This window comes from [Pantoea] beijingensis, assembly GCF_022647505.1.
Classification (GTDB): domain Bacteria; phylum Pseudomonadota; class Gammaproteobacteria; order Enterobacterales; family Enterobacteriaceae; genus Erwinia; species Erwinia beijingensis.
On sequence record NZ_CP071409.1, the window covers coordinates 1899059 to 1956729 of the forward strand.

Annotated in this window: 50 protein-coding genes, 6 pseudogenes and 1 other annotated feature; of the genes and pseudogenes, 28 read left to right on the plus strand and 28 right to left on the minus strand. The window is 49.7% G+C overall.

Annotated elements, in window-relative coordinates; genetic code table 11:
- Positions 1 to 345 precede the first annotated feature (345 nt).
- The 7 genes from J1C60_RS08525 to oppF all read left to right on the plus strand — a co-directional run bounded on the left by J1C60_RS08525 (position 346) and on the right by oppF (position 9356).
- Positions 346 to 993 carry a YchE family NAAT transporter gene (locus J1C60_RS08525; protein ID WP_128174679.1) on the plus strand — a complete coding sequence of 216 codons (648 nt, stop codon included), beginning with the start codon at positions 346 to 348 and terminating at the stop codon, positions 991 to 993.
- Between the two features lie 617 nt (positions 994 to 1610).
- Positions 1611 to 3242, plus strand: coding sequence for an ABC transporter substrate-binding protein (locus tag J1C60_RS08530; RefSeq protein WP_128174677.1), 1632 nt, complete (start codon positions 1611 to 1613; stop codon positions 3240 to 3242).
- Between the two features lie 182 nt (positions 3243 to 3424).
- Complete coding sequence (oppA, locus tag J1C60_RS08535) at positions 3425 to 5062, plus strand: oligopeptide ABC transporter substrate-binding protein OppA (RefSeq protein WP_128174675.1); 1638 nt, start codon at positions 3425 to 3427, stop codon at positions 5060 to 5062.
- Positions 5063 to 5487: 425 nt separating this feature from the next.
- Positions 5488 to 6408: an oligopeptide ABC transporter permease OppB gene (gene oppB / locus J1C60_RS08540; protein WP_128174673.1), complete on the plus strand. Its 921-nt coding sequence runs from the start codon at positions 5488 to 5490 to the stop codon at positions 6406 to 6408.
- 13 nt (positions 6409 to 6421) lie between these two features.
- A complete protein-coding gene (gene oppC, locus J1C60_RS08545; protein WP_128174671.1) occupies positions 6422 to 7330 on the plus strand; it encodes an oligopeptide ABC transporter permease OppC in 909 nt (302 codons plus the stop codon).
- Positions 7331 to 7341: 11 nt separating this feature from the next.
- On the plus strand, positions 7342 to 8358 hold the full coding sequence (gene oppD / locus J1C60_RS08550) for an ABC transporter ATP-binding protein (protein ID WP_128174669.1): 1017 nt from the start codon (positions 7342 to 7344) through the stop codon (positions 8356 to 8358).
- Complete coding sequence (oppF, locus tag J1C60_RS08555) at positions 8355 to 9356, plus strand: murein tripeptide/oligopeptide ABC transporter ATP binding protein OppF (RefSeq protein ID WP_128174667.1); 1002 nt, start codon at positions 8355 to 8357, stop codon at positions 9354 to 9356. The genes oppD and oppF overlap by 4 nt, the downstream gene beginning before the upstream one ends.
- Positions 9357 to 9416: 60 nt before the next feature.
- Here oppF and J1C60_RS08560 read toward each other — a convergent pair whose 3' ends face one another.
- Together J1C60_RS08560 and cls are read right to left on the minus strand one after the other, a co-directional pair.
- Entirely contained in the window at positions 9417 to 9740 is a 324-nt protein-coding gene (locus tag J1C60_RS08560; protein WP_128174665.1) for an HI1450 family dsDNA-mimic protein, read from the minus strand.
- Positions 9741 to 9784: 44 nt separating this feature from the next.
- Positions 9785 to 11245 (minus strand): cardiolipin synthase, encoded by a 1461-nt coding sequence (cls, locus tag J1C60_RS08565; RefSeq protein WP_128174664.1) that lies wholly within the window; start codon positions 11243 to 11245, stop codon positions 9785 to 9787.
- A 228-nt stretch (positions 11246 to 11473) separates the two neighbouring features.
- Between cls and J1C60_RS08570 the strand changes: the two genes are divergently transcribed.
- A complete protein-coding gene (locus tag J1C60_RS08570; RefSeq protein ID WP_128174662.1) occupies positions 11474 to 11647 on the plus strand; it encodes a YciY family protein in 174 nt (57 codons plus the stop codon).
- A gap of 208 nt (positions 11648 to 11855) precedes the next feature.
- Here the strand turns inward: J1C60_RS08570 and J1C60_RS08575 are convergent, their stop codons facing one another.
- Positions 11856 to 12152 carry a YciI family protein gene (locus tag J1C60_RS08575; RefSeq protein ID WP_128174660.1) on the minus strand — a complete coding sequence of 99 codons (297 nt, stop codon included), beginning with the start codon at positions 12150 to 12152 and terminating at the stop codon, positions 11856 to 11858.
- 205 nt (positions 12153 to 12357) lie between these two features.
- On the opposite strand from J1C60_RS08575, the gene tonB reads away from it, so the two are divergent.
- A complete protein-coding gene (gene tonB / locus J1C60_RS08580) occupies positions 12358 to 13119 on the plus strand; it encodes a TonB system transport protein TonB (RefSeq protein WP_128174658.1) in 762 nt (253 codons plus the stop codon).
- 141 nt (positions 13120 to 13260) lie between these two features.
- On the opposite strand, the gene yciA is transcribed toward tonB, so the two are convergent.
- From yciA to J1C60_RS08600, 4 genes are all read right to left on the minus strand, one after another.
- A complete protein-coding gene (gene yciA, locus J1C60_RS08585; protein ID WP_128174656.1) occupies positions 13261 to 13695 on the minus strand; it encodes an acyl-CoA thioester hydrolase YciA in 435 nt (144 codons plus the stop codon).
- A gap of 74 nt (positions 13696 to 13769) precedes the next feature.
- Positions 13770 to 14306 carry a septation protein A gene (locus J1C60_RS08590; protein ID WP_128174654.1) on the minus strand — a complete coding sequence of 179 codons (537 nt, stop codon included), beginning with the start codon at positions 14304 to 14306 and terminating at the stop codon, positions 13770 to 13772.
- 231 nt (positions 14307 to 14537) lie between these two features.
- Positions 14538 to 15275 (minus strand): YciC family protein, encoded by a 738-nt coding sequence (locus J1C60_RS08595; RefSeq protein WP_128174652.1) that lies wholly within the window; start codon positions 15273 to 15275, stop codon positions 14538 to 14540.
- A gap of 129 nt (positions 15276 to 15404) precedes the next feature.
- Positions 15405 to 15824 carry a YkgJ family cysteine cluster protein gene (locus J1C60_RS08600; protein ID WP_128174651.1) on the minus strand — a complete coding sequence of 140 codons (420 nt, stop codon included), beginning with the start codon at positions 15822 to 15824 and terminating at the stop codon, positions 15405 to 15407.
- Between the two features lie 266 nt (positions 15825 to 16090).
- On the opposite strand from J1C60_RS08600, the gene ompW reads away from it, so the two are divergent.
- Entirely contained in the window at positions 16091 to 16723 is a 633-nt protein-coding gene (ompW, locus tag J1C60_RS08605; protein WP_128174649.1) for an outer membrane protein OmpW, read from the plus strand.
- 106 nt (positions 16724 to 16829) lie between these two features.
- On the opposite strand, the gene J1C60_RS08610 is transcribed toward ompW, so the two are convergent.
- The 6 genes and pseudogenes from J1C60_RS08610 to J1C60_RS08635 all read right to left on the minus strand — a co-directional run bounded on the left by J1C60_RS08610 (position 16830) and on the right by J1C60_RS08635 (position 24038).
- Positions 16830 to 17144, minus strand: a complete 315-nt coding sequence (locus J1C60_RS08610; protein WP_128174647.1) for a BON domain-containing protein — start codon at positions 17142 to 17144, stop codon at positions 16830 to 16832.
- Between the two features lie 304 nt (positions 17145 to 17448).
- On the minus strand, positions 17449 to 18255 hold the full coding sequence (gene trpA / locus J1C60_RS08615; protein WP_128174646.1) for a tryptophan synthase subunit alpha: 807 nt from the start codon (positions 18253 to 18255) through the stop codon (positions 17449 to 17451).
- Positions 18255 to 19445, minus strand: coding sequence for a tryptophan synthase subunit beta (gene trpB / locus J1C60_RS08620; RefSeq protein WP_128174644.1), 1191 nt, complete (start codon positions 19443 to 19445; stop codon positions 18255 to 18257). The genes trpA and trpB overlap by 1 nt, the downstream gene beginning before the upstream one ends.
- 74 nt (positions 19446 to 19519) lie before the next feature.
- Positions 19520 to 20881 carry a bifunctional indole-3-glycerol-phosphate synthase TrpC/phosphoribosylanthranilate isomerase TrpF gene (trpCF, locus tag J1C60_RS08625; protein WP_128174642.1) on the minus strand — a complete coding sequence of 454 codons (1362 nt, stop codon included), beginning with the start codon at positions 20879 to 20881 and terminating at the stop codon, positions 19520 to 19522.
- A gap of 2 nt (positions 20882 to 20883) precedes the next feature.
- Positions 20884 to 22476, minus strand: a pseudogene (trpD, locus tag J1C60_RS08630) (bifunctional anthranilate synthase glutamate amidotransferase component TrpG/anthranilate phosphoribosyltransferase TrpD).
- Entirely contained in the window at positions 22476 to 24038 is a 1563-nt protein-coding gene (locus J1C60_RS08635) for an anthranilate synthase component 1 (RefSeq protein WP_128174638.1), read from the minus strand. The pseudogene trpD and the gene J1C60_RS08635 overlap by 1 nt, the downstream one beginning before the upstream one ends.
- Positions 24039 to 24061: 23 nt before the next feature.
- Positions 24062 to 24161, minus strand: a sequence feature (Trp leader region).
- A 155-nt stretch (positions 24162 to 24316) separates the two neighbouring features.
- Between J1C60_RS08635 and rnm the strand changes: the two genes are divergently transcribed.
- From rnm to rluB, 3 genes are all read left to right on the plus strand, one after another.
- Complete coding sequence (gene rnm, locus J1C60_RS08640) at positions 24317 to 25189, plus strand: RNase RNM (protein WP_128174636.1); 873 nt, start codon at positions 24317 to 24319, stop codon at positions 25187 to 25189.
- A 35-nt stretch (positions 25190 to 25224) separates the two neighbouring features.
- Positions 25225 to 25845 (plus strand): L-threonylcarbamoyladenylate synthase, encoded by a 621-nt coding sequence (locus tag J1C60_RS08645; protein ID WP_128174634.1) that lies wholly within the window; start codon positions 25225 to 25227, stop codon positions 25843 to 25845.
- A 145-nt stretch (positions 25846 to 25990) separates the two neighbouring features.
- On the plus strand, positions 25991 to 26869 hold the full coding sequence (gene rluB / locus J1C60_RS08650; protein ID WP_128174632.1) for a 23S rRNA pseudouridine(2605) synthase RluB: 879 nt from the start codon (positions 25991 to 25993) through the stop codon (positions 26867 to 26869).
- A 180-nt stretch (positions 26870 to 27049) separates the two neighbouring features.
- On the opposite strand, the gene cobO is transcribed toward rluB, so the two are convergent.
- Together cobO and J1C60_RS08660 are read right to left on the minus strand one after the other, a co-directional pair.
- A complete protein-coding gene (cobO, locus tag J1C60_RS08655) occupies positions 27050 to 27643 on the minus strand; it encodes a cob(I)yrinic acid a,c-diamide adenosyltransferase (RefSeq protein ID WP_128174631.1) in 594 nt (197 codons plus the stop codon).
- Positions 27643 to 28404: a YciK family oxidoreductase gene (locus J1C60_RS08660; protein WP_128174629.1), complete on the minus strand. Its 762-nt coding sequence runs from the start codon at positions 28402 to 28404 to the stop codon at positions 27643 to 27645. The genes cobO and J1C60_RS08660 overlap by 1 nt, the downstream gene beginning before the upstream one ends.
- Positions 28405 to 28643: 239 nt before the next feature.
- Here J1C60_RS08660 and sohB point away from each other — a divergent pair, with 239 nt between their 5' ends.
- Entirely contained in the window at positions 28644 to 29693 is a 1050-nt protein-coding gene (gene sohB, locus J1C60_RS08665) for a protease SohB (RefSeq protein WP_128174627.1), read from the plus strand.
- Between the two features lie 29 nt (positions 29694 to 29722).
- Here sohB and J1C60_RS08670 read toward each other — a convergent pair whose 3' ends face one another.
- Entirely contained in the window at positions 29723 to 29974 is a 252-nt protein-coding gene (locus J1C60_RS08670) for a DUF2498 family protein (RefSeq protein WP_128174625.1), read from the minus strand.
- Positions 29975 to 30145: 171 nt separating this feature from the next.
- Here J1C60_RS08670 and J1C60_RS08675 point away from each other — a divergent pair, with 171 nt between their 5' ends.
- The 6 genes from J1C60_RS08675 (at position 30146) to acnA (ending at position 38252) form a co-directional block, all read left to right on the plus strand.
- On the plus strand, positions 30146 to 30334 hold the full coding sequence (locus J1C60_RS08675) for a hypothetical protein (protein WP_182611402.1): 189 nt from the start codon (positions 30146 to 30148) through the stop codon (positions 30332 to 30334).
- A 48-nt stretch (positions 30335 to 30382) separates the two neighbouring features.
- Entirely contained in the window at positions 30383 to 32980 is a 2598-nt protein-coding gene (topA, locus tag J1C60_RS08680; protein WP_128174624.1) for a type I DNA topoisomerase, read from the plus strand.
- Positions 32981 to 33304: 324 nt separating this feature from the next.
- Positions 33305 to 34279 carry an HTH-type transcriptional regulator CysB gene (gene cysB / locus J1C60_RS08685; RefSeq protein WP_128174622.1) on the plus strand — a complete coding sequence of 325 codons (975 nt, stop codon included), beginning with the start codon at positions 33305 to 33307 and terminating at the stop codon, positions 34277 to 34279.
- 501 nt (positions 34280 to 34780) lie between these two features.
- Positions 34781 to 34933: a YmiA family putative membrane protein gene (locus J1C60_RS08690; protein WP_128174621.1), complete on the plus strand. Its 153-nt coding sequence runs from the start codon at positions 34781 to 34783 to the stop codon at positions 34931 to 34933.
- Positions 34934 to 34942: 9 nt separating this feature from the next.
- The gene (locus J1C60_RS08695) at positions 34943 to 35110 is read left to right on the plus strand and encodes a hypothetical protein (RefSeq protein WP_154324896.1); all 168 of its coding nucleotides are present in this window, start codon (positions 34943 to 34945) and stop codon (positions 35108 to 35110) included.
- A 469-nt stretch (positions 35111 to 35579) separates the two neighbouring features.
- Positions 35580 to 38252: an aconitate hydratase AcnA gene (gene acnA, locus J1C60_RS08700; protein WP_128174619.1), complete on the plus strand. Its 2673-nt coding sequence runs from the start codon at positions 35580 to 35582 to the stop codon at positions 38250 to 38252.
- A gap of 82 nt (positions 38253 to 38334) precedes the next feature.
- On the opposite strand, the gene ribA is transcribed toward acnA, so the two are convergent.
- Positions 38335 to 38928 (minus strand): GTP cyclohydrolase II, encoded by a 594-nt coding sequence (gene ribA / locus J1C60_RS08705; RefSeq protein WP_128174618.1) that lies wholly within the window; start codon positions 38926 to 38928, stop codon positions 38335 to 38337.
- Positions 38918 to 39079 carry a hypothetical protein gene (locus J1C60_RS08710; RefSeq protein ID WP_154324899.1) on the minus strand — a complete coding sequence of 54 codons (162 nt, stop codon included), beginning with the start codon at positions 39077 to 39079 and terminating at the stop codon, positions 38918 to 38920. The genes ribA and J1C60_RS08710 overlap by 11 nt, the downstream gene beginning before the upstream one ends.
- A 187-nt stretch (positions 39080 to 39266) precedes the next feature.
- Here J1C60_RS08710 and pgpB point away from each other — a divergent pair, with 187 nt between their 5' ends.
- The 5 genes from pgpB to yciH all read left to right on the plus strand — a co-directional run bounded on the left by pgpB (position 39267) and on the right by yciH (position 43139).
- Positions 39267 to 40037, plus strand: coding sequence for a phosphatidylglycerophosphatase B (gene pgpB / locus J1C60_RS08715; RefSeq protein ID WP_128174616.1), 771 nt, complete (start codon positions 39267 to 39269; stop codon positions 40035 to 40037).
- 269 nt (positions 40038 to 40306) lie between these two features.
- Complete coding sequence (locus J1C60_RS08720) at positions 40307 to 40615, plus strand: LapA family protein (RefSeq protein WP_128174614.1); 309 nt, start codon at positions 40307 to 40309, stop codon at positions 40613 to 40615.
- A 6-nt stretch (positions 40616 to 40621) separates the two neighbouring features.
- Entirely contained in the window at positions 40622 to 41791 is a 1170-nt protein-coding gene (gene lapB, locus J1C60_RS08725) for a lipopolysaccharide assembly protein LapB (protein WP_128174612.1), read from the plus strand.
- A gap of 302 nt (positions 41792 to 42093) precedes the next feature.
- Positions 42094 to 42813: an orotidine-5'-phosphate decarboxylase gene (gene pyrF / locus J1C60_RS08730; protein ID WP_128174610.1), complete on the plus strand. Its 720-nt coding sequence runs from the start codon at positions 42094 to 42096 to the stop codon at positions 42811 to 42813.
- The gene (gene yciH, locus J1C60_RS08735) at positions 42813 to 43139 is read left to right on the plus strand and encodes a stress response translation initiation inhibitor YciH (protein ID WP_128174608.1); all 327 of its coding nucleotides are present in this window, start codon (positions 42813 to 42815) and stop codon (positions 43137 to 43139) included. Before pyrF ends, yciH begins: the two co-directional genes overlap by 1 nt.
- A 114-nt stretch (positions 43140 to 43253) precedes the next feature.
- Here yciH and osmB read toward each other — a convergent pair whose 3' ends face one another.
- Entirely contained in the window at positions 43254 to 43472 is a 219-nt protein-coding gene (gene osmB / locus J1C60_RS08740; RefSeq protein WP_128174607.1) for an osmotically-inducible lipoprotein OsmB, read from the minus strand.
- A 657-nt stretch (positions 43473 to 44129) separates the two neighbouring features.
- Here osmB and kdgT point away from each other — a divergent pair.
- Together kdgT and J1C60_RS08750 are read left to right on the plus strand one after the other, a co-directional pair.
- Complete coding sequence (gene kdgT / locus J1C60_RS08745) at positions 44130 to 45113, plus strand: 2-keto-3-deoxygluconate transporter (protein WP_128174605.1); 984 nt, start codon at positions 44130 to 44132, stop codon at positions 45111 to 45113.
- Positions 45114 to 45390: 277 nt separating this feature from the next.
- Entirely contained in the window at positions 45391 to 46257 is an 867-nt protein-coding gene (locus J1C60_RS08750; RefSeq protein ID WP_128174603.1) for a crotonase/enoyl-CoA hydratase family protein, read from the plus strand.
- 8 nt (positions 46258 to 46265) lie between these two features.
- Here J1C60_RS08750 and pdeR read toward each other — a convergent pair whose 3' ends face one another.
- The 8 genes and pseudogenes from pdeR to J1C60_RS18690 all read right to left on the minus strand — a co-directional run.
- Positions 46266 to 48245, minus strand: coding sequence for a cyclic di-GMP phosphodiesterase (pdeR, locus tag J1C60_RS08755; protein ID WP_128174602.1), 1980 nt, complete (start codon positions 48243 to 48245; stop codon positions 46266 to 46268).
- Positions 48246 to 48447: 202 nt separating this feature from the next.
- Positions 48448 to 50514 (minus strand): carbon starvation CstA family protein, encoded by a 2067-nt coding sequence (locus J1C60_RS08760; RefSeq protein WP_128174600.1) that lies wholly within the window; start codon positions 50512 to 50514, stop codon positions 48448 to 48450.
- Positions 50515 to 50696: 182 nt separating this feature from the next.
- The gene (locus tag J1C60_RS08765) at positions 50697 to 52634 is read right to left on the minus strand and encodes an exoribonuclease II (protein ID WP_128174598.1); all 1938 of its coding nucleotides are present in this window, start codon (positions 52632 to 52634) and stop codon (positions 50697 to 50699) included.
- A gap of 141 nt (positions 52635 to 52775) precedes the next feature.
- A pseudogene (locus J1C60_RS08770) lies at positions 52776 to 53105 on the minus strand (molybdopterin dinucleotide binding domain-containing protein); the annotation flags it as partial.
- Between the two features lie 163 nt (positions 53106 to 53268).
- The gene (locus J1C60_RS08775; protein WP_375139763.1) at positions 53269 to 54216 is read right to left on the minus strand and encodes an omptin family outer membrane protease; all 948 of its coding nucleotides are present in this window, start codon (positions 54214 to 54216) and stop codon (positions 53269 to 53271) included.
- Between the two features lie 112 nt (positions 54217 to 54328).
- Positions 54329 to 54699 (minus strand): annotated as a pseudogene (locus J1C60_RS08780) (ExeA family protein); the annotation flags it as partial.
- A gap of 130 nt (positions 54700 to 54829) precedes the next feature.
- Positions 54830 to 55309, minus strand: a pseudogene (locus tag J1C60_RS08785) (IS481 family transposase); the annotation flags it as partial.
- A 166-nt stretch (positions 55310 to 55475) separates the two neighbouring features.
- Positions 55476 to 55580 (minus strand): annotated as a pseudogene (locus tag J1C60_RS18690) (recombinase family protein); the annotation flags it as partial.
- A 262-nt stretch (positions 55581 to 55842) separates the two neighbouring features.
- Between J1C60_RS18690 and J1C60_RS08795 the strand changes: the two are divergent.
- Positions 55843 to 56339: pseudogene (locus tag J1C60_RS08795) on the plus strand (LysR family transcriptional regulator substrate-binding protein); the annotation flags it as partial.
- A 41-nt stretch (positions 56340 to 56380) separates the two neighbouring features.
- On the opposite strand, the gene J1C60_RS08800 reads toward J1C60_RS08795, so the two are convergent.
- Entirely contained in the window at positions 56381 to 57523 is a 1143-nt protein-coding gene (locus J1C60_RS08800; RefSeq protein ID WP_128174594.1) for a CMD domain-containing protein, read from the minus strand.
- Positions 57524 to 57671 lie beyond the last annotated feature (148 nt).

The following is a 57671-nucleotide window of genomic DNA, read 5'->3' on the forward strand; positions in this document are numbered from 1 at the left end:
GTTTCATGATTTAAATCATGTTTCATGTAAGCTGACACCATTCAGCTCACTATTTGCAATAACAATGCTTAACAGCAAAAAAACATGCTGATTACAAAGGGTCGCGGCCGACTCAAGGAGCTTACAACGTCAGGTGTGATCAGAAAGTCATGCATGTTGTGCGGATAAACATCACCATTACTTCCGCAGCATCAAGGGGGACAACCCGGTGAAGTTTGATATTACTGGCGATATTCACCATTCATGCGGGTTATTCCAGTGATATCGACTGCTCCGGGGTATGGTAACTAAGCCGTTTTTCCATTAGATTAAGCGCCTGATTTTAGTTCAGCTTGGGAGCGCCAGGTGAACCCTGCATTACTTGATTTATCCGGCTATATTAAATTTTTCGTAGGGCTATTCGCATTGGTGAATCCGGTGGGGATTATTCCTGTTTTTATCAGCATGACCAGCTATCAAACTGCCCTTGAAAGGAATAAAACCAACCTGACAGCCAACTTAGCTGTCGCAATTATTTTGTGGACATCACTGTTCCTGGGTGATGCAATTTTGCATGTGTTTGGTATTTCTATAGATTCATTTCGCATCGCAGGTGGCATTCTGGTTGTAACAATTGCGATGTCGATGATTAGCGGCAAGCTGGGTGAAGACAAACAAAACAAACAGGAGCGTTCAGAAACGGCCATCCGCGAAAGCGTGGGTGTGGTGCCGCTTGCGCTACCTTTGATGGCAGGCCCCGGCGCAATCAGTTCTACCATCGTATGGAGCACGCGTTACAACAGTTGGTTAAATCTCTTCGGTTTTAGCCTGGCTGTCGCGCTATTTGCTTTCTGCTGTTGGTTGCTGTTTCGTGCGGCGCCGCTGATGGTGCGTGTTCTTGGTCAAACGGGCATTAACGTTATAACCCGTATTATGGGGTTATTACTGATGGCGCTTGGGATTGAATTTGTCGTTACGGGGGTAAAAGCAATTTTTCCCGGTTTACTGGCATAAGCGGAAAGGCTCTGTTTTTTTTAAAATAAGCGCATTATATGCGCTTATTTTTTTACGTGTGCGATTCCATTGTTCCAAATTAGTGCATTTTCTGCATTTAATGCACCATTAAGGTGCGATTATTCATGTTGCTTAATGACACTCATATCAGATTAGAATAATTGCTTTGCACCTGAGTTCTCCATCATGACTGCCAAAATCATGTTATTTTTTTTACATTATTCTCTGAGGAAAATAAGGGTCTTTATTGGATTTTTATCACCCATTACTTTTAAATTGCAGTTTAAGATACTGATTTAACCATCTGTTATAGAAAATTGTGCATTTTGTGTTCGGTTGGTGGTGGTAATGCTAAGGTGTTAACAGGTATTTTTACATAAATGATTATAAATCAATAAGTTAATTGTTATTTTGTTTTTTGAAATAACGCTTTGTTGCCGAGTGGCAACGTGATAAAAGAGAATCAGTTAACATTTCTGTCATTTTACTTTGGCACCTGTCGTCTCCTTCTGATAGTTTTCGACGGGACGTGACGTTTTTTTTACGTCTGATGGCAAAATGAGAACGAATTTTGCTTATTGCTTTAAAGCACTCAGTTAAGGGTAATTAGACGTTTCATGAAATTAGTCAGCACACCAAAGCGTATTTCAACTGCTGTTGTCCTTTCTCTTATTCTGATTGGATCTTCCTCTGCCGCCGATGTGCCGAAAAGCGTTGTGCTTTCCGCACAACAAACCATTGTTGTAAATAATGGAACGGAGGTTGCGTCACTCGATCCGCATAAAACGGAAGGTGTCCCGGAAACCACCATTATTCTCAATCTGCTTGAGGGCTTAGTTTCCAACGACAATTATGGTCGCGTCGTACCAGGGGTCGCCGAGCGCTGGGAGAATAAAGAAGGGAAAGTCTGGACATTTTGGTTACGCCCTGATGCACGCTGGAGCAATGGCGATCCCGTTACGGCACAGGATTTTGTCTATAGCTGGCAGCGTCTGGTTGACCCGAAAACGGCATCACCTTACGCCAGCTACGCGCAGTACGCGCATATCGAAAATGTTGATGCGATTATTGCGGGTAAGGCTTCGCCTGACACCTTGGGTGTAAAAGCGCTTGACGACCATCGTCTGCAGGTCACGTTAGCCGAGCCTGTACCCTGGTTTATCACCATGCTGACTCACACCGCGATGAAGCCGGTGAACCGTAAGACAGTTGAAGCTTTTGGCGAGAAATGGACGCAGCCAGAACATTATGTAGGTAACGGTGCTTACACCCTTAACAACTGGGTAGTGAATGAAAAGATTGTGCTAAAACGGAATCCTGGCTACTGGAACAATGCCAGTACGGTGATTGAGCAAGGGACATTTTTGCCTATTGCTTCTGAAACCAGTGATGTAAATCGCTATCGCAGCGGCGATACGGATATAACCAATAGTGCGATTCCGCCCGATCTTTTTCCGATGCTGAAAAAAACGTTGGGGGATGAGATGCGCGTGAGCCCGTACCTCTGCACGTTTTATTATGAAATTAACAACCAGCGTCCGCCGTTTACCGATGCCCGGGTTCGGGCTGCCCTAAAATTGACGATTGATCGTGATATTATCGCCAGCAAAATTATGGGGCAGGGACAAATACCTGCCTTCAGTTTTACACCGCCCTTTACCGACGGCGCCACTCTTACCCCTCCAGCATGGTTCCGCTTAACGCAGGCGGAGCGTAATGCCCAGGCAAAAACATTACTCGCGGAAGCCGGATATAGCGCCGATAAACCTTTGACTTTTACTTTGCTGTATAACACCTCTGACCAAAATAAACGGCAGGCTATTGCTGCAGCTTCAATGTGGAAGAAAAACTTAGGTGCTGAGGTGACGTTGCAAAACCAGGAATGGAAAACGATGCTGGCGACGCGTCATGACGGGCAATATGACGTTGCACGCGCCACCTGGTGTTCAGATTATAATGAGCCGTCAACGTTCCTGAATATGTTGCTGAGTAACTCTTCAACGAATACCGCGCTGTATAAAAGTACTGTATTTGATAGCTTAATCGCACAATCGTTAAATGCCCGCGACAGTCAAGTACGAACGGACCTGTATCAGCAGGCGGAACAGCAACTCGATCATGATTCGGCCATCGTGCCAGTTTATTACCGAGTGAGCGTGCGACTGGTAAAACCCTGGGTTGGTGGCTTCACGGGGAAAGATCCGCAGGATATGATCAATCTGAAGTATTACTACATTACGAAACATTAGTTTGCCGGGTACCGGGCGAAACAGTCCGGGCACGGCGAACAGTGCAAGACCATTTTTAGGGGTCGATATAACGCTATGGCTGATGTTTTTCGTTCCGGCATCATCCATAGTTTGCCCGGTCGCCGGGAGATAGCTGAAGGCGCACTGCATCAGCAATGATAAAAACTGGAGTAGGTATAAAAATGACCAACATCACAAAAAAAAGCCTTATAGCTCTTAGCGTTATGGCAGGGCTGGGCGTTATGGCTGGCAATGCTGCGTGGGCGGCACAGGTTCTGGCAGGGGTTGAACTGGCAGCTAAACAAGAGCTGGTGAAAGGGAACGGCGCGGAGTTACAATCGCTGGACCCGCATAAAATTGAAGGTGTGCCGGAGTCCAATGTTAACCGCGATCTGCTTGAAGGCCTAATTATCAGCGATGAACAAGGCCATCCTATCCCAGGCGTAGCGGAAAGCTGGGATAATAAAGAAAGCAAAGTATGGACATTCCATTTGCGTAAAAATGCCAAATGGTCAAATGGTGAGCCCGTCACCGCACAGGATTTCGTCTATAGCTGGCAGCGGTTGGCCGATCCTAAAACCGCATCCCCTTATGCCAGTTATTTGCAATACGGGCATTTAGCCAACGTTGATGACATTATCGCCGGCAAGAAAAGCCCAGATCAATTGGGGATAAAAGCCATTGATGCCAATACACTCGAAGTCACATTAAGTGAACCCGTTCCCTATTTTTATAAGCTGCTAATTCACCCGTCCATGTCCCCGGTTTATAAACCAGCGGTTGAGAAGTTTGGCGATAAATGGACGCAGCCCGCTAATTGGGTTGGTAACGGCGCATTTAAGCTTCAGGACTGGGTGGTAAACGAACGCATCGTGATGGTGCGTAACCCTGACTATTGGGATAACGCAAATACCAAACTGGATAAAGTGACTTTTTTGCCAATTTCATCTGAAGTCACTGATGTGAACCGCTATCGCAGCGGCGGCAGCGATATGACTTATAACAATATGCCGATCGAGCTGTTCCAGAAGCTGAGAAAAGAGATTCCAACTGAGGTGCATGTCGATCCTTATCTATGCACCTATTACTACGAAATTAATAACCAGAAACCACCGTTTAATGATCCCCGCGTGCGTGCTGCGCTCAAACTGGGTATCGATCGTGACATTATCGTCGATAAAGTGAAAAATCAGGGCGATTTGCCAGCCTATGGTTATACTCCACCATACACTGATGGCATTAAGCTGACTCCGCCTGAGTGGTTCACCTGGACCCAGGAAAAACGCAACGAAGAAGCGAAGAAGCTACTGGCTGAGGCAGGTTACACCGCGGATAAGCCACTGACTTTCAATCTGTTGTACAACACCTCCGATCTGCATAAAAAACTGGCGATTGCTGCAGCCTCTATCTGGAAGAAAAATCTGGGTGTTGACGTGAAGCTGGAAAACCAGGAGTGGAAAACGTTCCTGGATACGCGCCATCAGGGGAATTTTGATGTTGCACGTGCGGGCTGGTGTGCTGATTATAACGAGCCAACTACCTTCCTGAACACCATGCTTTCAGACAGCAGCAATAATACTGCACACTATAAGAGCCCAGCCTTTGATAAGGTAATGGCTGAGACGCTGCAGGCGCCTGATGAAGCTCAACGCAGCGAGAAGTATGCTGAAGCTGAGAAGATCCTTGATAAGGATTCTGCCATCGTTCCGGTTTATTACTACGTCAATGCTCGCCTGTTGAAACCTTATGTGGGCGGCTATACGGGTAAAGATCCGCTGGACAACGTCTACGATAAAAACCTGTATATCATCAAACACTAATAAGTCATTGCTTATACCTCAAGATGCCTGAGGTATAAGTCTGGCCCCCAATTATTCGTTGCCGCCAATAAATACCTGGCAAAAGGATGAGCGGGGGCCCGTGCTCTGATATGACAAGATAAAGGGAGCATTGGTAGTTAACACCAATGCACGGCCTAAAAGCATTGGCAGGTATGGTGGTGACCCGGAGAGGCAATATTCAAGTGCTTCCGGGGGCGAAGGACGCATGCACCGCTGCTGGTTTAATGCATAAGGTCAGGCTCTGTTGAGCCGTGCGGCAGGATGATGCCGCGTGAGTTGATAGCGTTCGTTGTTATAGCCAAATTACGCCAGGTCGCAGGTTTATATCCCTGACGCGCTGGAGGATAATGGACATAAAACAAACGCTACATTTATATTGAAGTACAGCCAGGTAGGTACGGGCAATGTTAAAGTTTATCCTGCGTCGTTGTCTGGAAGCGATTCCGACGTTATTTATTCTCATCACTATCTCTTTCTTTATGATGCGCTTAGCACCGGGAAGCCCTTTTACTGGCGAGCGCACGCTTTCGCCTGAAGTAATGGCTAATATTGAAGCCAAATATCATTTAAATGATCCAATCATGACCCAGTATTTCAGCTATCTGAAACAGCTGGCACACGGTGATTTTGGTCCATCGTTTAAGTACAAAGACTACTCGGTCAATGATCTGGTTGCGGGATCGTTTCCGGTATCGGCCAAACTGGGGGCTGCTGCCTTTATTTTCGCGCTGGTGCTGGGCGTGACCGCGGGTGTCATCGCGGCGCTTCGGCAAAATACCAAATGGGACTATGCCGTGATGGGGATTGCCATGACGGGCGTGGTGATACCCAGCTTCGTTGTTGCTCCGCTATTGGTATTGCTGTTCTCCATTACCCTTAAATGGTTGCCCGGCGGCGGCTGGAACGGTGGGGCGCTGAAATTTATGATCCTACCGATGGTGGCGTTGTCGCTGGCATATATTGCCAGCATTGCGCGTATCACCCGTGGCTCTATGATTGAAGTCTTACACTCCAACTTTATCCGCACTGCACGCGCCAAAGGCATTCCAATGCATCGCATCGTGCTGCGTCATGCATTGAAACCTGCGCTGCTGCCGGTGCTCTCCTATCTTGGGCCGGCGTTTGTGGGCATTATCACCGGTTCAATGGTGATAGAAACCATCTACGGTCTGCCTGGTATTGGCCAGTTATTCGTTAACGGCGCGCTGAACCGCGATTATTCACTGGTTTTAAGCCTGACCATCCTGGTCGGGGCGTTGACTATTTTATTTAATGCGATCGTCGACGTGCTGTATGCGGTTATCGATCCGAAAATTCGTTACTAGCGGAAGACTTGCCATGATTTTGAGTAAGAAAAATAGCGAAGCTCTTGATGCGTTCAGTGAAAAGCTGGAAGTCGAAGGGCGTAGCCTGTGGCAGGACGCGCGCCGTCGTTTTATTCATAACCGTGCCGCGCTGGCCAGCTTATTTGTGCTGTTACTGATTGCCCTGTTCGTTGCTTTTGCACCGATGCTGGCGTCATTTACCTATGATGATACTGACTGGGCGATGATGTCTGCTGCACCGGATATGGCCTCTGGCCACTATTTCGGCACGGATTCCTCCGGGCGCGATCTGCTGGTCCGGGTGGCGATCGGTGGGCGTATTTCGCTGATGGTTGGTGTTTCTGCTGCTCTCGTTGCCGTACTGTTGGGCACGTTGTATGGCTCGCTGGCGGGCTATCTGGGCGGTAAAATTGACTCGGTAATGATGCGTCTGCTGGAGATCCTGAACTCCTTTCCGTTTATGTTTTTCGTCATTCTGCTGGTTACCTTCTTTGGGCAAAATATCCTGCTGATCTTTGTGGCGATTGGTATGGTTTCCTGGCTGGATATGGCGCGTATCGTACGGGGTCAAACATTAAGTCTGAAGCGTAAAGAGTTTATTGAAGCGGCCCAGGTTGGCGGTGTATCGACCTTTAACATTGTCATACGGCATATCGTGCCGAACGTACTGGGTGTGGTGGTGGTCTACGCCTCACTGCTGGTGCCCAGTATGATCCTGTTTGAGTCCTTCCTGAGCTTTCTTGGTCTGGGGACGCAGGAACCGCTGAGCAGCTGGGGAGCACTGCTGAGTGATGGTGCAAATTCCATGGAGGTTTCACCGTGGTTGCTGCTTTATCCTGCCGGTTTTTTGGTCGTGACCCTGTTCTGTTTTAACTTTATTGGCGATGGCCTGCGTGATGCCCTCGACCCGAAAGATCGTTAAGGAGTTTCCCGATGAGTACCATTGAAATACAGCCAGCAATGGCGAAAAGCGCGGGAAGCGATACGCTGCTGAGTGTAAAAGACCTGCGTGTCACCTTTTCCACGCCAGACGGTGATGTCACCGCGGTAAACGATCTCAATTTTAGCCTGCGAGCCGGTGAGACACTGGGTATTGTCGGCGAATCAGGTTCAGGTAAATCGCAAACGGCTTTTGCGTTAATGGGACTGCTGGCGAATAACGGGCGTATCGGCGGCTCGGCGTTGTTTAATGGCAAAGAGATCCTCAACCTGCCGGAAAAACAGCTTAACAAACTGCGTGCTGAGCAAATCGCAATGATATTTCAGGACCCCATGACCTCACTCAATCCTTATATGCGGGTTGGGGAGCAATTGATGGAAGTCCTGCAGCTGCATAAAGGCATGAGCAATAGCCAGGCATTTGAAGAATCCGTGCGTATGCTGGATGCAGTAAAAATGCCGGAAGCGCGTAAGCGTATGAAAATGTATCCGCACGAGTTTTCCGGCGGGATGCGCCAGCGTGTGATGATCGCGATGGCATTGCTTTGCCGCCCTAAACTGTTGATTGCCGATGAGCCAACCACTGCGCTCGACGTTACGGTTCAGGCACAAATCCTGACGTTACTGAATGAGCTGAAGCGTGAATTTAATACCGCTATCATCATGATAACGCATGATTTGGGTGTGGTTGCGGGTATCTGTAATAAGGTACTGGTGATGTATGCCGGACGTACCATGGAGTATGGGCAAGCACGCGATGTCTTTTATCATCCTGCGCATCCCTATTCGATTGGCTTGCTAAATGCCGTACCACGTCTTGATGCTGAAGAAGGTGAGTCGCTCATGACCATTCCGGGTAACCCACCGAACCTGTTGCGTTTACCAAAAGGCTGTCCCTTCCAGCCTCGCTGCGCGCATGCGATGGATATTTGTTCTACTACACCACCACTGGAACCCTTTGGTGATGGGCGCCTGCGCGCCTGCTTTAAACCAGTGGAGGCGTTAGCATGAACACTGTTGTCGAGAAAAAAGTCCTGCTGGAAATAGCCGATCTGAAAGTGCATTTTGATATTAAAGATGGCAAACAGTGGTTCTGGCAACCATCAAAAACCCTGAAGGCTGTCGATGGCGTAAGCTTACGACTGTACGAAGGGGAAACGCTGGGCGTAGTGGGCGAGTCTGGCTGTGGCAAATCAACACTGGCGCGCGCGATTATCGGTCTGGTGAAAGCCACCGATGGGCGCGTCGCCTGGCTGGGGCGCGATCTTCTGGGACAGAGCGAAGAGGAGTGGCGTAAAGCGCGCAGCGATATCCAGATGATTTTCCAGGACCCGTTAGCGTCACTCAACCCGCGTATGACCATTGGCGATATCATCGCCGAGCCGCTGCGCACTTATCATCCCAAAATGGCACGTCAGGAAGTCAAAGATCGCGTTAAAGCGATGATGATGAAAGTTGGACTATTGCCTAATCTGATTAACCGATACCCGCATGAATTTTCTGGCGGTCAGTGCCAGCGTATCGGTATTGCGCGAGCGTTAATCCTCGAACCAAAACTCATTATTTGCGATGAGCCTGTCTCGGCGCTCGACGTGTCGATTCAGGCACAGGTCGTGAATTTGCTGCAGCAGTTACAGCGCGAAATGGGGCTTTCGTTGATTTTTATCGCACACGATCTGGCGGTGGTGAAACATATTTCCGATCGTGTTTTGGTCATGTATCTGGGGCATGCGGTCGAACTGGGAACCTATGACTCGGTATATAACGATCCCCAACATCCGTATACGCGAGCACTGATGTCGGCAGTCCCCATTCCTGACCCGGATTTGGAGAAGCAAAAAACTATCCAATTGCTGGAAGGGGAGTTGCCGTCACCGATTAATCCGCCTTCAGGGTGCGTATTTCGGACTCGTTGTCCGATTGCCGGGCCGGAGTGTGCGAAAACACGGCCTTTGCTCGAAGGCAGTTTCCGCCATGCGGTCTCTTGCTTAAAAGTGGATCCGTTATAAAGAAAAAGCCGCCTCTCAGAGAGGCGGCTTTTTTACTAAAAGGTCAGTGCCGGCGAAAAATTACTCGCGCCACAGGATATGACATAGCTTGTGATCCTTCTCACGACAAAGCAATACGCGGGCGAAAACATCCGTAATCGGTTCGCCGTCAGCCTCACCTAAACCAATAACCACTTCTGAGAAAAAGTCGGGATTTAGATCGAAATCGACGTGTTCGTGCCAGTCTTCAGAAGGATCAAACAGCTCGGCACCCCCACGTTCTTCGAATTGCAAATTGAAAAGAATAATATCTGCCGGATCGAGATTATCACCTGCCAGTTCAAGGAAAATATCATAAGCCTGTTCAAGGGTTTCATCTTCGGTAAGGCGATTCGCTAAATCCATGTTTTATCCTGTTTGCCCCGAGGGCGGTTTACAATTTTGCGCGTTTACAATAACGGACTGAAGAAGTAAAACAGTCGCTCCACGATACGCTGCCACCAGGCACGGCGTGACCAGCGTTTCGCGTCAACCAGCCGGGAACGGGCGATATAATCGTCCTGTACTCGGGCTAAATCACTACCAAATCCGTCATCGTCAATGACTAACGTAATTTCAAAATTAAGCCACAGACTACGCATATCCAGATTAACGGTACCGACCAGGCTCAGTTGACCATCAACCAGCACGCTTTTCGTGTGCAGCAATCCACCTTCGAACTGATAAATTTTTACGCCAGCGTCCAGCAGTTCAGCAAAAAAAGCGCGGCTTGCCCAGCCTACCAGCAAAGAATCATTGTGATGGGGCACGATCAAATTGACGTCCACACCTCGTTGGGCTGCGGTACAAATGGCGTGCAGCAAATCGTCACTGGGAACGAAGTAGGGCGTTGTCATGATCAACTGCTCCCGCGCGGAGTAAACCGCCGTCAGCAACGCCTGGTGAATCATATCTTCCGGGAAGCCAGGGCCGGAGGCGATAACCTGAATAGTATGCCCGCTCTCTTGTTCAAACGGCATTATATTATCATCAGGCGGCGGCGGTAGAATGCGTTTGCCCGTTTCGATTTCCCAGTCGCAGGAGTAGATAATGCCCATGGTCGTCGCCACCGGACCTTCCATGCGTGCCATCAAATCTATCCACTGGCCGACTCCCGCATCCTGTTTAAAATAACGCGGGTCGACAAGGTTCATGCTGCCGGTATAGGCAATATAATTATCTATCAGCACCACTTTACGATGTTGGCGAAGGTCCATGCGTCGAAGGAAGACGCGCAGCAGGCTGACCTGTAGTGCTTCAACAACGTCTATTCCTGCATTGCGCATCATGGCGGGCCATGGGCTACGGAAAAAAGCGACGCTACCCGCAGAATCGAGCATCAGCCGGCAGTGAACGCCGCGGCGGGATGCTGCCATCAACGATTCAGCTACTTCATCCGCCATTCCACCAGGCTGCCAGATGTAGAACACCATCTCAATATTATGCCGCGCCAGTTGGATATCGCGGATCAACGCTTTCATCGTGGCATCGGAGGTAGTGAGTAGCTGTAGCTGATTGCCTTTGACGCCCGCAATCCCCTGACGATTCTCACAAAGTTGAAACAGCGAACGTGCGACGTCACTATTTTCAGTGGCAAAAATATGGTGACTGGATTTTAGGTCGCTAAGCCATTTAGCCGTTGAGGGCCACATGGTACGTGCCCGTTCGGCACGTCTTTTGCCCAGATGCAACTCACCAAAGGAGAGATAAGCAATGATACCGACCAATGGCAGGATATAAATAATTAATAACCATGCCATGGCGGAGGTTACCGCGCGGCGCTTCATCAGGATCCGTAGCGTCACGCCGGCAATCAATAGCCAATAACCAAATAACAATAACCAACTGACTAAGGTGTAAAAAGTGGTCATCAAGTGGAAGTCCTGTTCACGCTTTCGTTATCGAAGTTTACGTGGAGATGGCATATCGTGAAACCCCTTAACGCCTTTTCCATTAACAATCGTCACGATATCTGCCCCCCATTATGCTATTAATTGGTATAAAGCCGCGTAAACGTCATGTGGGGAGAGCTATCGGGGTTGGAACATGGCATGTAAGAGATATAATACATCGCGTACTTTTTAGTGAAAGAGGGTGAGATGAGGCGTAGCAGGAATGAAGTGGGGAGATGGCGAATGGTACGCCAGGTGCAGCGTCGCAGATCGCGTTGGCTGGAAGGGCAATCCCGTCGCTATGGTCGAATGCACGCCTTCCGTCGTCAGGCTAGCCAGCAGCACCGCCGTTCAATCCTGTTTATTTCCCAATATGAATAAGCAACCTTGAGGGGAAGGTTTGCTCGGCGACGAGCAATTCTGTAAAGGTCATACGCTTTATTGAAGGTAGATTGGGACGTTTCTAACGATATTGACTACGGGTAGGTATGCCAGAAGTAAAATGGCGGCAATTCAGTTTAAGCAAAAGCGAGCAAAAGACTTTGTTTGTCAGAAAAGACCCTGCTCACTTTTATTTTTTTTCTGCAGATTAAAACACCCTTTTGAAGGGCTTAACTGCAACTTGCCTGTAGACACCAGCCGCAACATAGGGATCGTCTTCTGCCCATGATTCTGCCGCTTCCAGTGATGGAAACTCGGCAATAACTGTTGAACCGGTAAATCCTGCTGCGCCGGGATCGTTGCTATCAACAGCTGGCAGCGGTCCGGCGATAATCAGGCGGCCTTCATCATGTAACAATTGCAGCCGTGCGAGATGAGCAGGGCGTACGGAGGCGCGTTTTTCCAGCGAGTCGGCATTATCTTCAGCGTAAATTACGTAGAGCACGTTCTGAACTCCTGTCGGGGCATTGAGATACGGCAATCACGTTAAGTCATCGTTAAGTATTGTGCAATTGAAAGATAACGTACGGTTGATTACGCGCAGGATATGTACAATTTACACGCTTTTCCCGTTTGTAAGCAGGATGATTATTGAAACTGATTGCTATTTGCATTTACTATTAGTGCCTCACTAAAACAACCGAATGCTTATGACGACGCTAACAATGACATTACCCCGACGTCTCTCTCTGCCAGTACTGCTTTCCATTGCATTACATGGCTCGGTGATCGCGGGTTTGCTCTATGCCTCTTTCCACCAGGTTGTTGAAGTGCCGAAAGCGTCTCAACCCATCAGTGTGACTATGGTGGCACCTGAAGTACAACCGGAGCCCGTGGCGGTCCCGGAACCAACACCACAGCCACAGCCACAGCCTGAGCCTGAACCTGAACCAGAAACACAACAAGAACCAGCCCCGGCACCAGAACCGCCCAAGCCAGAGTCGGTGCCGATGCCAAAGCCGGAGCCTAAACCGAAGCCAAAACCGGTAAAAAAAGAAGTCGTTAAGCCGAAACGTGAAGCTAAACCCAAGACTGAGCCGCGTGAAACATCGCCGTTCAAAAGCGATACGCCTCCACGAGAGACGCCACAGCCGCCTTCTGCACCAAAGGTCGCCAACAATCCACCGAAGCAAGCGGTATCAACGGGGCCGCGTTCATTGAGCGTAGAGAAACCCGCGTATCCACCCCGTGCGTTTGCGCTTCATGTTGAGGGGCGTGTTCGCGTCCAGTTTGATGTTGATAGTGATGGCCGGGTAGATAATGCGCGCATCCTTTCCGCCGATCCCAAAAATATGTTTGAGCGTGAAGTGAAAAGGGCCATGAAAAAGTGGCGCTACGAGCCAGGGAAACCAGGCCAGAATATTACGATGAATATTATTTTCCGCCTTGATGGTGGCACCCGCGTTGAATAGACAACGGGCACTGAACGACTAAAATCAGAAGAGCAAGGGTACGCATTGCTCTTCTGATCTTTGTGCGGATGGTTTACGATCGTCAGGAACCATTGCTAAGCGGCGTGGCGGTAGGGACACAGGCGGCTTACGCTGCTATTGTCAGGCGTCTTGCTCATCGATGTGGATGAAATCGCTTTTTCCGGGGGGGAGCGGGCGTGATTTACCTTCAGCATCAACCGCGACGTAGACAAAAACGGCTTCGGTTGCGCGATAGCGCTGGCCGATAGGCTCTGAGGAGACCTTTTTAATCCACACCTCAACATTGATGGTGATGGAGCTGTTACCGGTTCGCATACAGCGGGCATAACAGCACACGACGTCTCCTACAGCGACCGGTTTTAAGAAAGTCATACCATCAACGCGAACGGTGACTACCCTGCCTTCAGCAATCTCTTTGGCGAGGATAGCGCCCCCCATATCCATCTGCGACATCAACCAGCCACCAAAAATATCGCCATTAGCGTTAGTGTCGGCGGGCATTGCCAGCGTTCGTAGCACAACTTCGCCTTGCGGCAGTTTGCGTTTATCGTCCATTGCTTCGCTTCTTCTAAAATAGACGGCTAATTAGCCAACAGTCCCCGGCACCAACAGATGCCGGGGAAAGATCATTATTTTTGTTCCTGCGGCATTAATCGATAAATATAAATGCCGCTTACCAGCGTAAATAACAGCGTGAAGGCTGTTAAGCCGAATACTTTGAAATTTACCCAAACCGTTTGTGGCAACCAGAAGGCGACATAGATATTTGCCAGGCCGCAGGCAAGGAAAAATAACGCCCAGGCGACATTTAGCTTCCGCCAGGCGGCGGCGGGAAGAGTGATCTCTTTCCCCAGCATGCTCTGAATCAGCGGCTGCTTCATAAACAGCTGGCTGTAGAGCAGGGCAACGGCAAACAGGCTATAAATAACCGTCACTTTCCATTTGATAAACTCATCATTATGGAACACCAGCGTCAGTGTTCCAAAGATGGCTACCAGAACAAACGTAAAAATTGTCATCTTCTCCAGCCTGCGATAAAGCACCCAACTGACGACAAGCGCCAGTCCGGTTGCAACTATCAACGCGCCGGAAGCAACAAAAATATCGTAGAGCTTATAAAAGACGAAAAAAACCACCAATGGGAGGAAATCAAGTAACTGCTTCATAGTCGGTATCCAGATAACAAACGGCATTTGCCCGTGGTACGTCAGGCTGCAGGTTTGCTGGCTGCTGTCACTCACCCGAAAACCTACACAAGTAAGTTCATCGAGACGCGTTCCCTTGCCACCGTCCTGCGGCCCAGGTTATTTTTAGGGCATTTGCCCGCAACTCGTCGTGTTCATCGTTCTCTTCAGACTAATCCAAGTGGCACGCCCGATAAAGGGCATGCCCACGGATTAACGTAACAGCATATAAAGACGAAACAAATAGATAATCAATATTGCTGAAATCAGATTACTGATGGCATTGAATATCACAGAAGCGAAAGTGGGTGGAAGTACAGTGAATGAAGAGGCCAGCAGCATGAGCACAATTTTCGCCAGCAGCCAGAGAACTACCGCAGGCGCGACCAGTTTCATTTGTCCCCATGCCAGACGGGCGCTGGCACGCATCGAGGCAAATACCCCGATTTTTTCCGTGGCGGTGATTATAGGCGAAAATGAGAACACAATCGCCAGAAGCACGCCAGGAACCACCAGCACCATAAAGCCGAGTTGAACCAGCAGCGTAATCAAAAAGGTCATTAACAGCAAACGGGGCAGAAGCGGCGCTGAAGCACCAATGGCCCGCAATGCACTGATGCGCTGACCAGCAGAAACCAGCGGAATTAAGCAGAGCATACCACCCAGTAACAAGACATTCCCCGCCAGTGAGGCAAAGGTCCCGGCAGCCGAAGCACGAAGCAGCACCTGTTGCTGTTCTGGCGACATATTTCTCACCATTTCAAACAGAGATGCGGCGCTGCCGCTTTCGCCTTCACCCAGGATAGATAGCTGGTCAGCACCTGGCGTCAGAGCATGAGCGATGATGACCGTAATGAAAGACGTCAGTAGCGACAGCAAAACAACTGTAATTAACTGATGACGAAGAAAATTCCCCGTGTCACGGTATAACGAGCCCGCCGTGATAGACATGTACACTCCTTGGGTCAAACTGGGTTTATATATCCTTAGTAGTTGAAGACGCTTACCCTAATCCGGAAGAGTACCAGTGGCTTGGGATAAGCGTGCTTTTTGCCATTATGGCAACTTCAATTACGTTGGCTACAGACCCAGCGATTGTACATCGTCTGGAAGGGCGCTGGCACCCCGACTTACATAACTTTCGGTTATTGTTGGTAATGATGAGTGAAAAAGCGGCGGCAGGCCATATTTAGCTCGGGCACGATCGCAGGCTTCATTCTGCTCACCATCCTCTCCTGACATTTTAAATTCACGGCAAGGCGTCGGCCTGTTGTTATAAATACCGCAAGAGACGCACTCACCAATCTGTCCCTGAAGCGAAGTGCAGCGCGGATTTTTACTGTTAGTCCCCGCCATAGCCCGCAAAAATGGTGTTAAAGGCTCGGTCAAATCAGCAGGTACGCAGCCGCCGCTGTCATCAGCTTCAGCCCAGTAAAAAGAGACACGAAAATAGGCGCAACATGCGCCACAGGTAATGCAAGGATTGAGATTATCGCTCATTTGATCGCCCACCCCTCCGAGGCTTCGAACCAAAATCACATTGATGGAGGCAAGCAAAATATCTGCTCGTTCAGCTTTCTACAATAGGTATCTACGTCCCATAAGGGTTAAGGAAATTGATCTAAATCAATTCATTGTTTTTTAAGAAGTTTAAAAAAAATGATTTGCATGATTTTTCGGGAGAATAGCGGTAAAAGAGTCGCGGGAATTGTTCTTTTACCCCCAAAGGGGTATTCGCTTATTATTGTTCTGAAAAAGGAGTTTGTATGAAACTGACACCATTCATACTGATGTTAGCAACGGCAATCCCGGGAATAGCAGCGGCCCATCAGGCTGGGGACTTCTTTATGCGCGCGGGTTCTGCTACGGTGCGTCCTACGGCGGGTTCGGATAACGTGTTAGGGATGGGGTCGTTCAGCGTCGATAACAATACTCAGTTGGGTTTAACTTTTACCTGGATGGCGACTGATAATGTGGGTATTGAACTGCTAGCGGCAACGCCGTTCCGTCATAAAGTGGGGTTGGGGGCGACGGGTACTCTGGCAGAGGTGCGCCAGTTACCACCGACGCTGATGGCGCAATGGTATTTCCTCGACAGTACCAGTAAAGCCCGGCCTTATATTGGTGCCGGCATCAACTATACCCTGTTCTATGATACAAAATTTAATAGTACGGGCCGCGAAGCCGGACTCAGCGATTTGAGTGTAAAAAACTCATGGGGGATTGCGGGACAGGCGGGGCTTGATTATCAAATTAATCGTGACTGGATGCTTAATATGTCGGTGTGGTACATGGATATTGATACCGAAGTTAAGTTTAAAGCCAATGGTGAGCAGCAAAATATCAATTTGCGCATCGATCCATGGGTGTTTTTCTTCGGAGCTGGTTATCGGTTCTGAATAAGCAATAAGGTCCGTCAGTCGATCGACAGTGTAAGACTTTTTGCTGGGCGGCTGCGAGATAAAAACCGCCCGAATAAGGCGGTTTTTACATTATTGAAGTGTGCTATTTGATCTGCATATTATTGACGACGGATTTCACGCCTGCTACGCCGCGCGTCACCTCAACGGCACGATTTGCCATCTGCGGAGAGGAGACAAAACCGCTCAGTTGTACCCGACCTTTAAAGGTTTCTACGTTGATTTCGGTTGATTTTAATGATTCATCACGAAGTAACTGACCTTTTACTTTCGTGGTGACTACGGTGTCATCGATATATCCACCCGTACCTTCCTTTGTCGACGTCGGCGCACAGGCGCTTACTGACAAAGCAACGACCGCTGCTATAACCGTACCCGTTAAGACTTTAAATAACTTCATGTCTATCTCCCTGTCTTATCACAATGATATACCCTCTCTGCATCACCTGCGCCGTTCCTTTTGCGCGTCCGAAACACCCATAAGGTGCTTACCGGCATACGTTCCCTGCTTTAACGTCGGTCGCTTTGGGCTGCCATCTCCGTCAGTGGTGACGGAAACACTGTAATTGTGAAACAGAAGTGGAAAATGTACAAACGAGAGATGAAAAAAAACAGAAAGGAAATAGCACGTTACGCGGTAGGGCGATTGCCAGGCTATTCCAGCGAGTATCATACAGATTCCCCACCCGAATAGCCTGCAGTGATTAGCCGCGTGAAGCCGCTTTCAGGCTGCTGACAAAGTGATGAAGTTCGTTCAGCATTACCTCGGGTTGGCCATGGTGCATCTCGATAATTTTAACAATTGCCGAGCCTGAAATTGCGCCGGCAGCACCAGCCGTAACCGCCTCTTTCACCTGTGAAGGTTCCGAGATGCCAAACCCCTGCAAAGGAGGAGCTGCATGATATTCACGCAACTTTTCAATAAGGTGCTGTAACGGTAAATTAGCACGTTTTTCTGCCCCGGTTACGCCAGTGCGCGAGAGCAAGTAGGTATAACCGCGACCATGTGAGGCGATTTCCCGCAGAAGATCATCATTGGCGTTAGGGGGACAGATAAAAATTGGATCGATGTTATGGCGGAGCGCGGCCTGGCGAAAGGGGGCCGACTCTTCGATCGGAACATCGGCAACCAGTACGGAATCCACCCCAACCGCTGCACAGCGCGCATAAAAATCATCCACCCCTTTAGAGAACACCAGATTGGCGTACATTAACAGGCCGATGGGTATCGCAGGGTATTTCTGACGAATCGCTGCCAGCATCTCAAAACATTGTGACACTGTAACTCCTGCGGTAAAGGCGCGCAGGTTTGCATTCTGAATAGTTGGACCATCGGCTAGCGGATCAGAGAAAGGTACGCCAAGTTCTAATGCATCAGCACCGGCGGCTACCAGAGTATCGATGATTTTCAATGACAACTCAGGTGAGGGGTCGCCAAGGGTCACGAAAGGAACAAAAGCGCCTTCTTTTTTGGCATCAAGACGGGTAAACAGTTGCTGATAACGTCCCATTAGATTTCTCCCTTCGCTTTCAGAATATCATGAACGGTGAAAATATCTTTATCTCCACGTCCTGAGAGATTGACTACAAGCAGTTGTTCTTTCTCCGGATTCTCGCGGATCATTTTCAATGCGTATGCCAGCGCATGAGAAGACTCCAGAGCAGGGATAATCCCTTCAGAACGACACAGCGTTTTAAAGGCATCCAGTGCTTCGTCATCGGTAACTGAAACATATTCAGCCCGGCCAATGCTGTTAAGGTGCGCATGCTGGGGCCCGACAGAAGGAAAATCCAGGCCGGCCGAAATAGAGTAGGACTCTTCAATCTGCCCCTCGTCCGTCTGCATCATTGGTGATTTCATACCAAAGTAAATGCCGACACGACCATGTTTTAGCGGCGCGCCATGTTCACCGGTTTCAATACCGTGTCCGGCAGGTTCAACACCAATCAGGCCAACGCCAGCCTCATCGATAAAATCAGCGAACATGCCGATGGCATTCGAGCCGCCACCAACGCAGGCAAGAACCGCATCAGGTAAACGACCTTCTTTTTCCAGAATTTGTGCTTTAGTTTCCTCACCAATCATACGCTGAAATTCACGGACAATGGTGGGATAGGGATGTGGGCCAGCAGCGGTGCCGAGCATGTAATGGGCGTGCTCATAGCTGCCAGACCAGTCGCGTAACGCTTCATTACACGCATCTTTTAATGTGGAAGAGCCGCTGTGAACCGGGATCACTTCGGCTCCCATCAAACGCATACGGAATACATTGGGTGACTGGCGCTCAATGTCTTTTGCGCCCATGTAAACCCGACATTTCAGACCGAGCAGCGCGCTTGCCAGTGCAGAGGCTACGCCGTGCTGTCCTGCGCCGGTTTCCGCTATGATCTCTGTTTTACCCATACGTTTCGCCAGCAGGGCCTGACCTAATACCTGGTTGGTTTTGTGGGCACCACCGTGAAGCAGATCTTCACGCTTCAGATAAAGGCGGGTTTTACTGCCTTTTGTCAGATTCTGACACAGAGTTAATGCCGTAGGGCGGCCTGCATAATTTTTCAGCAGCCCGGTAAATTCGGCCTGAAACGCCGGATCGCGCTGAGCGCTAACAAAGGCTTCTTCCAGTTGATTAAGTGCTGGCATCAAAATTTGTGGTACATACATACCGCCAAATTCACCAAAATAGGGGTTCAGTAAAGTCATTTTGCGTCTCTTTTCTCTATTGGATTGGCGCGACCAATTCACAATGATGATGCGGGATCACCCGGCCCTGCTAATTAATACGCTTTTAGGGTTTGAAAAACCGCCGCGATTTTAGCGTTATCCTTGATGCCAGGCTGGCTTTCCACGCCCGAATTAAAATCCAGCCCCGCACAGCCCAACCGTGCTGCTTCAACACAGTTATCCGCGCTTAAACCGCCAGCCAGCAATACATTGCTGAGTTGTTGTCCAGCGAGCAGGGACCAATCAAAACGTTGTCCGCTACCGCCGTTACCGTTATCAAATACGTAGCGATCGACATGCTGCCAGTCGCGTGTTGGTAAGTTATCTTTCACGCTGAAGGCTTTCCAGATTTTGATCTCCGGAGGCAAGACGATGCGCAGCGCAGTAACATAGTCGCGATCTTCTTCGCCGTGAAGCTGCACGGCATGAAGTGCCAGCGAGGTTGCCGTAGCGACCACATCATCGATAGCGACATTACGGAAGACACCCACATACTTCAAGGGAGCCGCCGCCATAATCTGCTGTGCTTGCGCGCGCTCTACAAAACGCGGTGAACCTTCAGCGAAAATTAAGCCGCCGTATATTGCCCCGGCAGCGTGCGCGGAACGTGCATCTTCGCTTCGCGTGAGACCGCACACTTTATTGTCGCCCAAAATGACCCGGCGCACGGCAGCATGCAGATCGGGCTCAGCCATCAGCGCTGAGCCAATAAGGAAGCCATTGGCAAAGTGACTGAGTTCACGTACCTGCGTATAATTATTGATGCCGGACTCGCTGATTACCGTTACGCCGTGGGAAAGGCGAGGCGCCAACTGGCGGGTGCGATTCAGGTCAATCGACAAATCGCGTAAGTCGCGGTTATTAATGCCGACGACTTTGGCACCCAATGCGGTGGCACGTTCTAATTCCTCTTCGCTGATCACCTCGGTCAGCACTCCCATGTTCAGACTGTGCGCTACGGCGGCTAACTGACGGTACTGTTCGTCGCTCAGAACAGAAAGCATCAATAAAATCGCATCGCCTTGATAGTAACGAGCCAGGTAAATCTGATAAGGGTCGATGATGAAATCTTTGCATAATACCGGTTGGGTAATGGCGGCCGAGACGATGGGCAGAAAATCAAAGCTGCCCTGAAAATATTTCTCATCGGTTAATACCGAGACTGCAGATGCGTAGTGTTTATAAACGCCTGCGATAGTTTCCGGATCAAAATCTTTGCGGATCAGTCCCTTAGAGGGAGAGGCTTTTTTGCACTCCAGAATAAACACGGTACGCGCGCCTTGCAGTGCGTGATAAAAACTACGCGTAGCGGGTTTTACCTCATTCTGAAAAGAAGCCAGCGGCTGCTGTGCTTTGCGCTCTTCAATCCAGACTGCCTTATCCTGCACGATTTTATTGAGTACGGTTTCCTGCATGATTATCCTCTTGCTGCCAGTGCAACAACACGTTGATAGGCCTGCCCACTGCGAATGACTTCCAGCGCGTGTTGGGCGTTCTCACGAAGATCTTCGTGCCCAAAGACCTTTAACAACATTGCAACATTTATTGCTACGGCCTCTTCATGGGCGCGCTCGCCATTACCCTGAAGTAATCGGGTCAGAATGTCACGATTTTCTTCCGGCGTGCCGCCTGCCAGTGCTTCTTGCGGATGAAAACTCATACCGAAATCTTCCGGCGTCAACGGATAGCTGGTGATTTCACCGTCACGCAATTCTGCAACATGCGTCGTACTGTGTAGGGCAACTTCATCCATACCACCGCCGTGCACCACTGCTGCACGCTGATAACCCAATACACGCAGCGTTTGTGCGACTGGCAACACCAGTTCCGGACTGTATACACCAATCACTGCAAGTGGGGGACGCGCCGGATTAATCAATGGGCCCAGGACATTAAATAGGGTACGCGTTTTTAACTGCTGGCGAACCGGCATCGCATGGCGGAAACCGCTGTGATACTGCGGTGCAAACAGGAAACAGACGTTGAGATCATCCAGCGCCTCGCGAGCTTTTTCCGCGGGCATGTCCAGACTGATACCAAAAGCAGCCAGCAAATCAGATGACCCTGATTTACTGGAAACACTACGGTTACCATGTTTTGCCACTTTTAAGCCACAGGCTGCCGCAACAAAGGCGCTGGCAGTGGATATATTAATGCTATTACTGCCGTCACCGCCGGTACCGACGATATCGGCAAAAGCATAATCCGGTCTTGGGAATGGCTTCGCATCTGCCAGTAGCGCCGTTGCCGCACCTGCAATCTCTTCAGGTTGCTCACCGCGTACCTTCATGGCAATAAGGGCAGCAGCTAATTGCGTGGGTTCTAACTGGCCGCTAATAATGGCGGAAAATAGCGTCTGGCTCTCTTGCTGGCTGAGCGTTTGCGCCTGATAAAGTTTTTCCAAAATGGTTTGCATCATATTCTCCTGAGATTACGCCAGCGCCCAGCTGAGGGTTTGCTCAAGCAGACGCGCACCCTGAGAGGTGAGGATTGATTCGGGATGGAACTGAAATCCACATACGCGATCGGTATCATGGCGAACTGCCATCACCATGCCGTTGAAGGTAGCATTGACTGTTAATTCTTCTGGCGTATTGCTACCGACAAGCGAGTGATAACGGGCTACCGGCAGAGGATTACTGAGTCCGGCAAACATGGCTTGCCCGTCATGGTTTATTGATGAAGCTTTACCGTGCAGAATCTCACCTGCCTGGCCCACATGACCACCGTAGGCTTCCACAATTGCCTGATGGCCTAAGCAGATACCAATAATCGGTAACTGTCCTCGCAGGCGTTGTAACAACGCGGGCATACACCCCGCTTCTGATGGCGCACCCGGTCCAGGAGATAGCATTAACACCGGATTTTCCATCAGTTGTAGACGGGCAATCAGCGTATCGACAGGCACATTATTGCGGTAGATCACCACGTTATGACCAAAGGCACGTAATTGATCGACGAGGTTGTAAGTAAAAGAGTCGATATTGTCGAGAAGCAGGATATCGGCCATTAGAAAATCTCCGGGCAATGATGGGCAGTCGCGATGGCGCGTAATACTGCGCGTGCTTTATTGCGACTTTCGTCGGCTTCCGCCTGTGGATTAGAGTCGAGCACAACGCCCGCACCAGCCTGTACAGTGGCAATTCCGTCTTCAACGTATGCGGAGCGGATAACGATACAAGTATCAAGGTCGCCCTGAGCGGTGAAGTATCCAACAGCACCACCGTAACTGCCGCGTCGAGTACCTTCTGCATGGGCAATTAACTGCATAGCGCGGACTTTTGGCGCACCGCTTAGCGTTCCCATATTCATGCAGGCGCGATAGGCGTGTAGTACATCAAGATCGTGACGCAGCGTGCCGACCACCCGGGAAACCAGATGCATCACAAATGAATAGCGATCAACTTTTGTCAGATCGGCGACATAGCGGCTGCCCGGCTCGCAAATACGTGCCAGGTCATTGCGTGCCAGGTCGACAAGCATTAGGTGCTCAGCCATTTCTTTATGATCTGTACGCATTTCCAGCTCAATACGGCTATCCATATCGCGATCCAGTGAACCATCTGCATGGCGTCCGCGTGGCCGCGTACCGGCAATTGGATAGATTTCGATCTGGCGCTGCGTTGATTCGTATTTCAACGAACTTTCCGGTGAGGCGCCAAATAGGCTGAAATCCCGGTCCTGCATAAAAAACATATATGGGCTGGGATTACTGTTTTTCAGATTGTCGTATGCGGCCAGCGGCGACGGACAGGGCAACGAGAAGCGCCGAGAAGGGACCACCTGAAAAATTTCACCAATGCGGATTGCTTTCTGCATGTTACGGACGACGTCGCAATAAGCTTCATCACTTTGGCTGCAGCTCAGTGCCATTTTCTCGACGCGCTGTACCGGTAACGCTGGCGCAGGTTGTAGCATTTGAACATGCAACTGCTCAATGCGGCGTTGCAGACGCTGGAACTCAGCAGTAGAGGGCACAAAAAGACTGGCCTGCAAGCGTGATGTTTGAGTCTGGTGATCGATAACCAGTAATGTTTCCGCAAGGTAAAAGCAGTAATCCGGGCAGCGCTGATTACTTTCCAGTGCGGGCAGATCTTCGAACCCGGCAACCAGGTCATAGGCAAAAAGGCCGCCCAACAGCATTGCTTCACGCTCTTCTTCGGGCGTATTAATCAACTGTGGAAACAGACGCAGCGCATCAAACACCGACAGTGATTGTAAACGGGCATCTTCATCCTGCAGCAGCGTGATTTCAGGGAAAATTAGCTCGCGACCGTCTGGACGAACGTGGTTGATAACTTCGGCAGGCAGTACCTCATCAAGTAAGGGCAACAATGCACGACCATTTTCTGAGAGCGCCTGAATGGTCACTCTCTTTTCCTGCGCGGTAATGCGCAAGGCACTGTCGACGATTAGCAGACTTTTAAGATTACGTTTGCTGTCAATGTCCGCTGATTCGAGCAACAGCGTTGCCGGACGAGCTCCGCATAGCTGATGGAACACGGCGGCCGGATCTTCGCGATAAGGCGCGCTGCCGGTAATCAACTTCAATGTAGGTTTCGCGTTTGACATGATGTTTTCTCTAAATTTCGCTCAAAAAAAAGCCCGCTTGCGGCGGGCTCGGGTATCTGCACTTCTACACGGAATGTGCGCGATGACGTCGCCCTGTCAGGGAGAAGTGCGCCACCAACCATTCATAAATGTGTAGAGATTCATCATCATTTAATACCCTGTGCGTGAACTTGTGTACTAGTTAACTGGTTCGCAGGAAAAAAGTCAATACCCTTTTTCCCCTCAGGCGTAATTATCGCTATCATGCGCTACTCAATTCCTACAATATCGGAGTACTTTTGACAGCCGTTACGCCCCTCAATCATTTCACGATTTACGATCTCCACAGTCATACGCAAGCCTCAGACGGCCTGTTAACTCCGGAAGCGTTGGTATTGCGCGCGGTAGAGATGCGTGTAGGGGTGCTGGCAATTACCGACCACGATACGGTAGCCGGTATTCAATCTGCACGTGACGCGATTGCAAAGCATCAATTAGCACTGCAACTGATTAACGGCGTGGAAATTTCAACGTTGTGGGAAAATCATGAAATCCACATTGTTGGGCTCGGTATGGATATCCATAACCCGCAATTTGCTGATTTTCTTCAGGGGCAAAATGACAGTCGATTGATACGTGCGCAACTGATTGCTGAACGGCTGGCCAAGGCGCAGATCCCGGGTGCGTTGGAAGGCGCTATGGCATTGGCCGACGGCGGCGCTGTGACGCGCGGCCATTTTGCGCGTTATCTTATCGCCCAGGGGAAAGCGGATAATATGGCGCAGGTGTTTAAAAACTACCTTGCGCGGGGTAAAACCGGTTATGTCCCTCCCCAGTGGTGTACAATAGAACACGCTATTAATGCCATTCACCATTCTGGAGGCCGAGCGGTGCTGGCGCATCCTGGTCGTTATGGTTTGTCTGCTAAGTGGTTGAAACGGCTGATTGCTCATTTTGCCGAATGCGGCGGAGAAGCAATGGAAGTGGCGCAGTGTCAGCAGCCACCTCAGGAGCGCAGTCAACTGGCGCAGTATGCTCAGGAACATCATCTGGCGGCATCACAAGGATCGGATTTTCATCAGCCCTGTCCATGGATTGAGCTAGGGAAAAAATTGTGGCTGCCCGGCGGTGTTGAGGCCGTTTGGGCCCGTTATCCTGATATGGTTAGTTAAGATTTCGTCGCGCGATGCGGCGGCATGAGGTTTTTATGAGTCAATTTTTTTATATCCATCCGGAAAATCCGCAGCCGCGGCTGATTAAGCAGGCGGTAGAACACCTCGTGAAGGGGGATGTGATCGTTTATCCGACCGATTCTGGTTATGCATTAGGTTGCAAGCTGGAAGATAAAAATGCGATGGAACGTATTTGCCGTATTCGTCAACTGGATGGCAACCACAATTTTACTCTGATGTGTCGCGATCTCTCTGAGCTGTCGACTTACGCACATGTTGATAACACGGCATTCCGGTTGATTAAAAATAACACCCCGGGGAATTACACGTTTATTCTCAAGGCGACAAAAGAGGTACCGCGCCGTTTGATGAATGAGAAGCGCAAAACGATTGGGTTGCGTGTCCCGTCAAATCCGATTGCGCTGGCGTTACTGGAAGCATTGAATGAGCCAATGATGTCGACTTCGCTAATGTTGCCGGGTAATGATTTTACGGAGTCCGACCCGGAAGAGATCCAGGACTCAATTGGTAAACAGGTCGATTTAATTATTCACGGTGGTTTTTTGGGGCAGCAACCGACAACGGTGATCGATTTAACCGAAGATATCCCCGTGGTGGCCCGAGAAGGCGCTGGTGATGTGAAACCTTTCCTGTAAACCTGTGAGATGCGTGCTTTAACAATAAGGTTACAACGCGATCCTAATGCTGTATAATGGCACACATTAAACGAGCTAACTCCTTGTTTTTAAAAGATTTACACCCATTATTATGACGCCTGGGAAGGCGGCAACGAGGTGCTCTATGAGCGAAAAGTTACAAAAAGTACTCGCGCGAGCCGGTCACGGTTCACGTCGTGAAATCGAAACCATGATTTCCGCAGGTCGCGTTAGCGTTGATGGCAAGTTGGCCACGCTGGGCGATCGTATTGAACTCGATAAGTCGCTGAAAATTCGTATTGATGGCCATCTTGTTTCTATCAGTGAATCCGCAACCGAAGTTTGTCGTGTCCTGGCTTACTATAAGCCGGAAGGTGAACTCTGCACCCGTAATGATCCTGAAGGCCGCCCAACCGTATTCGATCGTTTGCCAAAACTGCGTGGCGCGCGCTGGATTGCTGTCGGGCGACTGGATGTGAACACCTGCGGACTTTTATTGTTTACTACCGATGGTGAGCTGGCAAATCGCCTGATGCATCCCAGCCAGGAAGTTGAGCGTGAATATGCGGTGCGTGTTTTTGGCCAGATTGATGAAGATAAGATTCGCCAACTGAGTCGTGGCGTGCAGTTAGAAGATGGCCCGGCGGCGTTTAAAACCATTAAATTCGCGGGCGGTGAGGGAATCAACCAGTGGTATAACGTAACCCTGACGGAAGGGCGTAACCGTGAAGTGCGCCGCCTCTGGGAAGCTGTTGGCGTGCAGGTAAGTCGCCTGATTCGCGTACGCTACGGTGACATTTCACTGCCGAAAGGCCTGCCGCGCGCGGGTTGGACAGAACTTGACCTGCAGCCTACTAACTACCTGCGTGAACTGGTAGGGCTGAAGCCTGAAACCGTGAGTAAGGTGCCGGTTGAAAAAGATCGTCGCCGTACTAAAGCGAATCAGATCCGCCGTGCGGTAAAACGTCATACTCAGGCAAGCGGTAATAATCGTCGTCCTGCAAAAAGTGCGAAGCGATCTTAATTAATATCCGGCTGGTACCGTGCCCCCGACGGATTTAGGGGCTGATTATTAAAGCCGTGGTAGGGTAATCATCCGGAGACGTATACCGTATCCGGATTTTTTTTGCTGGTATCTTTTTGCATCGCTGATGCACTGAATGACGGATAAACAACAGACCGTTTTATACGATGGGCATCTCCGTTACCAGTCAATGCCTCGCTGCGCCTGAATTCCATTATCAAACGCGTGTTTCACCGGGCGCATTTCAGTCACCGTATCTGCTAAGGCAAGCAGATCGCGATGACAGCCTCGACCGGTTATAATCACACTTTGGTGAGTAGGGCGCTGAGTTAATGCCTCGACCACTTCAGCTAATGGCAGGTAATCAAAACTTACCATGTAGGTCAGCTCATCAAGGATAACCAGGTCAAGCGCGGGATCCTGCAACATGCGCTTGCCGTGCTGCCAGACCTCGAGGCAGGCCAGGGTATCGCTTGCACGGTCTTGTGTGTCCCAGGTAAACCCCGTTGCCATCACCTGGAATTCGACGCCTGCAGGCTCAAGCAGATTGCGTTCACCGTTTGGCCATTCACCTTTAATAAACTGAATAACACCCACCTGCTTTTGGTGGCCAACCGCGCGCGTTGCAGTACCGAACGCGGCGGTCGTTTTACCTTTACCGTTGCCGGTAAATACCATCAGTATGCCGCGCTCTTCGGTTGCCGTAGCAACACGGGCATCAACGTGTTCTTTCAGGCGCTGTTGGCGCTGTTTATACCGTTCATCAATAGCCATTATTCGGCAGCCCCCGGTTTACGTCCAGGTTGTGCATCAAAACTGATACCGGTTTTACGACGGCTGTCGTCGCCCATAAGATAAAGATACAATGGCATAATGTCGGTGGGCGTTTTCAGCTTGTTGGCATCTTCATTGGGAAACGCGCTGGCTCGCATTTTCGTCCGGGTACCACCGGGATTAATGCAGTTCACCCGTAAATTGCGGCTGCGATACTCCTCAGCGAGTACCTGCATCATACCTTCAGTTGCAAACTTTGACGTTGCGTAAGCCCCCCATTCAGCTCGTCCTGTTCGTCCGACGCTGGAGCTGGTAAAAATCAGTGAACCAGCTTCGGATTTCAACAACAGTGGCAGTAAAGCCTGGGTCAGGAAAAATGTCGTGTTAACGTTGACTCGCATGACATGTTGCCAGACATCCGGCTCTATTTGCTCCATCGGCACAATGTCCCCCAACACGCCTGCATTATGCAGCACGCCATCCAGTCGCGGATAGTACTCTGCAATCCGGACAGCAAACTGGTGACAGTCATCGGGAGTCGCGCTATCTAAATCAAGGGGGAACGCGCGCGACTCCACTTTCCCCAGAGAATTAATTTCATTACTGACATGTTGTAATTTCTCAGCATTCCGGCCTGACAGCACCACTTGGGCGCCGTAGCGGGCGTAGGTCAGTGCGGCTTCGCGTCCAATCCCATCGCTGGCACCCGTAACCAGTATGATGCGATGGTCGAGCAGATCGCTTTTCGGTTGGTAGTGCACGACATTGTCCTCTGGCAATTAGCGAATGCAGAAATAGGGGGATCTTTCTGCAACTCGAATGGTTTAGGGGATCGCGGTACGATAAACCCGAATAAGGTGTGTTATGCCTGAAATTATCGGGCAGTTCAATGTTTCCGGGTCTCAATTCGGGCGATCTGCATGGTTATCTGGCGACGAAGCGCATCGACTCGGTTACACTAAGCGGGGATCCTAATGCTATGTTAAATAAGGCGGATTGAGTGGACTTACTTTTTTATTATGGCCTGTTCCTGGCTAAGGTCGTGACGGTAGTCGTCGCGGTTGCTGCGATTGGATTAATTATCGTCAATCTGGCGCAACGTAAACGTGGACAGAGTGGCCAGCTAAAAGTGACTGATATTGGTGAGCAATATCGCAATATGAAAGATGACATGATGCTGGCAACGATGAAGCATCACGATCAAAAGCTGTGGCATAAAGCGCAGAAGAAAAAAGAGAAAACGGAGACAAAGGTAGCAAAAGCACGCATCCGACAAGGGATCAAAAGTGAAAACGGAAAGTCGACGCTTTACGTGCTGGATTTTAAAGGCAGCATCGACGCTAGTGAAGTGGCTTCTTTGCGTGAAGAAATTTCGGCAGTAATGGCGGTGGCGAAAACCAATGATGAAGTGTTGCTGCGTCTGGAAAGCCCGGGCGGCGTGGTGCATGGCTATGGGTTGGCCGCTTCACAGCTTCAGCGCCTGCGAAGCAAAGGTATCCGCCTCACCGTTGCCGTTGATAAAGTGGCGGCCAGCGGGGGATATATGATGGCGTGTGTTGCCGATCGTATTGTGGCTGCGCCGTTCTCAATTATCGGCTCTATCGGTGTTGTCGCACAAATCCCTAATTTTAATCGCTTACTGAAACGTAATGAGATTGATGTCGAATTGCATACGGCCGGAGAGTATAAGCGGACACTAACGCTCTTTGGTGAAAACACGGAGCAGGGACGCGAGAAGTTCCGCGAAGATTTGAATGAAACTCATCAGTTGTTTAAACAATTCGTCCATGAAATGCGTCCGTCACTGAATATTGATGCGGTCGCTACCGGCGAACACTGGTTTGGTACCCAAGCCCTGGATAAGGGGTTGATCGACCATATTGGCACCAGTGATGATCTGATTATTGCTGAAATGAGCAACCATGAGGTGATCGGCGTGCGTTATGCACGTCGCAAGCGCATGATGGATCGCTTCACATCCAGTGCCGCAGCCAGCACTGAACGCCTGCTACTGAAATTATGGCAGCGTGGCGAAAAGCCATATCTGTAAGTGCAGTGAAACGCCCGCTTCGCCGGGCGTTATTTTTGCAGGTAGTAGCGCGGAGATAATTCCTGGGCTAGAAATTTAAACATGTTAAACACAAGCGTGCTTTTCGCGGTTGGCAACCCCTGTTCATCAAGAAAGTAATCGCCACGAAAAATGAGCACATTCCCGTTTTGCTCAACATCATTAGCCTGTAGTCCGTCAAAATAATCTTTATGTTCGACAATCATTGCATTGGCTTTTTCCAGTAAGGCCTGGCGTTGAATTGCTTCGGCTGCCACATACATATTTTTTTCTCCTTTTTACAAACTGAAATTTCCTTCTATATTACTTGCCAGCAAACTGAATACGCAAACTGTCGTCGCCTTTTTTGATTTGGCACAAACAAACAACATGCCGGAACAGAAATGGAGAGGTATTGCTAATTAAGTTGCGTAACAGATTTTATCAGGTACAGTGTGGGCGTTTCTGGTTTCGAGCGTAAAAAAGGGTTTACGATTGAGACGGTAAGCGCGAAGAAAATGCTAAAAGTTTTCGCAAATCAGCAGGTTGGCGCTAAGCTTTATAAGGTAATTGCAGGTGCGGCAGCCCGTGTTGCAAAAAAACAAGTCCGCCGTAATATTATCATCGCGCCGCTGGCAACATGAAAAACGCCACCACTTACATTCGAAAGTTATCATTAGGTAAAGGTAATTATGGGCAAAGCTCTCGTAATAGTTGAGTCCCCGGCAAAGGCCAAAACAATCAATAAATATCTCGGTAATGACTACGTGGTTAAGTCCAGCGTCGGTCATATACGCGATTTGCCGACCAGTGGTTCAACAGTTAAAAAGAGCGCTGACTCTACAACCAGTAAACCGGCCAAAAAGGTTAAAAAAGACGAAAAAACCGCGCTGGTTAATCGCATGGGTGTCGATCCCTGGCACGGTTGGGATGCTGATTATCAGATTCTTCCCGGAAAAGAAAAAGTTGTTGCTGAGCTGAAATCGCTGGCGCAGAACGCAGAACATATTTATCTCGCAACCGACCTTGACCGCGAGGGGGAGGCCATTGCGTGGCACCTGCGGGAAGTGATCGGGGGTGATGAGTCACGTTACAGTCGCGTAGTGTTTAATGAAATCACCAAAAACGCGATTCAACAGGCTTTTGAAAAACCCGGCGAGCTAAATATCGATCGGGTTAACGCTCAGCAGGCCCGGCGTTTTATGGACCGTGTAGTGGGATATATGGTTTCCCCGCTATTATGGAAAAAGGTGGCTCGCGGGCTGTCAGCCGGACGCGTTCAGTCTGTTGCCGTCCGCCTGGTTGTTGAGCGTGAGCGCGAAATTAAAGCATTTGTTCCTGAGGAGTACTGGGAATTAAATGCAGATTTGACGACGCCAAAAGGCAGCGAACTGCCGATGCAAGTGACGCATCAGGGCGATAAACCGTTCCGTCCGGTTAATGGTGAACAGACCCATGCGGCGGTGGCCCTGCTCGAGAAAGCACGCTATGCCGTGACCGATCGTGAAGATAAGCCAACCAGCAGTAAACCGGGCGCGCCTTTTATTACCTCCACGCTGCAACAGGCTGCCAGCACGCGCCTGGGCTATGGCGTGAAAAAAACGATGATGATGGCACAGCGCTTGTATGAAGCTGGCCATATCACGTATATGCGTACGGACTCCACCAATCTGAGCCAGGATGCGGTGAGTATGGTGCGCGGTTATATTGAAAGTAGCTTTGGCGATAAATATTTGCCAAAGGCCGCGAATGTTTACACCAGTAAAGACAACTCACAGGAAGCGCACGAGGCGATACGCCCTTCAGATGTCAACGTGCAGGCAGAACAGCTCAAAGATATGGAAGCTGATGCGCAAAAACTGTACCAGCTAATTTGGCGCCAGTTTGTCGCCTGTCAAATGATGCCGGCACAGTACGACTCCACAACGTTGACGGTATCGGCAGGTGATTTCAAGCTAAAAGCGAAAGGTCGTACCCTGCGTTTCGACGGCTGGACGAAAGTGATGCCGGCGTTGCGTAAAGGGGATGAGGATCGTACCTTGCCACCGATTAATGTTGGTGAAGAGCTTAATCTCCAGCAGTTGGTGCCAAGCCAGCACTTCACCAAGCCACCCGCTCGTTTTAGCGAAGCTTCACTGGTTCGTGAGCTGGAAAAGCGAGGTATTGGTCGTCCTTCTACCTATGCATCAATTATTTCAACCATTCAGGACCGCGGTTATGTGCGTGTAGAAAGCCGCCGCTTTTACGCGGAAAAAATGGGTGAAATCGTCACCGATCGACTGGAAGAAAATTTCCGCGAGTTGATGAATTATGATTTTACCGCGCACATGGAAAGCAGCCTCGATCAGGTAGCAAATAACGAGACGCAGTGGAAAGGCGTTCTGGATAAATTCTTTGGCGAGTTCAGCCAACAGCTTGAGCAGGCTGAAAAAGATCCTGAAGATGGTGGAATGCAGCCAAATCAGATGGTGCTGACTTCAATCGATTGCCCAACGTGCGGGCGCAAAATGGGTATCCGAACGGCCAGTACCGGTGTTTTTCTCGGCTGCTCTGGTTACGCTTTACCCCCCAAAGAGCGCTGCAAGCAAACCATCAACCTGATTCCTGAGAATGAAGTGCTGAACATTCTGGAAGGTGATGATGCGGAAACGAATGCGCTTCGTGCGCGGCGCCGCTGCCAGAAATGCGGGACAGCAATGGACAGCTACCTGATTGATAATCAGCGCAAGTTGCATGTATGTGGTAACAACCCTACCTGCGATGGTTATGAAATAGAACAGGGCGAGTTCCGCATTAAAGGGTATGATGGCCCGATCGTTGAGTGTGAAAAATGTGGTTCTGAAATGCATCTCAGGATGGGACGTTTTGGTAAATACATGGCTTGTACTAACGACGAGTGTAAAAATACGCGGAAAATCCTGCGCAATGGTGACGTCGCCCCGCCAAAAGAAGATCCGGTTCCGTTACCTGAACTGCCCTGTGAAAAATCGGATGCGTATTTTGTATTGCGTGATGGGGCGGCTGGTGTGTTCCTGGCGGCAAACACCTTCCCTAAATCCCGTGAAACTCGCGCACCGCTAGTGGAAGAGTTGAAACGCTTCAAGGATCGCTTGCCAGAAAAGCTACGTTATCTTGCTGATGCACCCGAGGCCGATGAGGAAGGAAATAAAGCTGTAGTCCGCTTTAGTCGCAAAACCAAGCAGCAGTATGTTAGTGCTGAGAAAGAGGGTAAAGCGACCGGATGGTCGGCCTTCTTTATTGAGGGTGAATGGAAAGTGACGAAGAAATAGTCATTATCGGGCCAGCATCAGGCTGGCCCGTTTTCTTATCGGTTTAACATTTTTCACGATATTTCTCTCCCTCATAAGCAACACTGATCTGAAAGTAGACAGTCTGTCTATATATCCAAAAGCTATACTTATTATATAAAAATGATATAGTTGTTATAAATAATATTGGATTAACAATCCTGTAGCATCGGGGTGCGCAGAAGTTTGCATCACGTACTGCGACGGGTAGCGGCTCTCCGATCCCGCTGCGCGAAGGTGTAGTTTTCTTTCCGACGTGGACAGTTCTTCGGCGTGTTGCTTCAAACCTCTGAACGGAACGAAAATATGAAATTGCAGCAGCTGCGTTATATCGTTGAAGTGGTTAACCATAATCTGAACGTCTCTTCAACCGCGGAAGGGCTCTATACCTCTCAACCGGGCATCAGTAAGCAGGTCAGGATGCTGGAGGATGAACTCGGTATTCAAATTTTTGCACGTAGTGGAAAACACCTTACGCAGGTTACGCCTGCGGGAGAGGAAATTATTCGCATTGCGCGTGAAGTGCTATCCAAAGTTGATGCCATTAAATCCGTGGCAGGTGAGCATACCTGGCCCGATAAAGGGTCTTTGTACGTCGCCACGACCCATACCCAGGCACGCTATGCACTACCTGGCGTCATTAAAGGTTTCATTGAACGTTACCCGCGGGTGTCGTTGCATATGCATCAGGGATCACCGACGCAAATTGCAGAAGCTGTTTCCAAAGGTAATGCTGACTTCGCTATCGCTACCGAAGCGCTTCATTTGTATGACGATTTGATCATGCTGCCGTGCTATCACTGGAATCGCGCCATTGTGGTTACGGCCGATCATCCTTTGGCAGGGAAAACAAAAGTTTCCATTGAAGAGCTGGCTGATTTTCCTCTGGTTACGTATACCTTTGGCTTCACGGGGCGCTCGGAGTTGGACACGGCTTTTAATCGCGCCGGTTTAACGCCAAGGATCGTTTTCACCGCCACTGACGCTGATGTGATTAAAACCTATGTGCGTTTAGGGCTTGGTGTCGGGGTTATCGCCAGCATGGCGGTTGATCCCGTTTCCGATCCGGATTTGGTGCGTATCGAGGCTACCGATATCTTTACCTATAGCACCACCAAGATAGGTTTTCGCCGCAGCACTTTCCTGAGAAGTTATATGTATGATTTTATTCAACGATTTGCGCCACATTTAACTCGTGACGTGGTGGATGCTGCGGTTGCGTTACGTTCGAATGAAGATATTGAAGCTATGTTCAAAGATATCAAATTACCTGCAAGATAAAACGTGTGTACGCCAGTGATTCTCCCGGGCCGCTTATGCGGCTCTTTTCATTGTGATTGACGATAAAACCCCTATTCTGTTTAAGGGCGTTTATTATTTTTCAGTAAATGAAACGTGCATCACATGTTTCCTTATCGTTATTCATTAAATGAGAAACGGTACACATTTTTAAACGGACGTCTTTGCAGCATGCCAAAAGTATTCCCATAATCAAGCTGTACAAAGCGGCAAATCACAGCAGGGATAAGGGAAAGAGGGCGATAATAGTCTTGTTTTTTGTGGTGCTAATTTGGTGCTGTTATCTGATAATTTGAGTTAATGTTTAATTAATATTTAATATGCAAGTTTACGTTTAATGATAAATCTTCACGCTACACATAAATTAAGTTTTACCGTTTCGCCAAACAAATAACTGGATTTTTAGCGATAAAGTGATTAGGATTATTCTCATATTCCAATTCACGTTAACGACTACGTAATGAGAGTGGTTATCACAAAGCTATGATTACAAGATTAAGTATCCAGTCCGTTGTTGAAACAGAAACAACCAAAACCAGGCGCATTGTTAGCACTCGCCGTAAGGCATGGCTCGCGGCATTTGCTATCTCAGGACTGTTTTGGGTTGTCGTTGCACTCATCATTTGGCATTTGTGAGGTTAACTCATGTCGGAACAGGTAATGATCGCTAAGCAAAAAAATGTGTGTGAAATGCAACCGTGCTGTTATCCGCAAAGCCCGGTTACCGATGAAACTATCATTCCTGCGTCGTGGGAGCTTAGCGAACCGCAGCGGAATTTTATTGAATCGATGGTAGAAAATAAAAATCAGTAATAATCACCTCATTTTCAATTTGCGCTAAGCCGATTCCGCAACGCAATATCATCAATGACTTAATCAGTATCCGTTATCCCAGTTAAGACAACATCAAATGTTGTTACCCTTTTCCAATCTTAAATAAACTAATCAATTCGAGGTGATTTGATTAGTGGTATAACGCCACGGCCATAAGGTCTGAGCGAGGTAATAATGAATCTTATTAAAATTTCATGGCTGAGCACTTTCCTCTTTTCTTTTATTGTCTGGGCAAGTGCGGCATGGATAATAATGCAGTAAAAATGCATCTATATTAATAAAGCGCCTTGGTTAAGTTTTTATCCGGGGCGCTTTTGTTTTAAAAGAATGTTAGAACTCTTGTCATTTTGTGTTGCAATCAAAACGTTACCTCTAATTTGTACTATCTTTAATGCTGACCTTGTATTTACTCAGGTTATTGTTAAAAGCAGAATAAAAAGGAGGAGCTATGTCGTCTACCCTACGCCAAATCAGCCAGCATACGTTGGAAGTGGAAGGGCGGTATTACCGCTATTACAGCCTGCCCCGCGCTGCCCAGCAGCTTGGTGATATTGCCCGCTTACCTAAATCGATGAAAGTATTGTTGGAAAACCTTCTGCGCTGGCAGGACGAAAGTTCGGTGACGACAGAGGATATTCATGCACTGGCTGGCTGGCTGGAAAATGCCCATGCCGACAGAGAAATTGCCTACCGTCCGGCGCGCGTGTTAATGCAGGATTTTACCGGCGTACCCGCAGTTGTTGACCTTGCCGCAATGCGCGAAGCCGTTAAGCGGCTGGGCGGCGATGTGAATAAAGTTAATCCACTTTCCCCCGTCGATTTGGTCATCGATCATTCGGTTACTGTCGATCATTTCGGTGATGATGATGCTTTTGAAGAAAATGTTCGCCTGGAAATGGAGCGTAATCATGAGCGTTATGTTTTCCTGCGTTGGGGGCAAAAAGCATTTAACCAGTTTCGTGTTGTCCCGCCTGGAACGGGTATTTGTCACCAGGTGAACCTGGAATACCTTGGCCAGTCTATATGGCATGAAGTACAGGATGGCCATGAAGTTGCCTATCCGGATACTTTGGTGGGTACTGATTCTCATACCACAATGATTAATGCACTTGGCGTACTGGGGTGGGGGGTCGGCGGTATTGAGGCGGAAGCGGCGATGCTCGGCCAGCCAGTATCAATGCTCATCCCTGACGTGGTAGGTTTCAAACTTTCCGGCAAACTGCGCCCCGGGATCACTGCAACAGATTTAGTTTTGACCGTGACGCAAATGCTGCGTAAACACGGTGTTGTCGGTAAATTTGTCGAATTCTATGGGGATGGACTTAGCGATCTTCCGCTGGCCGATCGGGCAACTATTGCCAATATGGCACCCGAATATGGTGCAACGTGCGGTTTTTTCCCGGTTGATGATATCACCCTTGGCTATATGAAGCTGACAGGCCGTAGCACTGAGCAGGTCGCCCTCGTAGAGGCCTATACCAAAGCGCAGGGAATGTGGCGGAATCCTGGCGATGAGCCCGTGTTTACCAGCTCGCTGGCGCTTGATATGAGCACGGTTGAGGCCAGCCTTGCCGGGCCAAAACGGCCACAGGACCGGGTATCATTGGGCGACGTGCCGCGTGCGTTCCAGCAAAGTAATCAACTCGAGGTCAATCAGGCACAGAAACCTCATAAAGCGATTAATTACAGCGATAAGGGACAACAGCATCAATTAACGGATGGTGCGGTAGTGATCGCGGCAATTACGTCCTGTACCAATACATCAAATCCCAGTGTATTAATGGCCGCGGGCTTACTGGCCAAAAAAGCGGTATTGCTGGGGCTGACGCGAAAACCCTGGGTTAAAGCCTCGCTTGCGCCCGGTTCAAAAGTGGTTTCTGACTATCTCGCCGTAGCGCGACTGACGCCATATCTGGATAAACTTGGCTTTAATCTGGTGGGTTACGGTTGTACAACCTGTATTGGTAACTCCGGCCCGTTGCCAGCCGCGATTGAAGGCGCGATTAAAGAGGGTGACTTAACCGTAGGTGCGGTGCTTTCCGGGAACCGCAACTTTGAAGGGCGCATTCACCCTTATGTGAAAACCAATTGGTTGGCTTCTCCACCACTGGTGGTTGCTTATGCGCTAGCAGGGAATATGAATATTAACCTGCAAACTGAGCCGCTGGGTGAAGATAAAACCGGTAAGCCAGTCTATCTCCAGGATATCTGGCCTACGCCGGAAGAGATTGCAGAGGCGGTTCAGCAGGTTTCTACCGATATGTTCCGTAAGGAATATGCTGAAGTCTTCGAAGGTACGCCGGAATGGCAGCAGATTAAAGTGAGTGAGGCAGCGACTTACGATTGGGATGACGGTTCAACTTATATTCGCCTTTCACCGTTTTTCGACGATATGGGTAAAACGCCCAAACCTGTAGAAGATATTAAAGGCGCTCGGGTGTTGGCAATGCTGGGTGACTCGGTCACGACCGACCATATTTCTCCTGCCGGCAATATCAAAGCAGAGAGCCCCGCGGGGCGCTATTTGCTGGGGCACGGTGTTGAACGCGGCGAGTTTAACTCATACGGCTCAAGACGCGGCAATCATGAAGTGATGATGCGTGGTACTTTCGCCAACATTCGTATTCGTAACGAAATGGTTCCGGGCATTGAGGGTGGCGTAACGCGTTATATCCCGGGCAATAAGCAGCTTGATATTTATGATGCGGCTATGCAATACCAGCAGGATGGGGTGCCACTGGCTGTTATCGCAGGCAAAGAGTACGGCTCTGGGTCAAGTCGGGACTGGGCTGCTAAAGGCCCTCGCTTACTGGGCGTTCGGGTAGTCATTGCTGAATCATTTGAACGTATTCATCGTTCAAATTTGATCGGTATGGGGATCCTGCCACTGGAGTTTCCACAGGGCGTTACGCGTAAGACACTCGGCCTGAGCGGAGATGAACAAATTGATGTGGAAAATTTGATGCAGTTGAAGGCAGGGGGCACGGTTAAAGTTACACTAACGTATGCCGATGGTCGCCGGGAAACACTGGATACCCGCTGCCGTATCGATACAGGTAACGAACTTACCTATTATCGTAATGATGGCATCTTACATTACGTCATCCGCAATATGTTATGACCGATCGATAGCGACGGTTGGGCAATAAAACTAAAACGGGCCGAAACCTGGTAACAGAAGACGGCCCGTTAGATTTTGAATATTAAGACTTGGGCAGCAAATGCCCCATCTTAGCGGCCTTGGTATCAAGGTAATGCGCATTCTCCGGATTACGGCCAACGACTAACGGCACGCGCTCCACGATGTTTATGCCGGCTTCGCTCAGAATCTCAACTTTACGCGGATTATTGGTCAGCAGACGGACCTCGTTAATGCTCAATAATTTAAACATGTCCGCGCACAGCGTGAAATCACGTTCGTCAGCTGCAAAGCCGAGTTGATGATTTGCCTCAACCGTATCGTAGCCTTTATCCTGAAGCGCGTAGGCGCGGATCTTATTGAGTAAACCAATATTGCGACCTTCCTGCCGGTGATAAAGCAGCACCCCGCGGCCTGCTTCCGCAATCGCGGTGATTGCGGCTTCCAATTGAAAACCGCAATCACAACGTAAGCTGAACAGCGCATCACCGGTCAAACACTCGGAATGTACACGAGCCAGTACAGGCTCACTATCCGTAATATCACCATAAACCAGTGCAAGGTGGTCATGGCCCGTGGCCAATTCTTCAAAACCGACCATGAGGAAATCGCCCCATGGCGTTGGCAGTTTGGCTTCTGCCACCCGTTTAAGCTGCATGTGACTCTCCAGAACCATCATTTGTTGCGCTATCGTCATGGTAGCGCGGTGTCAGCAACCTGACTGAAAAAACATCCTGTACCTGTGACACTTCTCGTTGCTGGCGAAATGCACCCGCTCCACTGGATAAACCTGCGTACGTGTTTGACATTATCGCCTTACCACAATCGGAATTATTTAGTGAGTATTTTGCCACAACCAGGGCGTTGCCGGGTAATGTGTATCCCCGATTGTAGTGATCCAGCACGATTATCCAAGTGTAAATCGTTATGTTATTATTTTTTATACTAATATTAGATGAAGTTTGGCTCAATTACAGTTAACGGCTAGGATGAATAATGCTTGATATTGCGAAGCGCACGCTGCCCGGCGCATTGTTATTACTTATTATGCCCGTTTCACTGTGGATTTCAGGCTGGAAATGGCAGCCTGGCGAGAGTGGGGTATTTTTGCATGGGTTGTACTGGGTGACCGAAACCGTGACACGCCCATGGGGAATTCTAACCAGTGCTATTCTTTGCGCCTGGTTTTTATGGTGCTTGCGATTCCGCCTCCAACCTGCAATTTTCCTGCTAATTATCATGGTCGCCGCTATCATTGCCGGACAATATACCAAGTCATTTATTAAAGAGCATGTGCAGGAGCCGCGGCCTTACGTGTTGTGGCTGGAAAAGACCCATGGAATTAATGAAGACGCCTTCTATGCGCTGAAGCGGAAAGCGCGTGGCGAAATGGTCACACAATTAATCGCGGATGATTCACATTTGCCGCGCTGGCTTAAAAGGCATTGGGCTTTCGAGACCGGATTCGCGTTTCCTTCTGGTCATACGCTCTTTGCTGCCAGTTGGGCATTATTAGGCGTGGGACTGCTTTGGCCAAGGCGGCATGTCAAAACGGTAATAGTGTTGCTGATATGGGCGACAGCGGTTATGGGCAGTAGAGTATTATTGGGGATGCATTGGCCGCGTGATTTGGTTGTTGCCACTCTTATCAGTTGGCTGCTGGTTACTGTAGCGACCTGGCTGGCGCAATGCGTTTGCGGGCCACTTAGCATCCGGCCACAAGAACAGGGTGAAATTAAGCAGCGAGAAGATGAAGGGGCAAAATGATTGTAAATGGCAGTCGTTGCCCCCATAACACTCATTATTGTGACGGTAACAGGCTAAGGAGCAGCCGGTATGCCATTTATTCTGAATGTTATCACTCTCATATTTTGACTTGGGGTAGTGAGAGAGACTGCGTGAGTAGCGTGCCTGGATATTGAGTCGGCGCGGTTGTTATCTTCGTATAACCCGAATAATTTAAGGCATATCATGCAGCATCCCTTCAATTTTTTTGGCATAATTCTTTTGGTTAACACCAAATTATGGGACGAAATGTGAAATATTTGCTGATCTTTATATTGGTTTTAGTGATTTTCGTCATCTCGGTGACGCTCGGTGCGCATAACGATCAGATTGTTTCTTTCAATTACCTGCTTGCGCAGGGTGAGTACCGTGTATCGACGCTTGTGGCAACACTTTTTGCCGTTGGCTTTTTGCTTGGCTGGGCCGTTTGTGGCCTGTTTTGGCTCCGCGTGAGAGTAACGTTGGCGCATTCACAGCGTAAATTAAAACGTCTCCAGCAGCAGTTGGGGCAGGCGGAAGAGTCAGTGACAGTGTCACAGACTTCTGCCGTTAAGGAATAATCACACATGTTGGAACTGCTGTTTCTGTTATTACCCGTCGCTGCCGCCTATGGTTGGTATATGGGGCGCAGGAGTGCGCAGCAGGATAAACAACAGGAGGCCAGTCGCTTATCTCGCGATTACGTGACCGGCGTAAATTTCCTGCTTTCAGATCAGCAGGATAAAGCCGTTGATCTGTTTCTTGATATGCTCAAAGAGGACAGCGGAACCGTTGAAGCACACCTTACACTCGGTAACTTATTCCGTTCTCGTGGGGAAGTTGATCGGGCGATCCGTATTCATCAGTCATTAATGGAAAGCGCCTCGCTGACCTATGACCAGCGGCTGCTGGCGATACAGCAACTTGGGCGTGATTACATGGCTGCTGGCCTCTACGATCGTGCCGAAGATATGTTTGGTCAATTGGTGGACGAAACGGATTTCCGCACCAGCGCCCTGCAGCAATTGTTGCTGATTCATCAGTCAACCAGCGACTGGCAGAAAGCCATTGATGTAGCTGAGCGGCTGGTTAAGCTCGGCAAAAACCAGCAAAAAATGGAGATTGCCCACTTTTATTGTGAGCTGGCATTACAGGCGATGGGAAGTGACGATCTTGATCGTGCCATGAACCTGTTGAAAAAGGGCGAAGCAGCCGATCGGCAAAGTGCTCGAATCTCAATCATGATGGGCCGTATTTTGATGGCTCAAGGCGATTATTCGCGCGCTGTTGATCATCTGCAACGCGTTATTGAACAAGATAAAGAATTAGTCAGTGAAACTCTGGCGATGCTAGAAACCTGCTACCAGAGGCTTAATCAGCCACAAGCGTGGGCTCATTATCTGAAACGTTGCGTTGAAGAGAACACAGGGGCAGCGGCTGAGCTTTATTTGTCGGATATACTTGAGCGCGAAGAGGGCGCAGAAGTCGCTCAGGTGTATATTAATCGCCAGCTTCAGCGTCATCCCACTATGCGTGTCTTCCACCGCTTAATGGATTTTCACCTGCATGAGGCTGAAGATGGCAGAGCAAAAGAGAGCCTGATGGTGCTGCGTGACATGGTGGGCGAGCAAATCCGTACGAAGCCTCGCTATCGCTGCCAGAAATGCGGGTTTACCGCCCATGCACTTTACTGGCATTGTCCATCATGTCGGGCCTGGTCCTCCGTGAAGCCAATCCGTGGGTTAGACGGGCAGTAAATAAATTCTCGCGGTGATTTTCTTCCCTGAATTTAAGGATGTCTCCGCGTGAAGATAGCGGCCAGTGATTTACCTTCATTGGCAGTATTCCCTTTCATCTTAGTTACAACATACAAATTAATATCAAAAATAGTTACGCCCCCTTAGCGACAGAAAATCCTTCGCTTAGCAGCCAGTCGCGCGAATTAAGGCGCAAGCGGATAAACTCCCGGTATCGCTGTAAACTTAGGGCGGGCAAGGGTAGAATGCTTGCCGTTTATCCTATGCGCCGCGCCGGTGCTTCACTGTCAAAGGGTTATCTTATGCCATCCCCCCAAACTGTAACCGACTCGCCGATACTGGTAGCGCTGGATTATGCGAACCGCGAAAGTGCAATGGCCTTTGTTGACCGTATCGATCCTGCGTCTTGCCGTCTGAAAGTCGGCAAAGAAATGTTTACGTTATTTGGCCCGCAGTTCGTCCGTGAACTGCAAGGGCGTGGTTTTGATATTTTTCTCGACCTGAAATTTCATGATATTCCTAATACTGCCGCTCATGCCGTAGCAGCTGCGGCGGATTTAGGTGTCTGGATGGTCAATGTACACGCAAGCGGGGGAACCCGAATGATGACGGCAGCGCGAGAGGCGTTAATGCCCTTTGGCAAGGATGCTCCGTTATTGATAGCCGTTACGGTATTAACCAGCATGGAGGCTGAAGACTTGCGAGATATTGGCATTACGGCCGCTCCCGCTGACCATGCCGAACGTCTGGCACAGCTGGCGCATCAGTGCGGACTGGATGGTGTCGTTTGTTCCGCTCAGGAAGCGCGAAGGTTCAAAACCGCTATCGGGCAGGATTTTAAATTGGTCACCCCAGGAATCCGCCCCACAGGCAGTAACATTGGCGATCAGCGCCGCATTATGACGCCGGTTGAAGCGCAGCGGGCTGGCGTTGATTATATGGTCATCGGGCGTCCGATTACGCAGGCTGCTGAACCAGCTACTGCGCTGCAGGATATCCTGGCAACATTGCAGGGGGCGTAATGAAAGTGGAAAACAACCGTCTGGTCTATTCCACCGAGAGCGGTCGCATTGAGCAGCCTAAAGCCAGCATCGCTCGGCCCAAAGGTGATGGCATCGTACGAATCCAACGGCAAACCAGCGGACGTAAGGGAAAAGGGGTTTGTCTGATCACTGGCATTGACCTGGATGACGTGGAATTGACAAAACTGGCTGCAGAATTGAAGAAAAAATGCGGTTGTGGAGGCGCGCTGAAGGATGGCATTATCGAAATTCAGGGTGATAAACGTGACCTGCTCAAATCTCTGCTGGAAGCGAAAGGCATGAAGGTAAAACTGGCCGGTGGATAATTGAAAAAGCCGTGGAACTGAATTCGCGTCTCAACCAGACAACCGGATTCAGATACCACGGCCTTAGATAAGTAGATGCGCTGCGCTAGCCGGAATATTATTATTGTTGAATCTTTATTTACTTATCTGGTGGCCGATAATACCACCAACCGCGGCACCACCAAGAGTTCCCAGCCCACTTCCATTTGTCAGAACAGAGCCACCGATTGCACCGGCACCTGCACCAATCGCAGTATTACGATCGCGCTTTGACCAATTTGAACAGGCGCTTAATGACAGCACGAATGTTACGGCCAGAACGGCTGCGGTAATACGCTTGGCATTGATTGACATAATAACAACTCCTTTCTAGTTTCCAGCAGAGACAACTCTTTCATTATAGTTGCCATTCCCTGCGCGTGGGTCCACTTACTGTTTCTTTACCTTAGCCTGATATCTCTGCTACATCGGCAGTAGGGATGTCAGCGCCAATCGTTATCGTACGCACAAGCGCGTAAAGCTATCCCCCATCCTTTCCCGTTTACACTTGCAAAAGACGCGTCAGATAGAAAGCAAGCTAACTATTACGTGGTTGGCTATTACGTAAGGATATTGTAGTGAGTTGGACACTTTCTTACAGGTTAAAAACTCCTAATTCTTCTGGTTAAAAAACCATCATGGCACAAAAGGTACAGGGTGATATGCGTGCTTCAGCGCGGTTATCGTTTTTTTTTTGCGTGAAGAGGATATCAGGCTGAAAGCCTCTGTATGTGTGCGGTGTATGAAAAACGTAAGAGACGGCATTCAGAGAAAAGTGAACTTTTCTGATGATAACCCTGAGCATTCATCAAAATAATGAAATTAACTACCTTTTAAAATGAAACGATGTTTCAAAAACAAGCTGGCGATCACTTTTCTTACTTTATTTTAACGTTATCTTTCTCTCACTCGCTATTGGGGCAACTGCACATAAACACTGTTTCGTCTTACTCATATGAGGTGAAAGGCACCATGCAAATTAAACGCGCAATCGACAAAATCCCCGGTGGTATGATGCTTGTGCCACTGTTTATCGGTGCGATCTGTCACACTTTCGCGCCTGAATCCGGGAAGTATTTTGGCTCTTTTACCAATGGTCTTATGTCCGGAACCGTGCCTATCCTGGCCGTATGGTTTTTTTGTATGGGAGCATCCATCAAGCTAAGCGCGACGGGAACCGTGCTACGCAAATCAGGAACATTAGTGGTAACCAAAGTCGCCGTCGCCTGCATTGTTGCGGCAATTGCGGCGCGCATAATTCCTGAACAGGGTATTCAGGTCGGGATGTTGGCAGGCTTGTCAACGTTGGCGCTGGTGGCGTCAATGGATATGACTAACGGCGGTCTGTACGCTTCAATTATGCAGCAATATGGCACCAAAGAAGAGGCGGGCGCCTTTGTTTTGATGTCTCTGGAGTCCGGGCCACTGATGACCATGATAATTCTGGGTACATCGGGCATTGCTTCCTTTGAGCCGCATGTGTTTGTCGGGGCGGTATTACCCTTTATTATTGGCTTTGCGCTGGGTAACCTGGATCCGGAATTGCGTGAGCTCTTTGGAAAAGCGGTTCATACTCTGATTCCTTTCTTTGCCTTTGCTTTGGGTAACACGATTGACCTCTCCGTGATCGCGGAAACGGGATTACTGGGTATCTTCATTGGTATCGCAGTGATTATCATTACCGGTATTCCATTAATCATTGCCGATCGCCTGATTGGCGGTGGGGATGGCACCGCGGGTATTGCAGCGTCCAGTTCGGCAGGCGCGGCGGTTGCAACGCCGGTCCTTATCGCGGAAATGGTGCCGCAGTTCAAACCGGTCGCACCTGCAGCAACTGCACTGGTAGCAACCTCGGTTATTGTGACCTCGGTTTTGGTGCCGATTATTACCGCAATGTATTCAAAACGCGTGAAAAGTGCACGGCTTGTTGTGGGCCAGCGTGCTGCCATTAAATAAATTACTTCCGCTATTTCAATCCATCCCTTGCACAAATTCCCGGTCATTACACCGGGAATTTTCACGTCTTTTATCTTAAAAATCAGTCAGTCGTTTAGTCCATCATCGCGCTGAATTACGCTGATGATGTAGGTATTCCCGCCATACTTCTGGCGGCAGGTTTGTTGACCCCCTCGCGGCATCCAGTCACGCAATAAGCCGCTGGATGCTGCGTAGCGGCTACCTGCTGTGTGAATTATTTTGGGTACCACGCATCACACTAACTGAGGATGAGACGATGACTGTAATAAACCAGGCGACCTGCCGCTTATTTACCGAAATGGGAAAAACTACGCAATTGTCCGCTTATTATGAAGAGGAGCGCCGAACCATGTGGATGATGCTGCGAGCGGAGCCGCGACCCAGTTTTAATCATGCGCTAATTGAAGAGATCATGAACCTCAGCTATGCCGCACAGCAATCGGGGCTTCCTATTGACTTCTGGGTCACGGGTTCCTTGATACCTTCAATGTTTAATGCAGGTGGTGATTTAGGATTTTTTGTTGAATCAATCACCAATGGTCGCCGTGAAGCTTTACGCGCCTATGCCCGGGCCTGCGTTGATTGCATTCACGCCGCCGCGAAAGGATTTGATACCGGCGCGGTTACCATTGCTATGGTTGAGGGAAGCGCGTTAGGTGGCGGCTTTGAAGCCGTATTGGCACATCACTTTGTCCTGGCGCAAAATACAGCGCGGATGGGCTTCCCTGAGATTGCCTTTAATCTCTTTCCCGGGATGGGCGGTTACTCACTGGTTTCTCGCCGGGCGGGAATGAAGCTGGCGGAGGAACTCATCATGGATGGCGAATCACATACCGCCGAGTGGTATGCGCAGCGTGGTCTGGTTGACCGTTTATTCCAGCCAGGAGAGGCCTATCGTACCACCCGGACATTTATTGATACGCTTAGGCCAAAACTTAATGGTGTAAAAGCAATGCTTAAGGCACGCCAGAGAGTTCTTCAATTAACGCGTGCCGAACTCATGGATATCACGGAGGATTGGGTTGATTTCGCATTTACTCTTGAGCCAAAAGATTTAGCGTATATGGAGCGCCTGGTTCAACTACAAAATCGTCACAGTGCGCAACTGCGTAAAGCTGGATAACCGCTAACTCAGGCAGGATGCCGCTGAAGCCAATGCTCGAGCTCGGTGGCGGGCATTGGCTTCGCATACAGAAAACCCTGGCGAACATCAACACCGCTGGCGACCACGAAAGCTTCTTCTTCCGTTGTTTCGATACCTTCTGCAATAATATTTAGTTCCAACGCTTTAGCGACGGCAACGATGGCACGAACCAGTGATTGAGAAACGGTACGATGGTCAACACCGCGAACAAAGCTTTGGTCCAGCTTAATCGCATTGATCGGGACGCGAGCCAACTGAGATAGAGAGGAATAGCCTGTACCGAAATCATCCAGATGCACCTCTGCTCCCAGTTCCTGAAATTGTCGCATCAAAGCTAAAGCTTGTTGTTCATTTTCAATCAGGCAACTTTCCGTGAGTTCAATATCAATCGGACAGCGTGCAATCCCGCTTTCCTGCAATGCCTGCTTCAGGTCACTGTAAATGCTCTGATCGATTAATTGCCGTGCGGAAACGTTGACCGCGACGCGCAGAAAAAGGCCTTGTTTTCGCCATGTAATAATCTGCGCCAGTACGGTCAGCATCACCCATCTACCCAGAGGGACGATAAGACCGGACTCTTCAGCATAGGAAATAAAATCCTTTGGGGGGACCAGCCCACGCTCGGGAGATTGCCAGCGAACCAGGGCTTCTGCGCTGGTGACGCTGCCATCACCGTTCACTTTGGGCTGATAATGAATGATTAACTGTTGTTGCTCCAACGCCTTTCGTAAATTTGTATCCAGCCATAAATATTCAAATACTCTCTGATTCATCTCTGCAGAGAAAATGCAAAATTTGCCACGGCCATTCTCCTTCGCCATATACATTGCGGTATCCGCGTTGCGGATTAACGCTTCCCGATCGTTTCCGTGCTGCGGTGATATGGCGATGCCTATTGAACAGCCGGTATACACTTCGATTAAGCCGATGCGGAAAGGGCGTTTAAGGCGATCGAGGATCCTGGAGGCCATCGCTTCCATGGCGGCTTGGGTAGTATCTTTAGCCAACACCACGAACTCGTCACCTCCCAGTCTTGCCAGCGTTTGCTCCCGATTCAGGCAGCTTAAAATAGCCAGCGATACGGCTTGCAGCAGCTGATCGCCAAACATATGCCCATAGGCATCGTTAACTTTTTTAAAGTTATCAAGATCCAGATAAACCAGACCCAGTTGGGTTTGTTCACGCGCTTTAATTGACTGCGAAATTTGCTGGTGGATGGCATTCCGGTTGGGTAGGCCGGTGATGGTATCGGTATTTGCCAATTCACGCAGGCGCTCTTGTGCGCTGCGTTCTTCGGTGATATCAGTACCTGAACAAATCAGAAAAATTTCGTTTTTACCGCTACCGCTATGGACGAATTTATTGCGGAACAAAAACAGCCGTTGTCCTTTACGCGTCTTAACCCAGCGCTCGACTTCATAAGAGCTACCATTACGAAAAAAACCGCTGATATTACGGCGTGACGCGGTAGCCTCCTGCTTCGTCATAAACAGCTGGAAGACATTACGTCCAATAACTTCCTGCTCCTTGAGGCCGGTATACTCTTCGCTTAGCCGATTAAAGCGCTGAATATTGCCACGCTGATCGAGGATCACAATGACCGAATTGGCTTCCGATACCACCTGTTCAGCAAACGAAAGTCCGACGGTTAAATCCCGGGCGACTGAAGACGTATCCCCCCAGGCTGATGCGGTACCTGCCCATTTATGTTGATGCACTTTGCGGCCAACAAGGTGCAGTGCTATCTCATTCCCTCGCAGGACAATACTCAGGTTGACACTACAGGTCATCACCGTCATCGAACGGATCAGGCTAGCCTGCGGGGGCGTTAAGGCAATAGCGATATTAATACTGGTATTTTCATTTTCTGAAAAATTGAGAGCATCGCTGTCTGAAGAGAGATGCCAATGAGGGCTGGTTGTACCAAATAAGGTATACAGTAACGTTTGCCCTGATTCATCGGTCATTTACGTATCCTCCATAAGATGCTCGGTAAGTTGTATGTTATTATTTTAGCAACAGTATTCGGCAAGATGCAGAAGAACAATACGCAAATAGAATATATTTTTATTCTGGTTTTCATTGGCGCGAAAAAAGCCCTCCGAAGAGGGCGTAGGTGCGTATCAGCAAAGAACCTTTTTCGGACTTCCTTTGCCGAAGAACCATACATCATACGTGGTGAGAATCCTCGCGTAACATCGTGGTGGATTCGTGGGTTGTTGGCTGGTGACTGCTGAGCGCACGACGGATCACAAAGAATGCGGAAATTAACATCGTCACTGCAACCAGCATAAAAAAGCCACACAGCACCGCATTGATTTGATTGCTGAGGACGATTGTTTGCATATCGCCAATGGTTTTGGCTGGGGCGATCATCACGCCATCAGCAATGCCTTTTGAAAACCTATTGGCCTGCGCCAGGAAGCCAATGGCGGGTTTTTCGTGGAATATTTTCTGCCATCCGGCGGTCATTGAAGTAATAAACAGCCAGGCCGTAGGCAAAATAGTTACCCAGGCATAGCGCTGCTTTTTCATTTTAAACAGCACTACCGTACCCAGAATCAGCGCCATTGAGGCGAGCATCTGGTTACCAATACCAAAAAGTGGCCACAGGGTATTGATACCGCCCAGCGGATCGACCACGCCCTGATAAACGAAAAACCCCCATCCGGCAACGGCAACGACAGTTCCTGCGATATTACCCAGCCACGAGCGGTTATTCGCCAGCGCGGGTATGACGGTACCGACCAGATCCTGAACCATAAAGCGACAGGCACGGGTGCCCGCGTCGACGGCAGTCAAAATAAACAACGCTTCAAACAGAATGGCAAAGTGATACCAGAATGCCATCATCGCGCGGCTGTTAAAAACCTCTGTAATGATATGGGCCATACCCACGGCAAACGTCGGGGCGCCACCCGCGCGGGAAAGCACCGAAGTTTCCCCAACATCTCTGGCAATAGCGGAGAGGATTTCTGGGGTGACCACAAATCCCCACCCATTAATCGCCTGTGAGGCACTCTCAACCGTCGTACCAATCAGTGCCGCGGGAGAGTTCATGGCGAAATAAACCCCGGGATCAATAACGGAGGCACAAATCAACGCCATGATTGCTACGAAGGACTCCATCAGCATTGCGCCATAACCGATAAAGCGAATATGGCTTTCACGCTCTACCAGTTTCGGTGTTGTTCCGCTGGAGACTAGCGCATGAAAACCTGAGATCGCGCCGCAGGCAATAGTAATAAACAGGAAAGGAAACAGGGCACCTGAGAACACCGGGCCACTGCCGTCAATAAAGCGAGAAACAGCGGGCATTTTCATTTCCGGCATTGCGAATATAATGCCAATGGCAAGACCGATGATGACGCCGATTTTTAAAAATGTGGAAAGATAATCGCGCGGTGCCAGCAGTAGCCAAACCGGCAGAACCGACGCCACAAAACCGTAGATCACCAGCACCCAAGTCAGTGAGGTACCCTTTAGCGTGAAAAAGGGGCCCCAGTAAGGGTGTTGAGCAATATCTCCACCATAAATAATGGCCGCCATCATCAGTACAAAACCGATAAGAGATACCTCAGCGATTTTTCCGGGACGCAGGAAACGCATATACACGCCCATAAACAGCGCAATAGGGATCGTTGCCGCAATGGTAAATAGCCCCCAGGGACTATCCGCCAGAGCTTTTACCACCACCAATGCCAGTGCGGAAAGGATAATAATCATCACGCCGAGCGCGCCGAGCATGGTAATCACACCGGCAAACGCCCCCAACTCCTGCTTGGCCATTTCACCCAGTGAACGGCCATCACGGCGTGTGGAGATAAACAGGATGAGGAAGTCCTGCACTGCACCGGCGAGCATCACACCGACCAGAATCCAGATAGTACCCGGCAAAAAACCCATCTGTGCTGCGAGAATGGGGCCGACCAGCGGACCTGCGCCCGCTATTGCAGCGAAATGATGGCCGAACAAGACCCATTTATTGGTGGGAACATAATCCAGACCATCGTTATAACGCTCAGCAGGCGTCAGACGGCGATCGTCCAGCTCAAAGATATTATTGGCAATAAACCGGCTGTAGAAGCGATAAGCGATGCTGTAACAAGCCACGGCGGCGATCACCAGCCATACGGCGTTAACATGTTCGCCGCGGCTGATAGCCAGCATAGCAAAGGCGAACGCACCAATTAACGCCACCACTAACCAGATAACCCCGGTTTTGACGTTCTTCATGGCAAAACTCCTTGTTGAGTCCAGAGGGAGGAAAGATCGGATGAGCAACAAGGTAAAAGTAATGTAATTATTTGTTAATGAAAGTTAACGTGAAAAGAAGTGTGAACTGCGAGGGTTTTTAATCGGTCGCGGGAAGGGTGAAAATAGCGGGGTAACTTTGGTTACCCCGTATAAAAATAGGCTCAAATCGCCGGGCGAGCGACAACGCTACGAGTTTCCATCCGAACTTCGGCGATGGTTACGTCGATAATGTCAGTCACGCGGAAAACGACCTCACCTTTAATCTGCACTGTGCCACTTTCCTGGCTGCATACCATTTCGTCACGCACTGCATGCAGGAAAGGCGCAGGGATAAAGGCCATCGCGCCAATATCTTGCAAACGCACGCGCATCCCCCCGCGTGAGATATCGATAATTTCTGCGCTAAAACGGGTATCGGTACCCGCAGATTTTTCCAGATAACGAGAGTAGAGCCAGTCACCGACATCGCGTTCAGCCATACGGTTTTGTCGACGTCGTTCTGCCATTTTCAGTGTCAGTTCATCAACCGGACGCGCTGCCTCTGTCCCTTTAATAATCGCTTTTAGCAAGCGGTGGTTGACCATGTCGCCATATTTACGAATAGGCGATGTCCAGGTGGCATACGCTTCAAGACCTAAGCCAAAGTGCGGACCGGGTGCAGTTCCGATCTCCGCAAAGGATTGAAAGCGGCGGATGCGACTATCAAGGAACTGCGTAGGTAATGCATCCAGTTCGCGACGCAGCGCACGGAATCCTTCCAGCGTGACGATAGCCGTAGGGTCAACGGTCACACCGTTTGCCGCCAGGATTGCAGCAGCCTGTTCAGCATTGGTGTTGTCAAAACCGAGGTGCACGTTATAGATGCCAAAACCCAGTTTTTCTCGCAGGGTGATTGCCGCGCAAATATTGGCGGTGATCATCGCCTCTTCAACGATTCGGTTAGCAATGCGACGTGGTTCCGCCACGATATCCAACACTTCGCCTTTCTCGCCAAGCAGGAAACGATAGTCAGGGCGATCTTTAAACACCAACGCATGGTTTTGTCGCCATTCGCCACGCGCCAGGCACAGACGATGCAACAAATGAATTTGATTAGCTATTGCCTCTGACTCAGGTTGCCATTCACCGCTATTTTCCAGCCAATCGGAGACATTGTCGTAGACCAGTTTGGCCTTCGATTCGATCCAGGCAGCAAAAAATTGAATATCATCAGATAAGGTGCCGTCTGCGGCTACGGTGACACGACAGGCCAGTACAGGACGACGTTCACGTGGGCGCAGTGAACAGGTATCATCCGAAAGCTGGCGAGGCAGCATCGGGATATTAAAGCCCGGCAAATAGTTGGTAAAGGCTCGTTCAGCAGCGATGTCGTCCAGGACACTGCCTTCGGCGACGTAGGCCGTAGGATCGGCAATTGCAATCGTCAGGCGTAGCGTACCTTCGGGCGTCTCTTCGACGAAGAGCGCATCATCCATATCTTCGGTACTGGCGCTGTCAATGGTAACAAATTCAAGCGCGGTTAGATCTTCGCGCGTGAGCTGTTCGTCCAACATCGTATCCGGTGCTGCGACGTCAGGCGCTTCGCGCTCCAGATTATGGCGCGACAGCGTCACCCACCACGGTGCCAGGTGATCGTCACCGGTGGTGATAAACTGCGTCAGTTCAGCATAAAAACCGCGATCGCCTTTCAACGGATGACGACGCATTTCCGCAACGGCCCAGTCACCAGCCTGAAAATCGTGCTGTACGCTGCGGTCAGGGCGGCACTGAATGGCATCTTTAAGCAACGGATGGTCGGGAACGATCGACAAGCGATCATCCTTTTTCATCACGCGTCCCACGAAGCGTGTCAGAAAAGGCTCGACCAGTTTTTCCGGCTCGGCGATTTCGCGATCCTTGTCGGTTTGCACCACGGCAATAATTCGGTCGCCGTGCATGACTTTCTTCATCTGCGGTGGCGGAATGAAATAGCTTTTTTGTGCATCGACTTCAAGGAAGCCAAATCCTTTTTCAGTACCTTTTACCACGCCTTCAACGCGTGGCGTTTGAGAATGAAGCTTCTCTTTAAGCTGCGCGAGCAGCGGGTTATCCTGGAACATAATTAAGTCGTTTTCGTGGCCTAAGAGCGGCTGACAGTTTTACGCGATTAACCGCCTGTGGGCAAGGGAAAATCGGCGAAGGATAGCCAGAGAGAAGGGGACATTAACCGGGGGAACGAACCAGATTAATATCCCGCTGAACTAAGCAATACGTTGGTTTGCTAGTTGGGGAGTGAGAGAAATTTTCACCGGGACGGATTTCGATGTGGGCGTACCGCTGCTATCACCAAAACTGGAAAGGGGAACCAGTGGATTGGTCTCGGGGTAATAAGCTGCCAGATTACCACGTGGGATAGCATAAGCGACCAGCTTGAAGCCGCTTACTTTTCGGATAATGCCATCATTCCACAGCGTTTCGATATCGACGTTTTCACCGGCTTCCAGACCGAGTTCCGCGATATCCTCCGGATTAATAAACAGCACCTCCCGCTGTACGTAAACGCCACGATAGCGGTCATCCAGGCCATAAATGTAGCGGCTCGCGTTTATCGGTTTTTTGCTGACATTAACTGCAACTTACAATTCACCTCTCGACGCCACCAATCGTTCATTTTGGGTATACCACAACCAGAAAAAACCATGGGATACGGAAATGTCTCATGGTTTTTTGTATATGCTGGCATTAACTGCCCGCTCAGAAGCGGTACTGTAGACCCGCTGTCAGGCTATAATTTTTATTTTCGATACCAGCTACATCGCCGCCCTCATGGCTCGATTCGCCACTTACACGGTCAATTACCTGCGTCCCCCCTTTACCCTGAGAGTATTTGCTCCAGGTAAACTCGGTGAATACTTTGGCGTTAGGGGTAACGTAATAACCTACATCCATCGAGGCCGAATAATAGTTGGAGCCGCTGGTCTTTTCACGGAAGGTCAAATCACGCATGTAGTGCTCATCGTTGTCTCTGGCTTCAACCCAGGGGCTGAACTTCAACAATGCATTAAATTCAATATCCCGATACCGATAGCCGCCAGCCAGACCGACGTATGGCATACTGAATTTTTGCTGGTAGCCAATTCCGCGCTCTCCGCGAGGGAAATCGCCGACGTAGTTGCCGTTATCATACTGGTAGTGACCGCCAAAAGCAGTCCAGCTAAAACGGGTCTGTTGGTAACCAACTACCGCACCTACTTTATAATCAGAGCGTTTTACCAGCCAGGCTTTGGCATTGATATCAAATTCATTAGCATGATTAAGGCGGGTATTCGGGCTGTTTGACCAGTCAGTCCAATGTGACTGGCTGGTATCCAGCCAGTCGTAATCATCCATTCCCGCTCCACTTGAGGCCAATGTGGTCCAACCCCTTGCATTCAGCGTTAACCAAAAAAGCGGATCCCAGGAAATATCACCTTTAATGATGGCTGTATTGTTGATCTTCCAGTTGAGTTCGCTAACCTTTCTGCCGTTATCGTCGTCATACACAAACTCTTTAGACTCACCGCCAAGCCAACCCAACGAGGTATTGACGGTTATGCTATCGGCAGCAAAATTAACGGAATAAGGTCCTTTCTCATTTTGAGCCAGGGTGACATTAGTTGCCGCTAAACCTAAAATTCCAAACTTTATCATGTATTTATTCATCATTAACCATTCCTTTGACAATAGACGAGGACCTGATTTCAGGCCGGTCAGACCTGAAAGCAAGTAAGTTGCCTCTGGCACTGTTAAAGGCAACTTACTTGCTTATAAACCCTCAAATTGGCAGCCCGATGGCCAGCAGCCGATCGCGGAACTCTGACGACCTGACAGGGTCGAGCTGATTATTGAAGAAGGCCCGAATCTCTGCCAGCCTGGCGTCAAACAATTCCCCCATTTCTTTCAGACGATACCCATGACGCGTCAGGGCAGGTTCCAGATCATTCAACAGCCGCGAAAGTACCGACTCAATCAACGATACTGTTATAGGCTTCTCTCCGGTCTGATAACTGGCTTCAATGGCCAGCGTCAGATGCAGATGGATCTGCAAAGGCGTACGCAGTATCTCAGCCAGCAGTTCGATAGCTTCGGTTGTCAGGGTATCTCCGGTTTGCAGTGTTCCGCGCAGGCACTGAGCAGCCAGTGGATATCATGGTCGAACTCCACGAACATTTCGTCGTCAAACAGATCCCACTTGAGAAAAACCGTTTCAACGGCCATATCCGGCTCCACTTAATAGACGGCGCCGTCGACCGTCACTTGAGCATCTCCCCCAACAATATTCCTGATAGGTGACGCCACTGCGATCGTATACGACGCTGAATATCGTCAGTGTCGGTACTCCATTTTGGCGGGATCAACCCATTCTGGCTGTTCAATATGTTTGAGATCGGAAAGAGACATATCGAACGGCCAGCAGTCATTGCTGTATTCCGCCTGAAACCTGACGGCCGGAGGTTCCCGTAATAAACGGGACTGGTCGAGGCGAAACCGGGAGATATAACGTCCACTGTCTGGCGACGTTGCAATCCTGGTGGCACTTTGATCAGCCCCTGACCAATCTCGACTCCATGCTCCTCAAGTAATTATATCGCCCTGGACGTCGACAGGTGACGATCGTATTTGTTGGTAGTACTCAGTTTAAGGGCGGCAATAATCTTGCAATACAGCGCCGAGGTGGACAACACCCTGGGTTTGCCATGATCGCGGCGGTATGCGGTTTCAGGTCACGCCGGAGAGCCCGGTAGACCGATGCCCGATCAATCCCAAGCGTACGGGCGATGGTGGTTGCCCCATTTTTCATCCACATAGAGGCGATGGACTTCGGCCGGATCAATGTAAGGTTTGCGGTCACGGTAGACACCGCGCACTTTTGCCGCGATCCCCTCCAGCTGCCATTCGGAACACCCCTTTCGACTGACACCGCTGGCTTTTTCTGCACGAATAACTTCACAGCCGGCATCGCGCAGGATTTGCGTCTGTAAGACCAGATCCTGAGCGTTGGTTGAAACGCGGGCGTACCCATACATAATGGTCATATTTGCTTGAAATGTATCATTTGCCTCTAGATGGAAGGAAGATAGCGCGAGGGTACATTAAAAAAAACGTTTAATTAGACATAAAAAGCGGTTCATGGTTTTTTCTGGTTGTGGTATACCCAAAATTAACGATTGGTGGCGTCGAGAGGTGGATTTTGATTTGCAGTTATTGTGAGCACGGGCACGGGAATGGTGATTGCGAGCATGAAAAGATAAACGCGAGCATGTGGGTTTTCAGACGCGACCCGCTACACATACGGTTGACGTTGGCATTGGTTTTTTGAGCTTACTACGCTGCGTGAACTTCATTTTCAGGTCGAATCTCTGAAGGATAATGGCACTGAGCTGTTATTCCATCCCCGGCATTTTCCTCAACTGGTCGATGAACGACCGCTACAGCTCGATCAGGTAGCAGGCATTCCGCTTTGTTTAGCGGAATCGACGCGCTACTTTCGTCGTTATCTTGATGTGCATTTTCGCGAGGCGGAAGTTCCTTTGCGACTGATTATGGAAAGCAGTTCTATTTTCCAGTTATTGCAAGGTGTACAGGTAGGTCTGGGGTGTTTGATTACGCCGGTTGGTCATTTACTCACGGAAATGGCACCGGAGTTAGGCTGCCGTAGGCTGGCTATCGCGCCTATGTCGCGCCAGGCTGCGGTGGTAATTGCCGAACCAGGCTGGGCGACGCCGTTGTCGCAGCATTTTTTTGATGAGGTTCGACGCTGGCTGGCGACAATGTTAGCGGAATAGAGCCGCAGCATAATACAGACATCGCCGGCCAACAAAAAAGCTTATCTCCCCAGCGTTTGCATCAGCCGGTTATTCCAGTTAGCTATCGCGACACTCAGGACCACACGCATGATTTCGCACGGTGATAGCCCCAAATCCAGCAAGGGGCGCAGGTGCGCTGCGCTAAAACGATCGGGTGAGCGGGTAAGTTGGGCCGCAACGTTAATCAGTGCGTGTTGAAGTGGCTGGCTCCCCGCCGCATCCAGCGCTTCACCCACTCCCAGACGCAAAGCATCACGCAGGGGGCCCTGATAGCGATTAAAGCAGTTTGCGCTGCCGTTAATTCGTGCGCTCACCGCCGCGCTGAGGTCCGCATGTTCCGCGACCCGTTCAGGTTGCAACACATCCATCAAATGCGCCCAGCCATACAAGGCTTTAGCATCATGAGCCAGCAGCCAGAGGCAATGTTCTGGCACCTGTAGCGGTTGCGAATAGGTGAGAGCCTCCAACTGTTCCACACTGGCATAACGCAATTCAACCGGCGACAGTGTCGGTTGTTTCGGTTGTTGATTGGCAAAACAGCGGATATCAGCATCCGTTGGGGCATGTGCGCCGGGGATCCAGCGTACCGGTAAGCCCATTAATGCCTGAATGCCCGCAACAATGCGTGCCTGATAACACACATAGCCAATTACGTGGCTAAAGCTAACGATATCGGGCTCGGTAAGCCCCACGTCTTCCAGGCGTTTCAGCGCCGCGCCGTCAATAAGTGTCGGCTGGCTGGCAAGTTGGCGGGCGTATTGCGTGATCTGCGTCAGACGATTATTACTTTCGCGTGAAGAATCGGGGCCAGGCAGCGGGTTGAGACGGGCGGCATAATGGTTGCAAAGACGCTGGATGCCTGCAACCTGCGCGACGGTTAGCGCAGTACTCAGGCGATCGTACAGTGTCAGCGTGTGGGTAAGCGAGGTGTGCAACGTATCCGGAAGCAGTAGAAGACTAAGATCGCGGGAGGCTAAAAAAGGTGCACGAAAGTATTGCAGTGCCTGCAACAATTCACCCTTAAGTTGCTGCATTAAGCCCAGCAAAAACCGATCTTCAACTTCAGCGGCTTCGGGAACCAGCGGCGATTCCTGTTCAGCGCAAGCACTGGATTGCGTTTCATGGTACCAGTGGTTGTTGCCAGAATAACGGCGTTGTTCCATGGTCATTCCTTTTCAAGTTTACTGGCCCGAACGTTCAACTGATTAAGGAGAGGGAAAAGCGGTTACGTCGGGCCTGAATGGCTTAGCTATCCTCGCTGAAGCCGGTGTGTAAACCAAAGAATGTTAAGTGATAATTAATAGCGAGAAG

Bases quoted from the DNA above. Each gene is read 5' to 3' on its own strand.
- rluB (WP_128174632.1), top strand. From the start codon at position 25,991: ATGAGCGAAAAGTTACAAAAAGTACTCGCGCGAGCCGGTCACGGTTCA.
- J1C60_RS08595 (WP_128174652.1), bottom strand. From the start codon at position 15,275: ATGTCTATCACGGCGGGCTCGTTATACCGTGACACGGGGAATTTTCTT.
- J1C60_RS08710 (WP_154324899.1), bottom strand. From the start codon at position 39,079: ATGTCAAACACGTACGCAGGTTTATCCAGTGGAGCGGGTGCATTTCGC.
- tonB (WP_128174658.1), top strand. From the start codon at position 12,358: ATGACGACGCTAACAATGACATTACCCCGACGTCTCTCTCTGCCAGTA.
- J1C60_RS08670 (WP_128174625.1), bottom strand. From the start codon at position 29,974: ATGTATGTGGCAGCCGAAGCAATTCAACGCCAGGCCTTACTGGAAAAA.
- J1C60_RS08775 (WP_375139763.1), bottom strand. From the start codon at position 54,216: ATGAATAAATACATGATAAAGTTTGGAATTTTAGGTTTAGCGGCAACT.
- oppD (WP_128174669.1), top strand. From the start codon at position 7,342: ATGAGTACCATTGAAATACAGCCAGCAATGGCGAAAAGCGCGGGAAGC.
- lapB (WP_128174612.1), top strand. From the start codon at position 40,622: ATGTTGGAACTGCTGTTTCTGTTATTACCCGTCGCTGCCGCCTATGGT.
- oppC (WP_128174671.1), top strand. From the start codon at position 6,422: ATGATTTTGAGTAAGAAAAATAGCGAAGCTCTTGATGCGTTCAGTGAA.
- trpB (WP_128174644.1), bottom strand. From the start codon at position 19,445: ATGACTTTACTGAACCCCTATTTTGGTGAATTTGGCGGTATGTATGTA.
- oppA (WP_128174675.1), top strand. From the start codon at position 3,425: ATGACCAACATCACAAAAAAAAGCCTTATAGCTCTTAGCGTTATGGCA.
- pdeR (WP_128174602.1), bottom strand. From the start codon at position 48,245: ATGACCGATGAATCAGGGCAAACGTTACTGTATACCTTATTTGGTACA.
- topA (WP_128174624.1), top strand. From the start codon at position 30,383: ATGGGCAAAGCTCTCGTAATAGTTGAGTCCCCGGCAAAGGCCAAAACA.
- trpA (WP_128174646.1), bottom strand. From the start codon at position 18,255: ATGGGACGTTATCAGCAACTGTTTACCCGTCTTGATGCCAAAAAAGAA.
- cobO (WP_128174631.1), bottom strand. From the start codon at position 27,643: ATGGCTATTGATGAACGGTATAAACAGCGCCAACAGCGCCTGAAAGAA.
- J1C60_RS08800 (WP_128174594.1), bottom strand. From the start codon at position 57,523: ATGGAACAACGCCGTTATTCTGGCAACAACCACTGGTACCATGAAACG.
- osmB (WP_128174607.1), bottom strand. From the start codon at position 43,472: ATGTCAATCAATGCCAAGCGTATTACCGCAGCCGTTCTGGCCGTAACA.
- oppF (WP_128174667.1), top strand. From the start codon at position 8,355: ATGAACACTGTTGTCGAGAAAAAAGTCCTGCTGGAAATAGCCGATCTG.
- J1C60_RS08600 (WP_128174651.1), bottom strand. From the start codon at position 15,824: ATGAGCGATAATCTCAATCCTTGCATTACCTGTGGCGCATGTTGCGCC.
- acnA (WP_128174619.1), top strand. From the start codon at position 35,580: ATGTCGTCTACCCTACGCCAAATCAGCCAGCATACGTTGGAAGTGGAA.
- J1C60_RS08560 (WP_128174665.1), bottom strand. From the start codon at position 9,740: ATGGATTTAGCGAATCGCCTTACCGAAGATGAAACCCTTGAACAGGCT.
- J1C60_RS08610 (WP_128174647.1), bottom strand. From the start codon at position 17,144: ATGAAGTTATTTAAAGTCTTAACGGGTACGGTTATAGCAGCGGTCGTT.
- yciH (WP_128174608.1), top strand. From the start codon at position 42,813: ATGAAAGTGGAAAACAACCGTCTGGTCTATTCCACCGAGAGCGGTCGC.
- kdgT (WP_128174605.1), top strand. From the start codon at position 44,130: ATGCAAATTAAACGCGCAATCGACAAAATCCCCGGTGGTATGATGCTT.
- J1C60_RS08635 (WP_128174638.1), bottom strand. From the start codon at position 24,038: ATGTCAAACGCGAAACCTACATTGAAGTTGATTACCGGCAGCGCGCCT.
- yciA (WP_128174656.1), bottom strand. From the start codon at position 13,695: ATGGACGATAAACGCAAACTGCCGCAAGGCGAAGTTGTGCTACGAACG.
- oppB (WP_128174673.1), top strand. From the start codon at position 5,488: ATGTTAAAGTTTATCCTGCGTCGTTGTCTGGAAGCGATTCCGACGTTA.
- J1C60_RS08760 (WP_128174600.1), bottom strand. From the start codon at position 50,514: ATGAAGAACGTCAAAACCGGGGTTATCTGGTTAGTGGTGGCGTTAATT.
- ompW (WP_128174649.1), top strand. From the start codon at position 16,091: ATGAAACTGACACCATTCATACTGATGTTAGCAACGGCAATCCCGGGA.
- trpCF (WP_128174642.1), bottom strand. From the start codon at position 20,881: ATGCAGGAAACCGTACTCAATAAAATCGTGCAGGATAAGGCAGTCTGG.
- pgpB (WP_128174616.1), top strand. From the start codon at position 39,267: ATGCTTGATATTGCGAAGCGCACGCTGCCCGGCGCATTGTTATTACTT.
- J1C60_RS08530 (WP_128174677.1), top strand. From the start codon at position 1,611: ATGAAATTAGTCAGCACACCAAAGCGTATTTCAACTGCTGTTGTCCTT.
- pyrF (WP_128174610.1), top strand. From the start codon at position 42,094: ATGCCATCCCCCCAAACTGTAACCGACTCGCCGATACTGGTAGCGCTG.
- J1C60_RS08690 (WP_128174621.1), top strand. From the start codon at position 34,781: ATGATTACAAGATTAAGTATCCAGTCCGTTGTTGAAACAGAAACAACC.
- ribA (WP_128174618.1), bottom strand. From the start codon at position 38,928: ATGCAGCTTAAACGGGTGGCAGAAGCCAAACTGCCAACGCCATGGGGC.
- J1C60_RS08750 (WP_128174603.1), top strand. From the start codon at position 45,391: ATGACTGTAATAAACCAGGCGACCTGCCGCTTATTTACCGAAATGGGA.
- J1C60_RS08570 (WP_128174662.1), top strand. From the start codon at position 11,474: ATGAGGCGTAGCAGGAATGAAGTGGGGAGATGGCGAATGGTACGCCAG.
- J1C60_RS08695 (WP_154324896.1), top strand. From the start codon at position 34,943: ATGTCGGAACAGGTAATGATCGCTAAGCAAAAAAATGTGTGTGAAATG.
- J1C60_RS08645 (WP_128174634.1), top strand. From the start codon at position 25,225: ATGAGTCAATTTTTTTATATCCATCCGGAAAATCCGCAGCCGCGGCTG.
- J1C60_RS08765 (WP_128174598.1), bottom strand. From the start codon at position 52,634: ATGTTCCAGGATAACCCGCTGCTCGCGCAGCTTAAAGAGAAGCTTCAT.
- cls (WP_128174664.1), bottom strand. From the start codon at position 11,245: ATGACCACTTTTTACACCTTAGTCAGTTGGTTATTGTTATTTGGTTAT.
- cysB (WP_128174622.1), top strand. From the start codon at position 33,305: ATGAAATTGCAGCAGCTGCGTTATATCGTTGAAGTGGTTAACCATAAT.
- J1C60_RS08590 (WP_128174654.1), bottom strand. From the start codon at position 14,306: ATGAAGCAGTTACTTGATTTCCTCCCATTGGTGGTTTTTTTCGTCTTT.